This is a genomic window from Corallococcus carmarthensis (assembly GCF_003611695.1).
In the GTDB taxonomy this organism is placed as follows: Bacteria; Myxococcota; Myxococcia; order Myxococcales; family Myxococcaceae; genus Corallococcus; species Corallococcus carmarthensis.
In genome coordinates this window covers 1-52016 of the sequence record NZ_RAWE01000053.1, presented here as the reverse complement: position 1 = coordinate 52016, position 52016 = coordinate 1, and the positions used below count along the sequence as shown (strand labels likewise).

Annotated in this window: 34 protein-coding genes; 26 read left to right on the top strand and 8 right to left on the bottom strand. The window is 68.6% G+C overall.

Features of this window, described 5'->3' with window-relative positions:
• Together D7X32_RS16795 and D7X32_RS16790 are read left to right on the top strand one after the other, a co-directional pair.
• A partial coding sequence (locus D7X32_RS16795) for a hypothetical protein (RefSeq protein WP_147450176.1) occupies nt 1-187 on the top strand: 187 nt, incomplete at its 5' end.
• A gap of 161 nt (nt 188-348) precedes the next feature.
• On the top strand, nt 349-1104 hold the full coding sequence (locus tag D7X32_RS16790) for a hypothetical protein (protein WP_244239042.1): 756 nt from the start codon (nt 349-351) through the stop codon (nt 1102-1104).
• A 71-nt stretch (nt 1105-1175) separates the two neighbouring features.
• On the opposite strand, the gene D7X32_RS16785 is transcribed toward D7X32_RS16790, so the two are convergent.
• Nucleotides 1176-1919: a phytanoyl-CoA dioxygenase family protein gene (locus D7X32_RS16785; protein ID WP_120603560.1), complete on the bottom strand. Its 744-nt coding sequence runs from the start codon at nt 1917-1919 to the stop codon at nt 1176-1178.
• A 51-nt stretch (nt 1920-1970) separates the two neighbouring features.
• The gene (locus tag D7X32_RS16780) at nt 1971-3632 is read right to left on the bottom strand and encodes an acyl-CoA dehydrogenase family protein (RefSeq protein ID WP_120603559.1); all 1662 of its coding nucleotides are present in this window, start codon (nt 3630-3632) and stop codon (nt 1971-1973) included.
• 66 nt (nt 3633-3698) lie between these two features.
• On the opposite strand from D7X32_RS16780, the gene D7X32_RS16775 reads away from it, so the two are divergent.
• On the top strand, nt 3699-5615 hold the full coding sequence (locus tag D7X32_RS16775) for a DUF8689 domain-containing protein (RefSeq protein WP_120603558.1): 1917 nt from the start codon (nt 3699-3701) through the stop codon (nt 5613-5615).
• Here the strand turns inward: D7X32_RS16775 and D7X32_RS16770 are convergent.
• Together D7X32_RS16770 and D7X32_RS16765 are read right to left on the bottom strand one after the other, a co-directional pair.
• On the bottom strand, nt 5555-6403 hold the full coding sequence (locus D7X32_RS16770) for a WbqC family protein (protein ID WP_120603557.1): 849 nt from the start codon (nt 6401-6403) through the stop codon (nt 5555-5557). The two genes, D7X32_RS16775 and D7X32_RS16770, sit on opposite strands and share 61 nt — an antisense overlap.
• 20 nt (nt 6404-6423) lie before the next feature.
• Nucleotides 6424-7221 (bottom strand): phytanoyl-CoA dioxygenase family protein, encoded by a 798-nt coding sequence (locus D7X32_RS16765; protein ID WP_120603556.1) that lies wholly within the window; start codon nt 7219-7221, stop codon nt 6424-6426.
• Between the two features lie 125 nt (nt 7222-7346).
• On the opposite strand from D7X32_RS16765, the gene D7X32_RS16760 reads away from it, so the two are divergent.
• The 20 genes from D7X32_RS16760 to D7X32_RS16665 all read left to right on the top strand — a co-directional run bounded on the left by D7X32_RS16760 (nt 7347) and on the right by D7X32_RS16665 (nt 42883).
• Nucleotides 7347-8309, top strand: coding sequence for an alpha/beta fold hydrolase (locus tag D7X32_RS16760; protein ID WP_120603555.1), 963 nt, complete (start codon nt 7347-7349; stop codon nt 8307-8309).
• Between the two features lie 160 nt (nt 8310-8469).
• The gene (locus tag D7X32_RS16755) at nt 8470-10386 is read left to right on the top strand and encodes a lamin tail domain-containing protein (RefSeq protein ID WP_120603554.1); all 1917 of its coding nucleotides are present in this window, start codon (nt 8470-8472) and stop codon (nt 10384-10386) included.
• Nucleotides 10387-10476: 90 nt separating this feature from the next.
• Nucleotides 10477-11262 carry an exodeoxyribonuclease III gene (locus D7X32_RS16750; protein WP_120603553.1) on the top strand — a complete coding sequence of 262 codons (786 nt, stop codon included), beginning with the start codon at nt 10477-10479 and terminating at the stop codon, nt 11260-11262.
• Nucleotides 11263-11290: 28 nt separating this feature from the next.
• Nucleotides 11291-12070: a lysophospholipid acyltransferase family protein gene (locus D7X32_RS16745; protein WP_120603552.1), complete on the top strand. Its 780-nt coding sequence runs from the start codon at nt 11291-11293 to the stop codon at nt 12068-12070.
• A 153-nt stretch (nt 12071-12223) separates the two neighbouring features.
• Complete coding sequence (locus tag D7X32_RS16740) at nt 12224-13792, top strand: ATPase domain-containing protein (RefSeq protein WP_120603551.1); 1569 nt, start codon at nt 12224-12226, stop codon at nt 13790-13792.
• Between the two features lie 2 nt (nt 13793-13794).
• Complete coding sequence (locus tag D7X32_RS16735; protein ID WP_120603550.1) at nt 13795-14163, top strand: response regulator; 369 nt, start codon at nt 13795-13797, stop codon at nt 14161-14163.
• A 1681-nt stretch (nt 14164-15844) separates the two neighbouring features.
• The gene (locus D7X32_RS16730) at nt 15845-21202 is read left to right on the top strand and encodes an RHS repeat protein (RefSeq protein WP_158625701.1); all 5358 of its coding nucleotides are present in this window, start codon (nt 15845-15847) and stop codon (nt 21200-21202) included.
• 982 nt (nt 21203-22184) lie between these two features.
• A complete protein-coding gene (locus tag D7X32_RS16725) occupies nt 22185-22967 on the top strand; it encodes a hypothetical protein (protein ID WP_120603548.1) in 783 nt (260 codons plus the stop codon).
• Between the two features lie 48 nt (nt 22968-23015).
• Nucleotides 23016-24242 (top strand): ROK family transcriptional regulator, encoded by a 1227-nt coding sequence (locus D7X32_RS16720; protein WP_120603547.1) that lies wholly within the window; start codon nt 23016-23018, stop codon nt 24240-24242.
• Nucleotides 24239-25102 carry a glycoside hydrolase family 16 protein gene (locus D7X32_RS16715; RefSeq protein WP_120603546.1) on the top strand — a complete coding sequence of 288 codons (864 nt, stop codon included), beginning with the start codon at nt 24239-24241 and terminating at the stop codon, nt 25100-25102. The genes D7X32_RS16720 and D7X32_RS16715 overlap by 4 nt, the downstream gene beginning before the upstream one ends.
• Nucleotides 25099-26742 (top strand): ABC transporter substrate-binding protein, encoded by a 1644-nt coding sequence (locus tag D7X32_RS16710; RefSeq protein ID WP_120603545.1) that lies wholly within the window; start codon nt 25099-25101, stop codon nt 26740-26742. The genes D7X32_RS16715 and D7X32_RS16710 overlap by 4 nt, the downstream gene beginning before the upstream one ends.
• Before the next feature lie 2 nt (nt 26743-26744).
• Nucleotides 26745-27728: an ABC transporter permease gene (locus D7X32_RS16705; RefSeq protein WP_120603544.1), complete on the top strand. Its 984-nt coding sequence runs from the start codon at nt 26745-26747 to the stop codon at nt 27726-27728.
• Nucleotides 27721-29490 carry a dipeptide/oligopeptide/nickel ABC transporter permease/ATP-binding protein gene (locus tag D7X32_RS16700; RefSeq protein ID WP_120603543.1) on the top strand — a complete coding sequence of 590 codons (1770 nt, stop codon included), beginning with the start codon at nt 27721-27723 and terminating at the stop codon, nt 29488-29490. Before D7X32_RS16705 ends, D7X32_RS16700 begins: the two co-directional genes overlap by 8 nt.
• Nucleotides 29487-30482 (top strand): ABC transporter ATP-binding protein, encoded by a 996-nt coding sequence (locus tag D7X32_RS16695; RefSeq protein ID WP_120603542.1) that lies wholly within the window; start codon nt 29487-29489, stop codon nt 30480-30482. The genes D7X32_RS16700 and D7X32_RS16695 overlap by 4 nt, the downstream gene beginning before the upstream one ends.
• The gene (locus D7X32_RS16690; RefSeq protein WP_120603541.1) at nt 30463-31833 is read left to right on the top strand and encodes a GH1 family beta-glucosidase; all 1371 of its coding nucleotides are present in this window, start codon (nt 30463-30465) and stop codon (nt 31831-31833) included. Before D7X32_RS16695 ends, D7X32_RS16690 begins: the two co-directional genes overlap by 20 nt.
• Nucleotides 31830-35144 carry a glycoside hydrolase family 2 TIM barrel-domain containing protein gene (locus D7X32_RS16685; RefSeq protein ID WP_120603540.1) on the top strand — a complete coding sequence of 1105 codons (3315 nt, stop codon included), beginning with the start codon at nt 31830-31832 and terminating at the stop codon, nt 35142-35144. The genes D7X32_RS16690 and D7X32_RS16685 overlap by 4 nt, the downstream gene beginning before the upstream one ends.
• A 13-nt stretch (nt 35145-35157) precedes the next feature.
• On the top strand, nt 35158-35712 hold the full coding sequence (locus D7X32_RS16680; protein ID WP_171447719.1) for a hypothetical protein: 555 nt from the start codon (nt 35158-35160) through the stop codon (nt 35710-35712).
• A complete protein-coding gene (locus D7X32_RS16675) occupies nt 35709-36380 on the top strand; it encodes a putative glycoside hydrolase (protein ID WP_120603538.1) in 672 nt (223 codons plus the stop codon). The genes D7X32_RS16680 and D7X32_RS16675 overlap by 4 nt, the downstream gene beginning before the upstream one ends.
• A 316-nt stretch (nt 36381-36696) precedes the next feature.
• Entirely contained in the window at nt 36697-41103 is a 4407-nt protein-coding gene (locus D7X32_RS16670) for a discoidin domain-containing protein (RefSeq protein ID WP_244239041.1), read from the top strand.
• Between the two features lie 100 nt (nt 41104-41203).
• Entirely contained in the window at nt 41204-42883 is a 1680-nt protein-coding gene (locus tag D7X32_RS16665) for a M1 family metallopeptidase (protein WP_120603536.1), read from the top strand.
• Nucleotides 42884-42961: 78 nt separating this feature from the next.
• On the opposite strand, the gene D7X32_RS16660 is transcribed toward D7X32_RS16665, so the two are convergent.
• Both D7X32_RS16660 and D7X32_RS16655 read right to left on the bottom strand, forming a co-directional pair.
• Nucleotides 42962-43630: an SRPBCC family protein gene (locus D7X32_RS16660; protein ID WP_120603535.1), complete on the bottom strand. Its 669-nt coding sequence runs from the start codon at nt 43628-43630 to the stop codon at nt 42962-42964.
• Nucleotides 43631-43838: 208 nt separating this feature from the next.
• Nucleotides 43839-45206 (bottom strand): amidohydrolase family protein, encoded by a 1368-nt coding sequence (locus tag D7X32_RS16655; protein ID WP_120603534.1) that lies wholly within the window; start codon nt 45204-45206, stop codon nt 43839-43841.
• A gap of 131 nt (nt 45207-45337) precedes the next feature.
• Between D7X32_RS16655 and D7X32_RS16650 the strand changes: the two genes are divergently transcribed.
• From D7X32_RS16650 to D7X32_RS16640, 3 genes are all read left to right on the top strand, one after another.
• Complete coding sequence (locus tag D7X32_RS16650) at nt 45338-46300, top strand: WD40 repeat domain-containing protein (RefSeq protein ID WP_120603533.1); 963 nt, start codon at nt 45338-45340, stop codon at nt 46298-46300.
• A gap of 37 nt (nt 46301-46337) precedes the next feature.
• Nucleotides 46338-48311 (top strand): PQQ-dependent sugar dehydrogenase, encoded by a 1974-nt coding sequence (locus D7X32_RS16645; RefSeq protein WP_120603532.1) that lies wholly within the window; start codon nt 46338-46340, stop codon nt 48309-48311.
• 123 nt (nt 48312-48434) lie between these two features.
• A complete protein-coding gene (locus D7X32_RS16640; RefSeq protein ID WP_171447725.1) occupies nt 48435-49082 on the top strand; it encodes a cysteine hydrolase family protein in 648 nt (215 codons plus the stop codon).
• Nucleotides 49083-49112: 30 nt separating this feature from the next.
• On the opposite strand, the gene D7X32_RS16635 is transcribed toward D7X32_RS16640, so the two are convergent.
• Together D7X32_RS16635 and D7X32_RS16630 are read right to left on the bottom strand one after the other, a co-directional pair.
• On the bottom strand, nt 49113-49703 hold the full coding sequence (locus D7X32_RS16635) for a polymer-forming cytoskeletal protein (protein ID WP_306414631.1): 591 nt from the start codon (nt 49701-49703) through the stop codon (nt 49113-49115).
• Nucleotides 49704-49751: 48 nt separating this feature from the next.
• Nucleotides 49752-51809: a monovalent cation:proton antiporter family protein gene (locus D7X32_RS16630; protein WP_120603531.1), complete on the bottom strand. Its 2058-nt coding sequence runs from the start codon at nt 51807-51809 to the stop codon at nt 49752-49754.
• Nucleotides 51810-52016 lie beyond the last annotated feature (207 nt).

Genomic DNA, 52016 nt, shown 5'->3' with positions numbered 1-52016 from the left:
GGGGATCTGCTTCATCTCGTTGGAGGACGAGACGGGGATCGCGAACCTGGTGGTGCCCTCGGACGTGTATGCGCGGTGCAGGCAGGAGATCCACGGCGCGCTGTTCCTCGTGGGGGAGGGGATGCTGGAGCGCTCGGGGAAGGTGACGAACGTGAAGACGCGCAGCGTGGTGTCCGTGCGTCAGTGAAGCGGAGGAACATCGCGCTACATCTGCACGTCTGTTCCTGTGATCCGCGGGTACAGGGTTTAGAAGACCCACGGGGGCATGGAACAACCCGTATTGCTAGCGATATAGGTTGCGTCTGTCCGGAGTGTAGTAGCGTGGATCAGAACGGGAGGGTTCTCCAAGTGCGCAACAGTCTTCGGTGGTTGGGGTCGCTGCTCGATCGCGTAGGCCTGTCGGAAGTGGTGGAGGAGGCGAGCGATTGGGTGCGGTACTACGCGCAGGGCAAGCCGCCCGTGAGCGAGCCGCAGCAGACCCGCGTCTCCCGCCCGGTGCACTCGGAGCCTCCGCGCGCGTCCGTGCATGAGGTGATCGAGTCTCTGCGCAACGCGATGCCGGAGCGCCAGGTGGACGCGACGGTGGTGGAGATTCCCTTCGAGGGGCGTATGGAACTGGCTCAGGCAGCCCGCCGCAAGACGGCGCCCAAGGCGAAGAAGGCCGCGGGCAAGAAGAGCGCCGCGAAGAAGGCCCCGGCCGCGAAGAAGGCCGCGCCCGCGCGCAAGAAGAGCGCCGCGAAGAAGGCGCCCGCCGCGAAGAAGGCGGCCACGTCCGGGACCGCGAGCGAGGACGCGGTGTCGGTGCTGGAAGCCGCGCTGCGGAGCCACGCGCGCCAGAAGGACCTGGTCACCGCCGGCAAGGAGAAGGACCAGCTCCTGCGGTCGCTGATCCCGCTGTACCTGGCGAAGGCGCTGGACGTGGAAGTGACGTCCGGAACGACGTCGCGCTTCTGGAGCGGCCTGGGCGTGACGTACGCCGCCCCGAACGCCGCCAAGGCCCTGCGCCTGCACGCGGGCTACGCCCAGGACACCAAGAAGGGCAAGGCCATCACCGCGAAGGGCGTCCGCTACGTGGAAGACGCCCTCACGCAGGCCGCGAAGTAGTTCCGTCGGACCTGATGCCGCGTCTTTCTTTGTCCGGACGCGGCATCCTCATTCCTTTTCAAATACAGCCCTCAATCCCTCGCGGAACGTGAGCCCGTGACGGGCTGGTTGTCCGTCCTGCGGTACGTGGCCACCACGGAGTACTTCGTGTCCGTCGTGTGGTTCCGGCTCGCCGCGTGGAACAGCCGCGCGTGGAAGAGCAGCACGTCCCCGGGGGACAGCCGCACGTACTTCGCGCCATCCATGAGCGCCGCGTTCTCCGGAAGCTCCGGCCGCAGGAACAGCTTCGCGTCGTAGCGCTCCGGCTCGAACTTCATCCGGTGCGTTCCGGGCAGCACCTTCAGTCCGCCGTTCTCCGGCGTCTCCGTGCCCAATGCCAACCAGGTGGAGATCAGCTCCGGCTTCGTGAAGGACCAGTAGCGCACGTCCTGGTGCCATCCCGTGTCCGAGGAGAAGCGCGGCTGCTTCGTCATCACGCAGTTGTGATGCGCCCGCGCCTGCACCACCGGCCCGTCCAGCAACTGCCCCAGCGCCTCCGCCATCCGCGCGTCGTCGAACCACGCCGCGAACAGGGGCGAGCGTCCATGGGCCTTCAACAACCGCCGCACCGTCCGGCCGCCTTCATCCGTCAGGCTCGCCGGGGAACCCGGGTAGGCCACGTCGGCCTCGTACTCCACCGGGCCGTCACCGGACGCGAGCTGCTCCTGGATGACGGCCCGCATCCGCTCACACGTCCCGCTCTCCACGAAGGACGGCAGGACGAGATACCCATCGGTGGCGAAGCGCTGGCTCTGCTCGGGACTCAGGACGGACATGGCGCCCGCTTCTTAACGGGGGCGCCAGCCACATGCACCTGTCGCGAGGCTTCAGCCCAGGAGCCGCGAATCATCCAGGTCGATTTCGTCCTTGATGAGGTCCACGCCGTTCTGCCGGAACCGGCGCGCCGCCGCCCGGCTGCGCGGCCCGTGCCCGTGCTCCAGGCACCACTGCGCGTGCTCGCTCAAGAGCGCCAGCTCCAGCGTGCGTCCCAGCGTCAGCGAGAAGCGCCGCGCCCCGGCCTCCATCGTGGTGGGGTTCGCCATCGCGCCGGACACCCAGGCCCGCGCGTGCTCCAGCGCGTCGTGCGCCGTCTGCACGCACGGCCGCAGGCCCGCGTCCGACACCTTCGACAGCCGGCCCTCCACCTCGTGGAAGAACGCCTCCAGCGTGCCTTCCTTCGCCAGCGCGCGCAGCGAATCCAGCGACAGCACGTTCGTCGTGCCCTCCCAGATGGACAGCACCTGCGCGTCGGCCTGGATGCGCGGCAGGCCCGTGTCCTCCACGTAGCCCGCGCCGCCGAAGGACTCCGTCACCTCCGACGTGATGTGCACCACCTGCCGGCCCGTGGTCAGCTTCGCCAGCGGCGTCACCAGCCGCTGCAGCAACTGCTCCTGCTCCGTCGCCGTGCGCGTCTCCAGCTTGCCCAGCAGCTCCACACCGCGGAACGCCAGCAGGAAGCCCGCCTGGAACTCCGCCTCCAGCCCCGCCAGCGTGTCCACGTGCAGCGGCTTCTCCGACAGCGGCGCGCCGAACTGCACCCGGCGCTTCGCGTAATCGTGCGCCAGCGCCAGCGCGCGGCGCATGCTCCACGTCGCGCCCATCGCGTTCCAGGTGCGCGTCACGTTCAGCATCATCGCCATGTTGCGGATGCCGTCCGTCAGCCCCGCCACCGGCACCGCCAGCGTCCCGTCCAGCGTCAACTCCGCCGTGGGCACCTTGCGCGTCCCGAACTTGTCCTTCAGCCGGTTGATCTGGATGCCATTGAGCTGGCCCTTCGCGTCCCGCGTCTCCACGAAGAAGAGGGCCAGACCCTTGCCGCCGGGGCCATTGCCCGTGGGCCGCGCCAGCGTCAGCGCCATCTGCGCCGTCGTCGCGGACGTGAACCACTTCGTGCCGTGCAGCCGCCAGCCCTCGGGGGACTGCCGCGCCTCCGTCAGCGTCAGCCCCACGTCCGAGCCGCCCGTGCGCTCCGTCATCCACTGGCCCGACGTCCAGAACGTCGCCGGATCGCGCGACGTCAGGCGGGGCAGGGCGTGGTCGATGAGCGCCTGGTTGCCCAGGGACAGGAGCGACCGCGCCGCGCCGTCCGTCATCGCCAGCGGACACGAATAGACGTCCAGCGACGGCTGCACCAGGTAGTTCAGCGCGAACTGGTGCACGCGGCTGAGCGCGCCATTCTTCTGCTCGTACGCCACCGCGACCAGGCCCTTCTTCGCCGTCAGCGCCTCCGCTTCCTTCCACAGCGGCGACACCTCGATGTGGTCGATGCGCTGACCCCACGGGCTCCACTGCGTGAGGACGGGCTCGTTCAGCCGGTCGCGCTGCTGGAACTCGAAGAAGTACTTGCCTCCCAGCTCCCCCAGCTCGCGAAAGTCATCCTGGAGTGAGCGGAACATTTCCTCCGGCAGGGTACGTGCGAGGTAGCCCTGCAGGAACGCGTCGTCGTCGTACTGGTTGCCTAGACCGGGGGGCGCCTGGAAGAAGCTCATGGCCCGAAGTTAACACCGCTGACACGACGGTGGGGTAGAGTGACCTCCCCCTCCGCCGGAGCCGTGATGACCGACTTCTCCCGCAGGCCCCCACCTGGCCCAGGTCCGTCTTCCCTCGACGCCGAGCAGGACCTGAATCGCAACATCACCCCCCTGGAGACGCCCGCCGCGGCGGCGAGCCCCGTCCTGGCGACGCCTCCCCGTCCGCGCTCGCCCATCGCGAATGGGGTGCCGCTCGGCGGACAGCAGCCTCCGGAGCCCACCCGCTCCAGGGCCGCTCAGTCCGCGCCGCTGCCGTCCGTCATCTTCGATCCGATGCCGCGCCCCCGCGTGCCGCCCGCGCAGTCCGCGGGAGTGGCCCCGCCGGGCGCGCCGCCGCCCTTCAGCGAGGAGATGCTGGACGTGCAGACGGAGCGGCGCACCGCGCCCCCCGGCCCGCCTCAACCTCCCGCGGATGCAGGTGACCGGCGCGGTGGGGCGTCCTTCGCCTCTCCTCAGGAATCCGAACGCCGCGCGGGCCCCGGCCCGGAGCGCCGCGGCCCCCCGGAAGCGGAGCGCCGCGGCCCGAGCAGCCCTCCCGGTGGCCCCGACCGCCGCAGCGCCGCCGCGGCCCCTCCGCAGGGCTACGCCGGTCCGGAGCGGCGCGGCGTCCGGCGCACCGAGGGCTCGGACGCCTCCTCGACGAACCGCTTCTGGCCCGCGCAGCCCAAGACGCTCCAGGAGGCCGGCCTCAACGCGACCTTCGTGGAGGAGCTGGTCCTCAAGGCCATCTTCTTCGCGGGCGAGATGCGCGGCATGGACGTGGCCACGCGCCTGCAACTGCCCAGCGCGCTGGTGGACGAGGTCATCGAAGGCCTGCGCCGGCAGAAGTACATCGACATCCGTGGCGGTGGCGGATCCGGCGTGGGCCGCTCCACGATGATCTACCAGCTCACGACCTTCGTGACGGACGTGCTGCGGCAGATCCTGGACCGCAACCGCTACAACGGTCCTGCGCCCGTGCCGTTCAACGAATGGGCCGCCGCCGTGAAGCTGCAGACCGTGCGCGGCAACCGCATCACCCGCCATCGCATGCAGGACAAGTTCGGCGACCTGATCATCCGCGACTACATCTTCGACGGCATCGGTCCGGCGATGAACTCCGGGCGCGCCATCTTCTTCTACGGCCCCCCGGGCAACGGCAAGACGGCCATCTGCCAGGGCATGGTCAACTGCTACGAGGGGGACATCTTCGTCCCCCACGCGCTGCTCATCGACGACTTCGTGGTGAAGATGTTCGACGCGAACATCCACCGCGCGGTGGAGGACGAACCCGGCGCGCCTTCGTACGACCGCCGCTGGGTGCGCTGCCGCCGTCCGCTCGTGGTGGTGGGCGGTGAGCTCACGCTGGAGATGCTCGACCTCGTCTACACCCCGGAGGTGAAGTACTACGAGGCCCCGTTCCAGATGAAGGCGTCGAACGGGATGCTCCTCATCGACGACTTCGGCCGGCAGAAGGTGTCCCCCAAGGAGCTGCTCAACCGGTGGATCGTCCCGCTGGAGAGCGACGTGGACATCCTCACGCTCCACACCGGCAAGAAGATCCAGGTGCCCTTCGACGTGTTCGCCGCGTTCTCCACGAACCTGGACCCGAGCGACCTCGTGGACGACGCCTTCCTGCGCCGCGTCCGCTACAAGCTGGAGGTGCGGCGCCCGGACGAGGAGCAGTTCCACGAGATCTTCCAGGTGATGTGCAAGAAGCGCGGCGTGCCCTACGACGCGCGCGCCGTGGACTACCTCATCGACGAGCACTACCGCCCGAACCACCGGCCCTTCGCCGCGTGCCAGCCTCGCGACCTGTTGGATCAGGTCATCGACATGGCGAACTACCAGGGCCAGCCGCCGCGCCTGGACCCCGCGCTACTGGACGCCGCCGTGCGCAGCTACTTCGTGCGCTTCGACAAGCCCGCGGGCTCCGCGCCCACCTCCGCGTCCGCCGGCTGAAGCGGCTGGGGGCCGTCCCCCGCGAACGGCCCCCACGGCGACGGCTGGAGCCACGTGCGCACCGTCTCCACGGGCACGTTGGCCAGCACGTCGACGATGGACAGCCCCGTCACGAAGCGCCCCTCGCGTCCCTGCGCGTAGTCCGGGTGACGGAAGCGCTGCCACAAGAGGCGCACGTCCACCTCGCGGAAGCGCTCGGGCTTCAGGTACACCGTGGAGCCCGTCCCCGAGTAGTACGTGTGCGCGCCCGTCTGGAGGCAGTACTCCACCAGCCGCTGCGTCTTGTCCTCGCCCCGGCGCTCCAGCGTGGACGAACACACCAGGTTCGGCGTGAGGCCCAGCGGTGCATGGAACAGCGCCATGCTGGACAGCAGCACGCGCAAGAGCGACCCCGGTCCGGACTCACGCGCGGCGGTGTCGTAGAAGGGCTCCAGCAGCGGCAGCACCTGCGCGCGGAAGTGGGGCCTGCCTCCGTAGAGCGTCACCAGCGCCTGCAGGTGCTTGCGCGCCCAGGGCTGGCTTGAGTCCACCGCCAGGTCGCGGATGCGCGTGTCGCGGTGCGGATCCTCCAGCGGGATGGACAGCCACTGGAAGCCCGGTTCGGACGGGGGCGGCGTGGGCACGCCGTGGGGCAGGGCGACGCGCGTGCGGCGCTGCCAGCCCCGCCGGAGCCACTGCACGTCATCCAGCACCACCAGCGTGCCGGCGCGCGCCACCTGCTCGTAGAAGTCCACCCACGGCAGGTAGTGGGGCTGCTCGGCGACGAGGACTCCAGGGTGTCCGGACACGCCCCGGATGATAGGGCCTTTCAGCCGCCGCGCACCGGGTGGCGGAACACCGGAGGAAAGACGCGCGGGGCCTTCTTCTTGCGCACGCAGGTGGTGTCCGCGCTCATGTAGCAGGCGGAGAACGCGCGCCGCCGCTGGCCGGGCCTGCCGCGTCCGGAGCGGTGCCAGACGTGGTTGTGCACGAGCAGCGCCTCCCCGGCCCGCACCGGCAGGGACACCACGTGGGCCTCCACGTCCGCCGCCTCCACGCGGTCCGGGGGAATCACGCCACCCAGCGCCGTCACCAGTCCGGCGCGGTGGCTGCCGGGGATGACCTCCAGACAGCCGCCGCCCTCCGGCGCGTCGTCCAGCGCGGTCCAGATTTGGAGGTCCGGCTCTCGCGTGAGGCCCCACAGCTTTCCGCCGTCCTGGTGGAAGGGCAGGTTGCTGCCGCCCGCGGGCCCCTTGTGGAAGAGGATGGCGCGGTACAGGACGATGTCGCCGGGGATGCGCGCGCGGGTGATCCGCTCGAACAGCGGGTTCTCCAGCCACGCGAGGAAGCGCGGATCCTTCTCCAGCTTCTCCAGCTTGCGGTACTCCAGGGACGGCCCCTGCCAGCCCAGCCCCAGCGGCGCGTCCTCGTAGCGTCCGGTGGTGGCATCCGGCTGGAAGAACATCCCCGGATACACCACGCGGCCGAGCATCAGGTCGTCCGCCCGCTCGCGCAGGGCCTCCACGCCCGCGTCGTCCAGCACGCGGCCCAGGTGCGCGAAGCCGTGCGCCTCGTAGTGGGCGAGCACGGCCGCCACGTCCAACCCTTCCGCCTCCACGCTGAGCATCCGTTGCACCATTGCGTGGAGGCCCGTGCGCGTCCAGCCCGGTCGTGCGGGCGGGGGAGGGCGCGCCCGCGGGAGGGGCCGTCCGCCCTTGCGCCCGTGCCTGCCCGGCCGCATGGTGGGCGTGGATGCCCTATCTCCGCGCCACGCACCTCGTCTCCGCCCCGGATGGCACCCGGGTGGCGGTCCACACCCACAGCTCGGGCATGCCGGAGGAAGGCCGCGACGCGCTGCTCGCGGGCCGCCCCACGGTGCTGCTGACCAACGGCATCGGCACGTCGGAGAACTTCTGGCGTCACCTCGTCGCGGACCTGGAGCAGGACCACCGCGTGGTGCACTGGGACTACCGCGGGCACGGCATGAGCGAGGAGTCGCGCGACGGGGACTACCGCGTGCAGGTGCACGTGGACGACCTGGAGCGCGTCACCGAGGCGGCCATGGCACGCGGCGACGGCCGGCCACCGCACCACATCGCCTTCTCCATGGGCGTGCGCATCCTGCTGGAGCTGTATCGCCGGCGCCCGGACCTGGTGCCGTCCATGACGCTCATCGCGGGGACGGCGGGCGTGCCGGGTTCGGCGGATCCGCGCTGGAGCTCCCGCGCCGCGCTGTCCGCCGCGAAGGGGGTCCTGGCCGCCGGAACGCCCTGGGTGCCGGTGGTGGCTCCCGCGGTGAAGGCCTTCATCGCCAGCCCGCTGGCGGATCCGCTGGCCCGGGCCGTGGGCGCGCTGCGGGCCCGGGCTCCGCGAGAGGACATCGCCGAGTTCCTGGATGCGCTCTACCACATGAGCGCGCAGGCCTATTGGCGCACGCTGCGAGGCCTCACGGAGGGCCACGCCTGGGACGTCCTGCCGTCCATCCGGGTGCCCGTGCTGATCATCGCCGCGACCGATGACGTCCTCGTGCCCCTGTCGGAAGTGCAGCGGCTGCACCGCGCGCTGCCCCAGGCCGACTGGCTCCAGGTGGATGACGCCGGCCACGCGGGGCTTCTGGAGGCCGGGACGGAGATCGCGCAGCGCGTTCGGGGCTTCCTGGATGCTCATGGATTGGAGGCTTCGACCTCCACGCAAACCCCCGTGACTCCACGCTGAAACCGCGGCGGTTCTGGTGACCCACCCGTGCTGTCAGGTCCTGAGAAATCGGTGACCTGGCGGGTTCCCATGGTGTGAGCCAGAAGTCACCGGGCGGCGTTTGCGTCGGCCTGTAATTTTGTGGTTTGCAGGGGGGCTCAGTACTCAACACGGAGTCTCCATGTCCTGGTCTTCCCGGCACCTGCTGGTCCCTTTATCAGCGGTGCTGTTGGTGTTGTCGGCGTGCGGTGGTGATGACGACAAGAACCCTGTCTGCGGCAACGGCATCATCGAGAGCGGCGAAGCGTGCGACGACGGCAATCGCACGGAAGGCGATCGCTGCAACAACAGCTGTCAGGTGACCACGCCCACGACCGACGCGGGCACCAACACCGACGCGGGCACTGACGCGGGCACGGAGACGGACGCCGGTACTGAGACGGACGCCGGTACTGAGACGGACGCCGGTACTGAGACGGACGCGGGCACCATCGACGCGGGCACGGAGACCGACGCCGGCACGACGACTGACGCGGGCACCGAGACGGACGCCGGCACGGTCGACGCGGGCACGGGGACTGACGCGGGCACTGGCACTGACGCGGGCACCGGCACTGACGCGGGCACGGGCACTGACGCGGGCACGGGCACTGACGCGGGCACGGGTACTGACGCGGGCACGGGTACTGACGCGGGCACGGGCACCGACGCGGGCACGGAGACGGACGCGGGCACGGGCACCGACGCGGGCACGGGTACTGACGCGGGCACGGGCACCGACGCGGGCACGGAGACGGACGCGGGCACGGGTACCGACGCGGGCACGGAGACGGACGGCGGCGCCATCGACGCGGGCCCGGCTCCGGACGCGGGCACGGGTACCGACGCGGGCACGGGCACTGACGCGGGCACCGCGGTGACGCTCAGCGCGCTGGAGCCGGCCGCGGTCTTCGCGCGCTCGGGCACCACGGGTGAGACGATTCCGGAGCCGCTCGAGGTCACGCTGAGCGCCGAGGCCACCACGGCTGTCGTGGTCCAGGTCTCCTCGTCCAGCCCCTCGGTGGTCGTGGCCAATGGCGGCCAGGTGACGGTGCCGGCGGGTTCGCGCTCGGCGCCGGTGGTCGTGACGGCGGACGAGGCGGCGGGTTCGGCCAAGGCGACGCTGACGGCCACGCTGGGTGGGGACTCGCGCACCGCCACGGTGCGCGTGCTCGGTGCGACCGAGGCGGCCTCGCTGGCGTACCTGTCCCCGGAGACGGTGTCCCTGTCCGCCGGTCAGACGGCGAACGTCACCGTGACGCTGGACATCCCGGCCGCGGCGGCCACGACCGTGGCGCTGTCCACCACGGGCAACGTGGGCACCGTGCCGGCCACCGTGACGGTGCCGGCCAACGAAATCTCCGCGAAGTTCACCTTCACCGCGGGCGCGTCCGGTTCGACGGGCACCATCGTGGCCACGCTCAACGGCCAGTCCGTGTCCGCCCAGGCGCAGGTCACCGCCGGCCCCACGACGAACCACGTCGTCATCAGCGAGGTCGCCGGTGGGGGCCCGGCCGGTGCGGGCGATGAGTTCGTGGAGCTCTACAATCCGACGAACGCGGAGGTGAACATCGGTGGCTGGAAGCTCCAGTACAAGAGCGCCACCGGCCCCTCCTACTCCGGCACCTACACGCTGCCTTCCACCGCGCGCATCGCGGCCCACGGCTTCTACCTGCTGACCTCCAGCGGCTACGCGGGCACCGTCACCGCCGACAGCAGCTGGGGCACGGTCTTCGCCATGAGCGCCACCGCGGGCCATGTCCGCATCGGCCCCGCTGCGATGGGCACCACCCCGGGCGACACCAACGCGGTGGACACGCTGGGCTTCGGCGGCACGGCGAACGCCGCCGAAGGCAACAGCCCCGTCAGCGGGGCTCCTGCCACCGCCGGCAGCTACGAGCGCAAGGCCAACGCCGGCGCGTCGGCCGCGACCATGGAAGGCAGCGGCGCGGACGCGGCGAAGGGCAACAGCTACGACACCAACGTGAACAGCGCGGACTTCATCATCCGCACCACGCGCGGCCCGCAGAACAAGGCGAGCGGCACGGAAGTCCCTTGACGCACTGAGCAGTGAATGACCGGCCCCCACCGTCCCTCCAGGAACGGTGGGGGCTGGAAATACCCGCGCGCTTTCGCCATAAGCGGGGGCGTGCGAGTCGTCTCCTGGAACGTCAACGGTCTGCGCTCCATCCACCGCAAGGGCTTCCTCCCGTGGCTGTCCAAGGCCCGGGCGGACATCGTGGGGCTGCAGGAGGTGCGCGCCCGCGTGGAGCAGCTCCCCGCGGAGGTTCGTGCCCCCCGCCGTTGGAAGACCCACTTCGTGGCCGCGGAGCGCCCCGGTTACAGCGGCGTGGGCCTCTTCAGCCGCCACGAACCGGAAGAGCTCACCACCACCCTGGACGCGCCGGAGCTGGACGCGGAGGGCCGCCTCCAGTTCGCCCGCTTCGGCAAGCTGACCGTCGTCAACGGCTACTTCCCCAACGGCAACGGGAAGGACCGGGACCTCTCCCGCATCCCCTTCAAGCTGGACTTCTACCGCCGCCTCTTCGCGCGCCTGGAGAAGCCGCTGCGCGACCGTGAGCGCGTCCTGGTGATGGGCGACTTCAACACCGCCCACCGGGACATCGACCTGGCGCGCCCGCGCGAGAACCGCGAGACGAGCGGCTTCCGCCCGGAGGAGCGCGAGGAGTTCGACCGGTGGATCCGCGCGGGCTGGGTGGACACCTTCCGCCACTTCAACTCCGCGGGCGGTCACTACTCCTGGTGGAGCCAGCGCGCCGGCGTGCGCGAGAAGAACATCGGCTGGCGCATCGACTACGTGTTGGCCACCCCGGCGGCGCTCGGCTACGTGCGCAAGGCCGCCGTGCATCCGGATGTCCACGGGTCGGATCACTGCCCCGTGAGCGTGGACCTGGATCCCTCGGTCCTTACCTGAACCCACTCATGCCCAAGGCATACCCCTCATGAACGCACTGCTCTCCATCTGGACCTGGGTCGAGGTGGGCCTCGTGGCCCTGGTGGGCTTCTTCGTCCAGCTCGCGCTGCTCATCACCACGTTCCTGTTCGACAAGCGCAAGTACGTGGTGGGCCGCTGCTTCCGCCTGGTGGGCGTCACCGCCGCGAAGCTCACGCCCTTCTGGCGCTTCGGCGTGCACGGCCCGGTGCCGGACCGCGTGGCCGCCAACACGGTGGTGGTGAGCAACCACGAGTCCAACGCGGATTGCTTCCTCATCTCCTACCTGCCGTGGGAGATGAAGTGGCTGGGCAAGAGGAGCCTCTTCAAGGTGCCCGTGGTGGGCTGGATGATGAGCATCGCGGGCGACGTCCCGGTGGAGCGCGGCGACCGCGACTCGGCCACCGGTGCCATGGCGCGCTGCAAGCAGTGGATGCTCAAGGGGATGCCGGTGATGATCTTCCCGGAGGGCACGCGCTCCAAGACGGATGAGCTGCTGCCGTTCAAGGACGGCGCCTTCCGGCTCGCCATCGAGATGCAGGCGGACGTGCTGCCCCTGGCGGTGAGCGGCACGCGGCTCGCGCTGCCCAAGCACTCGTGGCGCTTCGCCACGTCGCGCGGGCTGGTGACGGTGGGCACACCCATCTCCACGAAGGGGATGACGATGGACGACGTGGAGACGCTCAAGACCCAGGCGCGCGACCAGATCTTGGCCCTGCGCGCGACGCTCAAGCCGCTGACGGGGAGCGCGGGCCCCCTCCCGGAGGCGGAAACCCCCGCCGGCCGCTGAGCAGCCAACGGACCAGGGCAGCGCAGGGTGTTGTCCAGGAACGCACGCGTCCCAGATTGTTGATCCCTCCAGGATTGTCTGGACTATGGAGTCACCCCGGGTCCGTCCTACACGGCCCGGCTTGGCGCGCGGCGCCCAGGAAGGAAGCGTGCGATGTCCCCGGGCGGTCCACGTGAAGAGCAGCGGCTGTCCACCGGCATTCCCGGCATGGACACCGTGCTGTGCGGAGGCCTGCGCAGGGGACGCATGTACATGGTCCTGGGCCTGCCGGGGGCGGGCAAGACCATCCTCGCCAACCAGATCTGCTTCCATCAGGCGGCCCAGGGCCACCAGGTCCTCTACCTCACGCTCCTGGCCGAGTCGCACACGGAGCTGGTGAGCAACCTGCAGACGCTGTCGTTCTTCGACCCGGCCTGCGTGCCCGGGAAGATCAGCTACCTGAGCGCCTTCACCATCCTGGAGCAGGGCGGGTTGGAAGCGCTCGCGGAGCTGGTGCGCAAGGAGATCAAGTCGCACAAGGCCTCGCTGCTCGTGCTGGACGGGCTGCTGGCGGCGGAGGAGCTGGCGCCGTCGCGGCAGGCGCTCAAGAAGTTCATCCACGGCCTCCAGGTCGTGACGGGCCTCATCGGCTGCACCACGATCGTGCTCACCACCGGGGGCGAGAAGGGCCTTCGCGCGGAGCACACCATGGTGGACGGCCTGCTGGTGCTCCAGCAGCGCACCTTCGGCGTACGCACCCTGCGCGAGCTGAGCGTGCGCAAGTTCCGGGGCAGCGCGTACAAGATGGGGCAGCACGGCTTTGAAATCACCGGCGACGGGCTCACCGTCTACCCCCGCCTGGAATCGATGGTGGACGGCAACCTGGTGCCCGGGGCGGGGAAGAGCGAGCGCGACGGCTTCGGCGTGACCGGCCTGGACACGATGCTCAAGGGCGGTGTGCCCGCGGGCTCCACCACCATCCTCCTGGGGCCTCCGGGCAGCGGCAAGACGCTGCTGGGCCTGAGCTTCCTGGCGGAAGGTGCGCGCCAGGGGGAGCGCGGCCACTACTTCGCCTTCTACGACGCGCCGGAGCGGATGCTCGCGCAGGCGGCGGGCGTGGCCTTGCACCTGCAGCCCCTGATGGAGCGCGGGGACCTGGAGGTGAGCTTCCGGCCGCCCACGGAGAACATGCTCGACAAGCTGGGCACGGAGCTGCTGACCATCGTCCGCAGCGGCCGGGTGCGCCGCCTCTTCCTGGACGGCTACGAAGCGCTCCGCCGTGCCTCCACGCGCCAGGCGCGGGTGGCCCGCTTCCTGGCGGCGCTCGTCAATGAATGCCGCGTGCGCGAGGTGACGCTCGTCTACACCGCGGAAGCCACCTCCGCCTTCGGGCCGGAGGTGAAGTTCCCGCTCAAGGGCATCTCCATGGTGGCGGAGAACATCCTGTTCCTGCGCCTGGTGGAGCTGCACTCCGGGCTGCGCCGCTTCGTCGCGGTGCTCAAGGTGCGCAACAGCGACTACGATGCCGCCCTGCGTGAGCTGGAGATCACCGGCCAGGGGATCAAGGTGGGCAAGCCCCTGGCGGAAGGGCAGATGTTGATGACGGGGCTCGCGCGCACGCGGACTCCGGAGGCGACCCCCATGTCGAAGCCGCGCCGCAAGCCGCGCGCGGGCACCTCGTCCACCGCCAGGGCCACCCCGTCGAAGCCGCGCCGGAACGTCCGCAAGCGCCGAGGCACGTGACCATGGGGCCCGTCCTCATCGTCGACGACGAGTTCGGCATCGTGGAGGCCGTTCGCGACCTCTTGTCCGATGAAGGCTACCGCACCGTCACCGCGCTCAATGGCCGCGAGGCCCTGGACCGGATGGGGCAGGAGCGTCCGGCGATGGTGCTGCTCGACTACATGATGCCGGTGCTCAACGGGCCGGGCGTGCTGGAGTCCATGCAGAAGGACCCGCTCCTGCGCGACGTCCCGGTGGTGATGATGAGCGCCAGCCCGCCGGAGTTCTGGCAGCACCTGCCGTGCGCGGGCTTCCTGCCCAAGCCCTTCGACATCGATCAGCTCCTCGCCGTGGTCCACCGCATCATCGGCGCGCCGTCGCTGACGCACTGAGGTGTGTCAGGCATTGAGGGCGACTGCCCATGACCTTGACATGAAGGTCATTGGCAATCTATGCCGCCATGTTGACTGGGGGACAGTTCAATCATTGACGCCCCAGGTTTGTCATCGACCGGGAAGGCGTCTTGAAATCTCTTGGGTGTGTGTGGCCTCTGTCCCCATGGCTTCTGGGTGGACTCATGGCAGGCGTGCTGGCGTGTTCCTCGGAGCAGCCGGCCCCCACCTCCGATCCCTCGCCTGTCCTGGCCGAGCACCGCACGGCGCTGGCTGAGTCCGCCTCGATGGAGGTCGGCGAGGACTGCACGAAGTTCGGTGCCTCCGGGTGCAAGTCCGGTCTCTGTCTGCACACAGGGGCCTTGCCTGATGAGGGGTATTTCTGCAGCCAGTCGTGCGCGGGCGAAGTCAGATGCCCGGCACAGTGGAAGTGCTCGCGGGCGCATCCTGGGGCCCGTGCCGGCGTCTGTGTCCCCCCCGCGGAGTGGAAGGGCGCCGTGGCGCCATCCCGCGGCTGAGCCCTTTTTCCATCAAGCATTCTTCTCCGTCGGAGACGGCGATGCCTTTGTCTGTCCGGATGTTGTTGTGTGTCCTTTGCCTGGTTACCTGGGAAAGGGCGGAGGCAGCTCCCACCTGCTCCTTCGGTGAGACCACCTCATGCACCATGAGTGGGGGGTGCAAGGGCTTCAAGCAGTGCTCGGCGCCGCCAGGAGACGTGGGGGAGTGGGGCGAATGTGTCGCCCACAACCAGCCCCAGGCATGTGCCCTGTGTGGCGCTGGCGGTACGGCGGTGTGTTTGGACGGTGAGAACCTGGGACCCTGCCAGCCCCCTTCTGCCCAATCGATAGATGCCTGTGGCAACGGATGCGACGACGACCGGGATGGCATGGCGGACGAGGGCTGCGCGGACAATGCCACGTTCGATTACTGCGAGCTCAGGTCGGGCCAGTACGTGCGCTGGACCTGTGGGTGCGGGGACGGGCTGAACGTCGGCTACTGCCTGGGCTCTGGGGATTCCCAGAGCTCGTGCAGCGGCCCGAATGGGTGTCTCAAGGCCCCGCTCTTTGGCCTGGGGGGGAGTCAGGCTGGAGGGAACTTCCAGTGCTGCGTGTCCAGCAAGTCCTGCAGTTCGGAGGGCTACGTCGCGGGCGAGATGCACTGCTCCATGTCCAGTACCCTCAACTTCGAGTGCACGCCTGGTGCCTCCTGCGATGACAGCAATGCCTGTGGCAACACGTGCGCCGGTATCAAGCCGGAGATCAACATCACCACCGGGGCGCGCACGCTCGCTGGCGCGTATTGCGCGGCTGGGAGCGTGTGTGGCTATGCACAGGGTGGCTTCGGCACGCCGGGTTCAGGCGTCAGCGCAAGCATGGAACCGCAATGCCCAACCGTTGAATCGGAGGTCGTCGACCCTCGCCCTGGGGGCGGCACAGCGACAAACCCCCCGGTCGCGACATGCCCTCCGAAGGAGGATCGCACGTATTTGCCAGGCTTCACGTTGACCATGCCTCCTCCCGGGCGGCACCCAGGTGGTTACTACCCGGGGCGCGGTGGCGGCGGAGGTGGTGGCGGAGGAGGCGGAGGGGATGGTTCCAAGCCCGTAAGGCGGCCCGAGCCCAAGAAAGACAATGTCTGCGAAGGGACGGTTGCGCCAGTGGCAGGGGCCGGTGTCTCCTCCATGTCCCTGCCCCGCGTCAACTTGAAGGACCTGACCACGCGCTTCAGTGCGGTGGACGTAGGCCTTTACGGTGAACTGGGGGGCCTGAACTTCGTCCGGAAGTACGTCTCCACCGATAACTTCTGGTCCTACCAGTCCATGCTGGGCAGCAGCTCGGAGCCCTATGTTCCGAAACCTTTCGGCTCCAGCCCGACCCGTCCCAGCTCTCTCCGTTGGTGGCACACCCTCTACAGCTTCGTCTACATCAAGGGGACGGTGCCAGGAGTCAGCACCTGGGCGGTGCGTGACACGGAAGGGGAGGTGCTGGAGTTCGCGGCCTGCAATCCCGCGGGGGTTGGCTGTTTCGCGACGCCGCGAAAGACCAGCCGGTGGTCCAACGCCAGCCTCTACCGTACGGGCGCTGGCGCTTTCGTGCTCATCAAGCCAGGCGAGGGACGATTCGTCTATGAAGCCGGCTGGAAAAGCGGAAATGTGGTGAGCCGGTATTTTCTGTCGCGAATCGAAGAGGAGCGTTTGACAGGAACCCCGCGCGTCCGTCTCACACTTCAATACGCCGCGCCTCCTGATTTTGTCCAGAATGGAGTGAGCTTCCCTTGCCCGGGACAGAGCGGCTTGGGCAACGGTGTCCCCTACTTGTCGACGGTGACGACGGAGGAGGGCGCCAAGCTGCGTCTGGCCTACCGTGGTGTCTCGAGTGGTTTCTTCGCGACTCCAGGCACGGAGTGCGTCCTCGACAAACTGTATTTGCGCAAGAATCCCAATTCGTCCAACTCGGTCCTCCAAGCGGAAGAAGTTCTGGTCGCGACGTATCGCTATCCCACTCTTCCTTCGACAACCATCGAGACGTCAGGGCTTCTCTCGGGAGTGGACTACCCTGAGACAGGGGACAGCATCACCTACGAGGACACCACCGCGACCACCGCCACCTCCACGACCTGGAAGGTCACGGTCAATCAGTCGGTCCTGACGGGACACCAGTACCAAGCTGGCAAGGTGGCGTCGGTCAGCACGGGCACAACCACCAGCATGGCCATGAGCGCGGGCTCCGGAAACTGTGACGGTCCGGCATCCATGGGGGGCGGACCCAACTGCGTCCCTCCCGCCGCAGAACCCATGACCGCTTCGTCTGGTGATTCCGCGGGCAGCACCGTCCAGTACCGCCGGAAGTTCTTCCCAAGCAATACGACCTATGCCCCGTACGCGATCCTGTCCTCTATCCAGGACACCTGTCTGCCCGGCACGGGCAACTGCATGAGTTTCGCGTCCGGCGACATCAACTATGGGTACGCGACGCCTGCGGATGGCACGCTCTACATGAGCTCTGTCCGGAATAAGCTCGGGCGTTACGACGTCACCCAGAAGGCCTTTGCTCCGGCGGGCACGGGCTCCGTTCCCGCCGTGCCTGGGCCTGTGTTGCAGGCGTCCTGGAGTTACGGTCAGGATTACAACGGCAACGGTGGCGTTACGGGCGGAACGACGACCCAGGTGCTCGCCAGCTTCCCTTCGGGGGCGACTCCCAACCCCTGGAAGCCCGTTGAGTTCTCCACGGACACCATGCCCTCCGTCTTGCAACCGAATGGCCAGGTTGTCACGCGGACCATCTACGACACGGCGACTCAGTTCGTAAAATCCGTCATCCGCTCCGGCTTTACCCAGACGTTCAACGATGGGACCGGCACGTGGTCAAGCCCCGTGGCCCGTCATGTCGGCATCTTCTATTACAACCACCTCAAGTGCTCTGGAGAGAGCGACACGGGCGGCACGGTGCTGAAGGAGGTGCGGGGCCCATGTCTCGTGAGCGGCCCGGAGGCAACGGGCTGCTCGGGCTCTGACTACCCCATCACCCAGTATCGCTACTATGGGCCGCCCTCGGTGGAGCGCAGTAACAATGCGGGACGCCTCTGGAAGATGTCGCGTTACACCGCTCATCAGGGTGCGTCGGACACCTGTGCCTCGGCACCGCTTACGACCGAATACCGGGATTACGACGCACGCGGCGTCGCGACCAAGATCGTCACCCCTCAGGGCGGCATGATGATGATGACGTACCAGGGCGGACGCCTCTTGAGCGCAACGGGCGAGGGGCTGTCGACGACCCTGCGCTACGACGGAGCTCAGGTGCGTGCGGTACAGGAGGCTGACGGAGTCTGGACGGTCTACTGCTATCGGACGGGAACTGCTGGAGCGGGATGCCAGGGCGGGCAGAAGACAACCCAACTCCAGTGGATGGCCGTGGCGGATGATGAGTTTGGAGTGGACTGGAGCGAAAAGTCGGTCAGGACCTACTGGCCCAATGGTGCGTTGAAGACCGAGGAGCGGCGTTCCCGCCGCAATGGCGTCGAAGAACTCCGGACCCAGTCGACGCATCATCCGGACCCCCAAGCGCGCCCCACCTACGCCCGGCAGGGTGTGGGGACGGGAAGTTTCGCCGCCGTCAGCGGCTTCGACCTCAATAGCAATCTGATCGCGACCGGCCGGCCCTTCAACGCCGCCCCTGACTTCTGCCGCAATCCGGATACGACCCTCTCCGCGCTTTGCACCCAGATGGGGTACGACTCGGCGGACCGCATCAACCGCGTCTCCGAGTATCTGTCCGGAGGTGTCGAACAGCACACGACGCTCGCCTACGATGCCCAGGGCAATGTGAACGCCGTTCGTGCGGGCTGTGCCAGCGCGGTCGCGGGCTGTGGTCTGCTGGCCTCGTATCAGTACGACGACTTTGGAAACCTTGTTCAGACCCAGCTTCCGCATGCCACCGGGCCGGTGCTCCAGGCCTTCGATGCGCGCGGCAACCTGCTCGTGAAGCAGACGGAGGCCATGCGGTTGGCGAACGAGTGGCTGGAGTACAGCTACGACATCCTGAGCCGGCCCCTGAACGCGAAGCGCAGGAGCAGCGGCACCACGCCTGCCAGTGAGATGCTCTACCAGTTCGGCTATGACGCGGACGGGACGGTGCCGTCGGGCTGTGGCAGTGCCGTGATGCACTCCGAGGGCGGTTTGCGGTACCGCGACGACTCGCTGGGCCGGACCTGGTACCGCTACGACGTACTGGGGCGAGTGGAGTCGGAACTGAGGCAGCGGCAGGGCGAGGTGGGGTGCACACCGGAGCTTGAGACGCGGTACACCTACGACTCGCTTGGCCGGTTGGAGGAGGTCCAATATCCGTATGGGCGAACGATTGCCTATGTGTATGGCACGCATGCGAATGCACATCGGGTCGCGGCCATCGACGTGACCCTCTTCACGAGCTCCGGTCCGCAAACCAAACGACTGGTGAGCAAGGTGGCCTGGGAGCCGTTCGGCGGTCTGCGGGGCTATCAGCTCAACCCTTTGCCCGCTCAATCACGCCCGGTCGCTGTGGAGTATGCTCTGGGGGATGATGGCACGCAGGCCCCCACCCACTGTTCGGTGGCCTTCCCGTCCGCCACGAACTCGGATCTGACGGGGCGGTTGCGCTCCCTGCGCGTGTACCGGGACGACTTCAATCCGGGCAGCACGTTCAACGATGGTGGCATCTACAAACGCACCTATACATGGAACGCGGATCAGGTCGTGCGGGCGGACACGTGTCTTCTGGGGGCGACGACGCCCAGGACGGAGCTGTATGCTTATGACCGGACCCTGCGGTTGACGTCCGCGGCAAGGCCCACGGGCAATGCGTATGCGACGGGTGGTGCCTTTGAGCTGCATGATTTTGCCTATGATCGTCGCGGCAACCGCGTTCAGTATGCTGATTCCAGCAGCATGCCGTCTTTCGCGCATGCATATGAGACAGGGAGCCGTGCGGACCTGCTGCTGTCTGTGACGCCACCCTACCCGCAGTACTTCGGACAGTCGAAAGTGGTGAACTTCACCTACGACGCGGATGGTCGCGCCGTGAGCAAGGAGCTTGGCCACTACGCGTCGGGGCAGCCCGCCAACCTGCTCGAGTTCCGCTATGCGCCCTTCAATGCGCCGCAAGGGCAGGGGTCGGCGAGAGAGTCCGTCTTCCGTGCCGTACGGGTCAACGGCATGACGTACAACTACTTCTACGATGCCCTGGGCCGCCGACGCGCCAAGGTCAACCCGTTTAATCAGCGGGATGAGTACTTTCATGGGACTGGCAACCAGCTCCTGGTGGACCAGGGCTGGAATGAGGTCAGCCAGCTGACTCAGGGAAACTTCCGCGTGGTGGATGACTACGTCTGGCTCGGAGGACGCCCGTTGATGATTGTCCGGGGCAGATTGGATGCGACGCAGAACGTCCGGGAGCCTGACTCGACCGCGGATTGCAGGCGTGACGGCGAGCCTGCGGCGTGCGGCGTCTACTTTCCCGTGACGGACATCGTGGGCAAGCCGGTTCTGATGTTGAACGGTGACGGGTTGGTGGCGGGCGCAGCGGACTATCAACCCTTTGGCCACGTCAACCGGCTTTCTACGGCGGACAGTTCCGCGATTCCTTACGCGGATAACGATGGAGAGATCTTCTCAGGCTTCCGGCAGCCCGCGGAGAACAGCAATGTCCAGGTGCGCGCGCGCGCCCGGCTCCTGTTCGTCGACATCCATGATGGTCAAGACGAAGTGACGGTCTTCAGGAATGACCCCTTGGATCCTCAGACGGTGAGCTATCAGGACCCGGAGATGGACCAGGTCATAACCCCCTGGTTCTCGCTGCCCGTCGATGGGCTGGGCGTGAGCATTTTCGCGGGCCCGCCCGACAGCTCCGGACCGAATATGTCCACCGGGGCGGCGATGGAGAGCTACGAGTACCAGCGCTACCAGACGGGCGCTCAGCCCTTCTGGACGCCACTGCGCTTCGCGGGCCACTACTACGACGCGGAGACGGACCTCTTCGAAAATTGGAACCGTTACTACGACCCGAGCGTGGGGCGGTACCTACAGCCTGAGCCGATGCTGGCGAAGGGCCCGGCTGCACTGCCTGCGTACGCATATGCGGTGAACAATCCGATCGGTGTGACCGACCCGACTGGAAAGGATCCGATCTTCAACGTGCAGAATTTCGTTGGTCTTGTATATGGAGTTGGATACGGGGCGTTCAGTGGTGCGAACATCAGCGTCCAGTGGGCGCCAATGGCTGGCCCATACATTCAAGTGGTGAATCACCCGACCCAGGTGAGCCGTGGTTACGACACCACGTTTGGGCGAGTCGTCTGCTATGGACGTGACACCAAAAACCGTGCTCACGAAGAGGCTCATATCCTTCAGTCGGACATCCTGGGAGACCAGTACTTCCCGTTGCATTTGATGTTCCAGGGACTTTCGCAGTTCTTTACTGGAACGCACTCCCAGCTGAACCCTCTTGAGTGGGGCCCGAATCAAAACCCACCGACTCCTTTTCCGACGCAGAGTTCAAAGTGAACCATGAAGCCTTCTCTTCTCTTCGTCCCCCTGGCTGCTGCTTCAGCCTTGTGGGCTTGTTCTTGGCTGCCCGGGAAGAAGCATGATCCATCGGTGGATCACATGGCACGCCTCACGGCGGCAGTGGGTGAGTCATGTGTCAATGATGGATTGCGCAGGATCCGATTGCGGAGCACCGGCAGGTTGGACAGGCAGCTGGTGCTGATATCGGAAGTGGAAGGGCCATCGATGGTCCATCAGGGATCCACGATGATTCAGCAGCATCAGGGGCTTGGGCCCACCTTGCTGGTCGTCGCAACGACCCTGCCACCTGGCGCGAGTGAGGCGGATTACCAGCAGGCGGAAGAGTGGACTGGGGCGATACTTCAGAGCGTTCTCGATGCGTGCAAGGCATCAGGCCAGGTGACGTGCGCTCGTTGCCAGAATGGTGCGTGCGACGTGCCGTGCACTCGTCGCTGAGACGGAAATCAGCCAGCTCGTCCATCAGCAGTAGATGGTCGTGTTGGTGCAGGCGCGCTCCTGGAGCTGTGTACGGCAGCTCCAGGGCCTCCCTGACTTGAGGTCGGCTCCCGCGCATCCTGGCGCGGTGCGGCTACCCGGAGCAGGCGGTTCCACCCATCTCCACGTCAGCGCTGCGCCGGAAGGTCACGGACCTCCCGTGGCTTCTGCTTGGCCGGAGCAGGGTACGGCGCACTGCATCAACCGATTTACGGCGCGGAGCGCGTTCTCGGCTGCTTGCAAATGGGTAAAGGGGGCTGGTATTTCTTCGTCAATCGAACGAACTCGCATGTGTTCGTGCTGGGCGGGGACTCGGGACGGCTCCAGGCAGCAGGAGCCCGGGCGGCAGGAGACGGCGGATTCTCCTCTGGCGTACGTCGGCGTAGGTGACGCGGCGCGGCATGCGGGCGGCGACTTCCAGCAGCCTTTGATTTGTTCGACGTAAGAACGAAGTCATCCCAGCAAGACAACCAGGAGGGGTTTCATGCTTCGCAACAAGCGTTTCGCGTGGACGTGGGCGGCCGCCGGAGTTTTCGCGGTCGCGGGGCTCATTGGCGCCTGTGACCCCGAGGAGGAGAACCCCAACCCCAGCAACCAGACCGACGCCGGCACCAAGACCGACGCGGGCTCGAACACCGACGCTGGGACGAACACCGACGCGGGCACCGACGCCGGGACGAACACCGACGCGGGCACGAACACCGACGCCGGCACGAACACCGACGCGGGCACGAACACCGACGCCGGCGTGGACGCGGGCACGCAGACGACGCTGCCCCTGGCGGTGGACGGCACCTGGGCGGCCAGCGGCTACATGGGCGCGGGCGGAGGCGGGCAGGGCGGCCTGGTGGACGAGCCCATCTGCCACACGCCCCGTCCGGGCGCGGGCCTGGGCAACTGCCACAAGTTCACCGCCACCAAGAAGGACGACGCCTGGGCCGGCGTCTTCTGGCAGTTCCCGGAGGGCGCCTGGGCGGACGACCCGCGCCCCGGCTTCCTGGTGCCGGACGGCGCGAAGTCCGTGACCTTCTACGCCTGGGGCGAGTCCGGCGGCGAGGTCGTTGACTTCTTCGTGGGCTACGGCGACGCCAGCAAGGATGGCTTCACGAAGAAGATCAACGTCACGCTGACCAACGAGCCCAAGCAGTACACGCTGGACATCAGCAAGGTCCGCTACACCGAGGTCGGTGCGGGCTTCGGCTGGTCGGCGGGCGGGCTGGACGTCAAGCCGCTTGTGCTCTTCATCGACGACATCCAGTGGCATTGATCACCACCTCGAGCGCCAGGCGCGCCAACAACGGAACGTGAGCGGACGATGAGAGCGGGAACGGCGGTGTTGACGGTCGATGCAGCGGGCATGCGCGCGCAGAACAGCGGCCTGCTGCTGAACATGATCTGGCGCGAGCGTCAGATCTCCCGGGCGGAGATCGCCCGGCGCACGGAGCTCAGTCCGTCGACCGTCTCCGCCATCGTCGCGGACCTGGAGCAGGCGGGCCTGGTGCGCAGCATTGGCGCCGGGGTCTCCCGCGGGGGCCGCCGTCCCACCCTCATCGGCTTCTGTGACGAGGCCTTCAGCCTGGTGGGCGTCGAACTGGGCGCCAGCCACGTCACCGTCGTCCTCACGGACCTCCGCGGTCGCGTGCGCACGCAGAGCAAGGCGAGCCACGCGGTGCGCGGAGATCCGGAAGGGTCGCTGCAGAAGGCGAAGGAGCTCGTCCAGGAGTGCCTGGACGCCGAGCGCGTCCCGCGCCGCTCCGTGGTCGGCATGGGGGTGGCCGTGCCCAGCCCCGTGCACCCGGCCTCGCCCGGAAAGATGTCCCCGCTCATCCTGCCCGCGTGGAAGAACGTGGACGTGAAGGAGTGGTTCGAGACCACCTTCGACATGCCGGTGTTCGTGGACAACGACGCGAACCTCGGCGCGCTGTCGGAGTGCTTCTGGGGCGCCGGCTCCGCGGGCGAGGACCTCACGTACATCAAGCTGGCCACCGGTATCGGCGCCGGCCTCATCATCCACGGCGACGTGTACCGAGGCGCCGGCGGAACGGCCGGTGAAATCGGCCACATCCCGGTGGACTCCAACGGGCCGCTCTGCGTCTGCGGCCTGCGGGGCTGCCTCGTCACCCTCATCGGTTCCACGGCGCTCACCGAACGCGCGCGCGAGCTGATGGGCACGCGCGGCCGCAAGGGCCCCACCGTGCGGGACCTGGTGGAGGGCGCCCGCGCGGGCGACGCCGCCGCGAAGCAGATCATCGACGGCATGGGCGCCTATCTGGGCATCGCCGTGGGCGGCCTGCTCAACCTGTTGAACCCCGCCATCATCGTGCTGGGCGGTGAGATCTCCTCCGTGGGCGAGATGCTGCTCGACCCCTTGCGCGCGTCCGTGCGGCAGCGCGCCCTGTCTGTCTCCATGGCGGAGACGCGCATCGTCACGTCGACGCTCGGGGAGCGGGCCATCGCCGTGGGCGCGGCCACCCTGGTGCTCCAGGCGGCGCTGCGCGACCGAACCCTCTTTCCCACGCAGAACGTCGGGAGAACCGCATGACTTCGCGCCGTCGTGTCCTCGCCCTGGCCCTCGCGGGCCTGGGAATGGCTTCGTGTGATCCGGCCGCAGGTCTGGATAACAAGCAAAACGAGATACCCACGCCCATCACGGAGCAGCCGGGCACGGGGTGGGAAGTGGTCTGGCAGGACGAGTTCGACGGCCCCGCGGGCTCGCTGCCTTCGAAGGAGCGCTGGGTCCCGGACGTGGGCGGGGACGGGTGGGGCAATGGCCAGTTCGAATACAACACCGCGCGGGCGGAGAACGCGCAGCTGGATGGTGAAGGCCACCTGGCCATCATCGCGCGCAAGGAGCGCTACGGCGGCAACGACTACACGTCCGCGCGCCTGACGACGAAGAACCGCTACAGCAAGGCCTACGGCCGCGTCGAGGCGCGCATCCAGCTGCCCACGGGCCGGGGGCTCTGGCCGGCGTTCTGGCTGCTGGGCGCGGACGTGGACTCCGTCGGCTGGCCGGAGTGCGGCGAGATCGACATCATGGAGCACAAGGGGCAGATCCCCTCCATCGTCAGCAGCGCGGTGCACGGGCCGGGCTACTCCGGCGGCGGGAACATCGGCCGCCAGCACTCCGTCTCCGGGCCGCCGCTCGCCGCGGACTTCCACCTCTACGCGGTGGAGTGGGAGCCGGAGCTCCTGCGCTTCATCGTGGACGACACCGTCTTCTTCGAGGTCACCCCGAAGAGCCTGCCCGCCGGCAGGAAGTGGGTCTACGACCATCCGCACTTCATCATCCTGAACGTCGCGGTGGGTGGCTCGTTCGTGGGGCCGCCGGACTCCAAGACGGTGTTCCCGCAGACGATGAAGGTGGACTACGTGCGCGTCTACGAAAGGGCCGCGCAGTGAGGTTCGCCCGCGCGCTCCTGCCGCTGGCACTGCTGGTGGCGTGCTCGTCGGAGCCGCGCCCCCGGCCGCCGGGCGTGCTGTTCGTCTCCGTGGAGCAGCAGAGCGCGTGGGTGCGCAACTTCAACCCGCTGTTCGCGGGCGCCGGTGCGCGCTGGCCCACCCGGGCGGGCGTGTACGAGTGCATGGAGATCTTCAGCTCCGCGCAGGGCAAGTGGGTGCCGTGGCTCGCCACCGGCCACGCGTGGTCGGAGGACCAGCTCACGCTGCGCTTCACCGTGCGCGACGGCGTCCTCTGGTCGGACGGCAAGCCCTTCAGCGCCGACGACGTCGTCTTCACCTTCGGCCTGCTCAAGCAGCACCCGGCGCTGGACGCGGGCGGCGTGTGGCGCTTCCTCACGGACGTGAAGGCGGAAGGGAAGGGCGCCGTCGTCTTCACCTTCTCGCGCGTGTACCTGCCGGGCTTCAGCGACCTGGCGCACCAGATCATCGTGCCCCGGCACATCTGGAAGGACGTCGCGGACCCGGTGACGTTCACCAACCCGGAGCCGGTGGCCACGGGGCCCTTCACCCAGGTGACGCTGTTCCGCAACCAGGTCTACGAGCTGGGCAGGAACCCGCACTACTGGCAGCCCGGCAAGCCCGCGGTGTCCGCGCTGCGCTTCCTGGCGTTCCCCACCAACGACCAGGCCAACATGGCGCTGGTGGAGGGGGAGGTGGACTGGGCGGGCAACTTCGTGCCGGCGGTGGACCGCACCTTCGTGTCGCGCGATCCCGCGCACCACGCGCGCTGGTTCCCGCTCTACGGCAGCACCGTCTTCCTCTACCCGAACACCACGCGCCCGCCGCTGGATGACGTCCGCGTGCGCAAGGCGCTGAGCATGGCGCTGGACCGCGACCGCCTGGTGGAGGTGGCCATGTATGGCTACACCCGCCCCGCGGACGCCACCGCCCTCAACGACGCGTACACCGGCTGGAAGGATCCGCAGGTCGCGAAGGATGCGTGGACGAAGTACGACCTGGACGCGGCGAACCGGTTGCTGGACGAGGCGGGCCTCACGCGCGGCGCGGACGGCCTGCGGCGCCTGAAGGACGGGCAGCCCTTCGCGCTGGACCTGGAGGTGGTGAGCGGGTGGTCGGACTGGGTGCGGGCGGGGCAGGTGGTGGGCCGCGACCTGCGCAAGCTGGGCATTGGCGTGACGCTCAAGACGTACGAGTTCGGCACCTGGTTCACGCGCCTGCAGAAGGGCGAGTTCCAGCTGGCCATCTCCTGGTCGCTGGACGGGCCCACGCCGTACAACTTCTACAAGTGGCTCTTGTCGCCACGCACCGTGCGGCCGGTGGGCGAGGTGGCCGCGGCCAACTGGCACCGCATGGGCGATGCGCAGGCGGATGAGCTGCTCGTGCGCTTCGAGCGCGCCGGCACGCCGGAGGAGCAGCACGCGCTGATGTCCCAGGTGCAGCAGCGCTTCTCCGCCACCGCGCCCGCCATCCCGCTGTTCCCCAACCCGTCCTGGGGTGAGTCCAACAGCCTTCGCTTCACGGGCTTCCCCACCGAGCAGAACCCCTACGCGCGGCTCGCGCCGCACGCGGAGCCCGACAGCCTGCTGGTGCTGACGGAGCTGTCCCCGAGGGAGCGCTGACCATGGGCCGCTACATCCTCCGGCGAATGGGCTTCTACCTCATCGCCGCGTGGGCCTCGCTCACGCTCAACTTCATCATCCCGCGCCTCGCTCCCGGCGACCCGGCCGCGGCCATGTTCGCGCGCTTCGAGGGCAAGGTCGCGCCGGAGGCCATGGGTGCGCTGAAGGCCGCCTTCGGCTTCACGGACGCGCCGCTCTACGCCCAGTACTTCACCTACCTGAAGCACCTGGTGCAGGGCGACCTGGGCATGTCCTACGCGTACTTCCCCGCGCGCGTGACGGAAGTGATTGGCACCGGCCTGATGTGGACGGTGGCCCTGGCCGGCGTGGCCGTCATCATCAGCTTCGTGGTGGGGTCGTTCCTGGGCGTGCTCGCCGCGTGGAACCGGGGCGGGTGGCTGGACTCGGGGCTGGCCCCGGCGCTCGCGTTCCTGGGGGCCTTCCCCTACTTCTGGCTGGCCATGCTGGCGCTGTACCTCTTCGGCTTCGTGCTGGGGTGGTTCCCGCTGCGCCACGCGTACGGGCACGACATGGAGCCGGGGCTGTCGTTCGCGTTCGCCGCGGACGTGGCGCGCCACGCGGTGCTGCCCGCGTCCTCCATCGTGGTGGCCACGCTGGGCGGGTGGATGCTGGGCATGCGCAACACGATGGTGGCCACGCTGGGCACGGACTCCATCCGGCTGGCGCACGCGCGGGGCCTGCCGCCCCGGCAGGTGATGCTGCGCTACGCGGCTCGCAACGCGCTCCTGCCCAACGTCACCAGCTTCGGCATGGCGGTGGGCTTCGTGCTGTCCGGTTCGCTGCTCACGGAGATCGTCTTCTCCTATCCGGGCACGGGCTACCTGCTCATCCTCGCCGTGCGCAACCAGGACTACCCGCTGATGCAGGGGCTGTTCCTGGTCATCACCCTGGCGGTGCTCGCGGCGAACTTCGCCGTGGACCTCATCTGCCTCTGGTTGGACCCGAGGACCCGCGCCCATGCGTGACTTCCTGCGAAGGCTCTCCCGCCACCGGAAGGCGGCGGTGGGCGGCAGCCTGCTCGTGTTCTTCCTCCTGCTGGCGGTGGTGGGGCCCTTCTTCGTGATGGACCCCACGGACCTCGTGGGCCGGCCGCACCAGCCGCCCAGCGCGGCGCACTGGTTCGGCACCACCGGCCAGGGCCAGGACGTGCTCGCGCAGACGGTGGTGGGCGCTCGAGAGACGCTGGCGGTGGGATTTGCCGTGGGCGCGCTCGTCACGCTGGTGGGCGCGCTGGTGGGCGTCACCGCGGGCTACCTGGGCCGCCGCGTGGACGACGTGTTGTCGCTCACCACGAACGTGTTCCTGGTGATTCCCGGCATGCCGCTGGCCATCGTGCTGGGCGCGTACCTGCCGTCCGGCCCGCTGCGCATGGTGGCGGTGCTGACGGTGGCCGGCTGGGCGTGGAACGCGCGCGTGTTCCGCGCGGAGTCGCTGGCGTTGCGCGGGCGCGACTTCGTGTCCGCGGCGGTGGTGACGGGGGAGAGCCACTCGCGCATCGTGTCGCGGGAGCTGCTCCCCAACATGGCGTCGCTCCTGGGCTCGTCGTTCATCGGGAACACGCTCTACGCGGTGGGCGCGCAGGTGGGCCTGGAGTTCCTGGGCCTGGGCGACGTGAGCGCGGTGACGTGGGGCACCAACCTCTACTGGGCCGGCAACGACGCGGCGCTGCTCACGCGCTCCTGGTGGATCTTCGTCCCCACGGGCATGTGCATCGCGCTGGTGGGCTTCGCGCTCACGCTGGTGAGCTCCGCCATCGACGAGATGACCAACCCCGCGCTGCGCGTGCACAAGGCCGCGCCGCTGCCCGCCACCCCCGCCCCCCGCTCGCACCTGGAGCGGCCGGTGCCGGGCGTGCTCCTGCGCGTGGAGGACCTGTGCATCGACTACGCGACGGAGAAGGGCCCCTCCCGCGTGGTGGACTCGGTGTCGTTCGACGTGGCGCCCGGCGAGGTGTTCGGCCTGGCGGGTGAGTCCGGCAGCGGCAAGTCCACCATCGGCTCCGCGCTCTTGGGCCTGTTGCCTGCCTCCGCGCGCGTCACGCAGGGGCGCATCCTCTTCAACGGCATGGACGTCACCGCGCTGGAGGGCCCGGCCCTGCGCGCGTTCCGCTGGCGCCAGGTGTCCATGGTGTTCCAGAGCGCCATGAGCGCGCTCAACCCGGTGCTCACGCTGGGCGAGCAGTTCCACGACACGCTCGCGGCGCACGGCCGCGTGTCGCGCGGCACGTCCTATGCCCGCGCGCGGGAGCTGCTGGGCATGGTGGGTCTGTCGCCGGACCTGGTGACGGCGTGGCCGCACCAGCTCTCCGGGGGCATGCGGCAGCGCGTGGGCATCGCACTGGCGCTCGCACTGGAGCCCCGGCTGATCATCATGGACGAGCCCACCACGGCGCTGGACGTCGTGGTGCAGAAGGAGCTGCTCCAGCGCATGGTGGAGCTCAAGCAGCGGCTGGGCTTCGCCATGCTGTTCATCACGCACGACCTGCCGCTCCTGCTCGCGCTGTCGGACCGAGTGGGCGTGCTCCAGGGCGGCAAGCTGGTGGAGGTGGACACGTCCACCAACCTGCGCACCGGGGCCCGCCACCCGTACACGCAGCTCTTGTTGTCCTCGTTCCCGCACCTGTCCGCGAAGGACGCGGCGCCCGCGGCCCAGCCGGTGCAGACGCCGGAGCTGTCCGTGTCCCGGCCGTCCACGCGCGTCGCGGCCATCCCCGGAGGTCACCGATGAGCGCCCCCCTCCTGGAGGCGGAAGGGCTCACCCGCAGCTACCTGGCGGGCGGCTTCTTCTCCCGCGAGCGCAAGCCCATCCTCAAGGGCGTGTCCTTCTCCCTCCAGCCGGGGGAGATCGTCGCGCTGGTGGGCGAGTCCGGCAGCGGCAAGAGCACGCTGGCGCGGCTCCTGGCCCGGCTGGACATGCCGGACGCGGGCCAGCTGCGGCTCGCCGGTCGCGACGTGCTGGCGGATGGCAGCGCCCAGGCGTCGCTCGACTACCGCGGCCGCGTGCAGATGGTGTTCCAGGATCCGTTCGCGTCCCTCAACCCCGTGCACACGGTGGCGTACCACTTGGAGCGGCCGCTCGTGCGCCACGGCCGCGTGCCGAAGTCCGGCCTGCGCACGAAGGTGTTGTCGCTCCTGGAGTCCGTGGGTCTGACGCCCGCGGAGGCCTTCGCGAAGCGCTACCCGCATGAGCTGTCCGGCGGCCAGCGTCAGCGCGTGGCGGTGGCGCGCGCGCTGGCGGTGGAGCCGCAGGTCATCATCGCGGACGAGCCCACCTCCATGCTGGACGTGTCCACGCGCAAGGGCGTGCTGCAATTGCTTCGCGGCCTGACGCAGGAGCGCGGCATCGGCATCCTGTTCATCACCCACGACCTGGCGAGCGCGCGCCACCTGGCCGACCGCATCCTCGTGCTCTACGCGGGCACGGTGGTGGAGGCGGGCAGGGCGGATGAGGTGCTGCGCCAGCCGCGCCACCCGTACACGAAGCTGCTCCTGTCCGCGGTGCCGGATGGGGCCGACTTCCTCCAGGCCGCGCTGCCGGTGCGCCCCACCACGGTGGCGCCGCCGCTCGTGGGTTGTCCCTTCGCCCCGCGCTGCCCGGTGTCCGAGCCGCGCTGCTCCACCCTTACCCCTCCCGACGTCCTCCCGGCCGCGAATCACCTCGTCCGCTGCCACCTTGAAGTTCCGAAAGGAGTTACCGCCGATGCGTCAGTTTCCTCCTGACTTCCTCTGGGGCGTGGCCACCTCCGCGTATCAGATCGAAGGCGCCACCCGCGTGGACGGCCGTGGCGAGTCCATCTGGGACCGCTTCGCCGCCACCCCGGGGAAGATCCAAGACAAGTCCGACGGCTCGGTGGCCTGTGAGCACTACCGCCGCTGGCCGGAGGACATCGAACTGATGCGCTGGATGGGGCTGAAGTCCTACCGCTTCTCCATCGCGTGGCCGCGCATCCTCCCGGAGGGCCGCGGCCGGGTGAACGCCGCGGGCGTGGACTTCTACTCGCGCCTGGTGGACTCGCTCCTGGGCGCGGGCATCGAGCCCTTCGTCACGCTCTACCACTGGGACCTGCCGCAGGTGCTGGAGGACCAGGGCGGCTGGCCGGCGCGCGCCACCGGTGACGCCTTCGTGGAGTACGCGGATGTCATCAGCCGCGCGCTGGGTGACCGCGTGAAGCGGTGGATCACCCACAACGAGCCCTGGTGCATCAGCTACCTGGGCTACGGCAATGGCGAGCACGCGCCGGGCCACAAGGATTGGTCCAAGATGCTGGCCGCGGCGCACACGCTGATGCTGTCGCACGGCAAGTCGGTGCAGGCGATCCGCGCCAACGTGCAGCGCGCGGAGGTGGGCATCACCCTCAACCTCACGCCGGGCGAGCCCGCGTCGCCCAGCCCGGAGGACGCGGACGCGACCCGCGACTTCGACGGCGGCTTCAACCGCTGGTTCCTGGAGCCGCTCTACGGCCGGGGCTACCCGCAGGACGTGATTGAGGACCACGTGAAGGCGGGCCGCATCCCGTCCTCGCACCTGGACTTCATCCAGGCCGGCGACCTGAAGACCATCGCCGAGCCCACCGACTTCCTGGGCGTGAACTTCTATTCGCGCGCCGTCCTGCGCAGCAACCGCATCCCCGAGGAGCAGAATGCGCCGCGCACGGTGTTCGTGCGCCCGGACAAGACGGACATGGACTGGGAGGTGGCCCCGTCCTCCCTCACGCGCCTGCTGGTGCACCTGGAGAAGGAATACAAGCCGGGCCCCATCTACATCACGGAGAACGGCTGCGCGTACTCCACGGCGCCTGGCGCGGACGGCCGTGTGCATGACGTGCAGCGCGTGGAGTACCTGCGCTCGCACCTGGAAGCGTGCAGTGACGCCATCACGCAGGGCGTGAAGCTGGCGGGTTACTTCGCGTGGTCGCTGCTGGACAACTTCGAGTGGGCCTACGGGTACACCAAGCGCTTCGGCCTGGTGTGGGTGGACTACGCCACCCAGCAGCGCATCCCGAAGGACAGCGCCCATCTCTATCGCGACGTCGTGGCCCAGAACGGCCTGGACGTGGAGCAGGCCGCTTGAAAAGGCTCTTCCTGACGACGTGTCTGGCGTTGTGCGGCACCCAGGCCCTGGCCCAGGTGTCCGGTGCGGGCGCTCCGGTCCAGTCGCCCCCCACCGCCCAGCCGCCCTCCGCGGGCCCCGTGGACGCCGCCGCGCCCGTGCCGGGTGCCGCGACGCCCGAGCAACAGGCTCCGGCCACGCCCGTGGCGCCCTCGGCACCGGTGGATGCTCCGGTGCGCCAGGCCGTTGTGCCTTCGGACGCGAAGCGCACGACGGTGACGCGGGTGATCCACGACGAGCGCGGCTTCAAGCTCCAGGTGGACGGGAAGGACTTCCCCATCCACGGCGTGAACTGGGGCTACACGCCCATCGGTGAGAACTACCGGTACTCGCTCTGGACGCAGCCGGAGGACTTCATCAAGCAGGTGCTGGCCAAAGAGATGGGGATGCTCCGCGACGCGGGCTTCAACGCCATCCGCCAGTTCGACGACATCCCGCCCGTCTGGGTCGAGTACATCTACCGGAACTACGGCATCTTCACGATGCTCAACCCGCTGATGGGACGCTATGGCCACCCGGTGAACGGGGTCATGGTCGTCAACATCGACTATTCGAACCCGGAGCACCGCAAGGCCATCCTCGGCGCGCTGGCCGACAAGGTGGAGCTCTACCGGGACGTGCCCGGCGTCCTGATGTGGCTGCTGGGCAACGAGAACAACTACGGCCTGCACTGGACGTCGTTCGAAATCGAAGCCCTGCCGGGCCACGAGGACGCCGCTCGCGCGGAGTCGCTCTATTCGCTGTACGGCGAAGCCGCCCGCACGGTGAAGAAGCGCGACACGAGCCACCCCGTGTCCATCGCCAACGGCGACCTCCAGTACATCGACCTCATCGCCAAGCACTGCCAGGACCTGGACGTGCTGGGCACGAACGTCTACCGCGGCCCCACCGCGCGCGACCTGTTCGCGGAGGTGAAGGCCAAGCTCAACAAGCCGGTGTTCTTCTCCGAGTTCGGCGCGGACGCCTACGACGCCCGCGCGGGCCGCGAGGACCACGTGGCGCAGGCGGAGTACCTGCGCACGCAGTGGGAGCAGATCTACCTGGAGGGCTACGGCCAGGGGATGTCCGGCACCGCCATTGGCGGCTTCGTGTTCCAGTGGGTGGACGGCTGGTGGAAGCATGGCCAGGAAGCCAACCTGTCCATCCACGACACCACCGCGACGTGGCCCAACGGCGGCTACGCGGCCGACTTCGTCCCCGGTCAGAACAACATGAACGAGGAGTGGTTCGGCATCGCGGCCCTGGGCCCGCCGGACGCCAATGGCATCAGCGGCATCCAGCCGCGCACCGCGTACTACGTCCTCCAGGCCGCGTTCCGGTTGGATCCCTACGCGCCGACCACCAATCCGGACGTCATCCGCGACTTCTTCGCCAACATCCGTCCGTCCGCGCTCACCAGCGGCTACACGTCGTCGGTGGCGCTGGCGCGCACGGAGGAGTTGAGCGCGGTGCGGGTGTCCAACCTGCGGCTGCTCCTGGACAGCTCACTGTCGCGCGGCAGCATCGCGACGGTGCGGCCCAACCAGAGCGCCGCGGACCACACCGAGTCCATCTTCTTCGACCTGGCGTTGCAGCCGGCGAGCGGCGTGTACGGCCGCGCGTCGTTCAACGTCGTGGGCAACGTGGCGCAGAACCGGCTCAACAACCTGTTCTACGAGAACCGCGGCACGCCCGTCACGCCCACCACGGGCGACGTGCCGGTGGGCCCGGGCGCCCCGGCGCGCGAGCAGTCCGCCTTGGAGCGCTTCGCCCTGTACCAGGCGGAGTTCAAGTTCGACCGCTCCGACTTCGCGCTGGAAGGCTACTACCGCACCGGCCACTACCACTGGGGCGAGGAGGGTGACTTCTTCAACCTCTACCGCGAGGCCAACTACGGGCCGAACCTGGACATCTACCACGGCAACGCGCCCTTCGGCGTGGTGTTCAGCGGCAAGAAGGCCATCGACGGCTTGAAGATCGCCATCGGTCCGGAGCTGTACTGGGGCGCCAACCCCTCCGTGGTGGCGAAGTACCGCAACAACGTGGGCCCGGTGAACATCACGCTGGTGCACCAGGAAGACCTGGCGCAGGGCTCGTCGTCCTCCACGGCCTCCGTGGTGCGCGAGCGCATCGCGCGCAGGACGGCGCTCAACTTCCAGTACGCCACCGGCAAGCTGGTGCTGGACGTGGGCGGCCTGCTCTCCGCGCCCCAGCGCATTGGCGAGACGTTCACCTATACGCGCAGCGCCCCGGACGGCGCCCCCAGCTACCTCAACAGCGGCTACGACGTGCTCCAGGACAAGGTGCAGTTCCTGGACACGCTGGGCGCCAAGGCGCGGCTCACCTACGACATGGGGCCGGTGCGCTGGCTCGTGCAGTCCTCCATCCGCGGGCTCGTCGCGGACAGCGGACCGGAGCAGGGCAACATCATCACCGGCTGGAGCCTGCGCGAGAGCGGCCGCGGCAACCACTACGCGGGCCAGCTGGGCGCGGCGCTCCAGTTCGGCGTCCTCCAGGTGTCGCCGAACCTCCTGTACCAGCGGCCGCTGGTCGGGCCGAACCCCACCATCCCGGACGCGTTCGATCCGGACTCCGGCATGTACTACGCGGGCGTGCGGCCCCGCAGCGTGCTGTCGGACGCGTTCAGCGTGCTGGACAACCGCGAGACGCTGGGCGGCGAGCTGCTCATCACCTTCGACCCGACGCCGGGCACCTGGTTCTGGTCGTGGGACCGCGACATGCGCGAGGACGCGCCGTTCGCCGCGGGCCTGGACATCGTCTACCGGCACCAGCCCACGTCGCGCGACGCGGGCATCGCCATCCTCGCGGACGGCAGCACCATCGCCTTCGGCAGCGCGCCGGTGGCCCGCGATGAGTGGGAGACGTCCCTGCGCCTGGTGGGCAACCCCACCCAGCGGCTGCGCCTGTACGGCACGGCCTTCGTGGGCAGCAACCAGTCCTCCGGTGAAGACAACCGGCAGATCCACCGCTTCGGTCTGGACGGCTCGGCGCTCTACGACACGCTGCTGTTCGCGGCGCAGCTGCGCTTCAACGACTGGGGTCCGTACGACTACCACCGCGTCTTCAACCTCACCTACCCGGTGCAGTTGGGCGGGGACCTGTCCTACGGGTTGAAGAAGCCGGTGCTGGGCGCGGTGTCCACGCGCTTCGGCCTTCGCGGGCTGGTGCGCATGCTGAATGAGTACTCGGAAGGCCTCAACGACCGGGGCATCACCGAGGGCCTGAAGGGTCGCGAGTACGAGGTGGGCGCGTATGCCATCCTTTCTCTCTGAGGGAACACGCAACATGAGGACTGGTTTCCTGCTGGCCGCCGTGGCCGCGCTGTCCGGCTGCTACGACGACCCGACCATCATCTACGGCAAGCCGCTGGACGGGATGACCTTCACGGTCACCGACCCGGCCATGGGCATCTACCCGAACACCTCCGTGCTGGACGATCCGAACAACCCCTTCGCGATGTCAGGGGTGGGCACGGAGACGAAGTGGCAGATCCAGTCCGGCGCGGACCCGGTGGCGGCCTACTACTCGTGGGCCACGGTGCTCGCGAACGGGCCGTACGGCGAAGCGCAGTACTACGTGGCCCTCAACCTGGCCGCCGTCTACCAGCGGGGCCTGGCGGATCAGGCCAGCCTGCCGCAGACGCGGGAGATGGCGGTGAAGGCCTACCAGTCCGTGCTCGACAACTTCCCGGACGCGGTGACGTACGACGCGTCCGGCACCATCGCCTATGAGCTGGTGACGCCCGCGTACAAGGGCGTGGTGGAGCTGGGCGGGACCGTGGCGGGCGGCTGGGTGATGGTGAAGACCTCCAGTGGTGCGGACCGGGCGGTGAAGCCATGAAGAAGCCTGTGTGGGGTTTGTTGCTGCTGCTCGCCGCCTGCCGCCCGGATCCGGGCCCGGCGGACTACACCGGCCAGGAGCTGCCGGACAACCTGGACCCCGACGGCGGGACGGAGCCGGACCCGCAGCTCCTGCCGGGGCCGTTCCCCTACGAGGCCGGCCAGCGCCGCCTGATGGTGGGCATCTTCTACGAGGCGGGCCGCTCCGAGGAGATCGTGCTCGATAACGTCGACTCGAACTTCTACCTCTACGAGAACACCGTCTACGTGGAGTCCGACCCGGACCACGTGGAGGGCAAGTCCGCGGACCGCATCGTGCAGAACGGCAAGCCGTGGATGGGCTTCGGCGTGCACTGGAAGCAGACGCACAACTTCGATGCCTGGAAGACGCTCCACGTCAGCATGAAGTCGTCCGACGCCGCCTTCGCCAACGTGAAGATCGGCATGACCAGCGGCACGAGCACCAACGAAAAGGGCAATCCGCTCGCCGTCACGAAGTACGGCTGGGCGAACGATGGCGAGTGGCACCACCTGGCCATCCCCGTCGCGGACTACGTCGCCGCGGGCCTGAAGCTCAACGATGTCTCTTCACCGTTCACCTTCGCGGCCGAGGGTGGAACGACCGGTCAGTCACTCCTGCTCGACAACCTGTACTTCACCGCGAACTAGGCAGGAACGCAGTGCCAGGGAGGGTGGGCCGGCTGTCGCCGTGTGACAGCCGGAACGCCCGAGCCTTGTCCTGAAGCCCCGTCACGCCCCCGCGTGCGGTGTCTTCAGGACCGGGAGGCAGTCCCCCAGCAGGGAAGTCCCTTGCGTCCGCCGCGCGTCCTGGCGGTGCGTGCGAACGCAGGTGCCTCGGTGTTCCTACTCAAGGAGTCGTCCCCCAATGTCTGAATCCTTGCCACAATTGTCAAGCAGGGGCGTAAGCCCATGTCTGCGTGAAGCACCGCGTGTCTGGTTATTACAGGCCTTCGCCGCGGTGCTCATGGTGGTGTCCCTCCTGGGCGCTTCCGAGGCCCGGGCGCAGACGAACGTCGCGCTGAACAAGACCACCTATACCTCGTCCGCCGAAGTTCCATTCCTGGGCCAGTACGCGGTGGATGGCGATGGTGGCACCCGCTGGGCCAGCGCCTTCACGGCGAATGAATGGATCACCGTGGACCTGGGCCAGACGCGCACGATTTCGCGCGTGGTGCTCACCTGGGAGCCGGCGTACGCCACGGCCTACAAGATCCAGGTCTCCACCAACAACACGACCTTCACCGACGCGCTGACGGTGACCAACGGCGACGGCGCGGTGGACGACCTGTCCCTGCCGGCCGGCACCACGGGCCGCTACGTCCGCATGCAGGGCGTCACGCGCGCGCTGCCCGCGTATGGCTACTCCCTGTGGGAGTTCGCCGTCTATGAGACGGGCGGCACGCCGCCTCCCTCCAACACGGACCTGGCGAAGAACAAGCCGGCCACCGCGTCCAGCGTGGAGGCGGACTACGTGGGCCTGCGGGCGGACCTGGCGTTCGATGGCGACATCAACACGCGCTGGGCCTCCGTGCAGGGCGTGGATCCGCAGTGGATCCGCGTGGACCTGGGGTCCTCCCAGGTGGTGGGCAAGGTGGTGCTGGAGTGGGAAGGGGCGTACGCGAAGACGTACACCATCGACGGCTCCAACAACGACACCACGTGGACCACGCTCAACACGGTGACCAACGGCGCCGTGGGCCGCCGCGAGATTCCCGTCTCCGGCACGTACCGCTACATCCGCATGCACGGCACGGAGCGCGGCACGGTGGCCTACGGTTACTCGCTGTGGTCCTTCGAGGTCTACCAGAACGGTGGCACCACGCCGCCGCCCACGCAGACCACGAACCAGACCATCAAGCTGAACTTCCCGGAGCTGGCGTACGCGAAGATCAACGTGTCGCCCGCGCCGCTGTCGGTGACGCCGGTGCCGGAGGAGGGCAACACCACGCCGTCCGTGCGCAACCCGCCCGGGCCGTTCACCTACCAGCTCACGTTCCCGCCCAACACGACGGTGACGCTGTCGAAGAACCAGTTCTCCCCCACGGCGCCCAACACGGACATCCGCCTGGCGGTGGTGGACTACAACGGCGTGCAGCAGCGCGCCCAGTCCGTCACGGCGCTGGCGGTGCAGGGCGCTGACTGGAACGTGGAGATCTATTCCACCGGTGGTGGCAACCCGCAGGATCCGCGCGACCCCACCATCATCCCGGACCCGTACGTGGCGCCCGCGCCGCTGCCGGTGGCCGGAGCGTTCCGGCTGTCCGCGCCGGCCAACAACGCGATGATCACCGCGACCCGCCGTCCCACGCTGTCGTGGGCCACCGTGACGGGCGCGACGAACTACAAGCTCTACGTCAACCTCAGCCGCAACGACTACGACTGGATGGCGGCGGGCAACCTGCTGGATCGCTACACGCAGGTGGCGTCGCAGACGGGCACGTCCTTCACCTTCACGGAGGACCTGCCGGACCGCTGGACGTACAAGTGGTACGTCGTGGCCACGCTGTCGGGTGGCACCACGTCGCGCTCGGACATCGGCAACTTCAGCGTGTACCTGCCGGTGGTGGAGACGCAGGCGGACGGCGTGAACATCGTCAACGGTTCGCGCGACCTGAACAAGAACGGGACGATTGAGCCGTACGAGGACTGGCACAACCCCATCTCCGTGCGCGTGAACGACCTCTTGGGCCGCATGACGCTGCACGAGAAGGCGCTCCAGATGTTCTACGACGCCAAGATCTATCCGGAGGCCGGCTTCCAGATGGGGCCCCTGTCGCCCACGGACATCCCCATGTTCCAGAAGGCGTCCGCGGCCACGCGGCTGGGCATCCCGCACATCGACGCGGGTGACTCCATCCACGGCTACAAGACGAGCTGGCCCACGCAGCCGGCGCTGGCCGCCACGCGCGACCTGGACACCATCTATGAGATGGGTGACATCCAGCGCCGCGAACAGCTGGCCATTGGCAGCCGCGGCACGCTGTCGCCGCTGGCGGAGGTGAACACCAAGGTCCTCTATCCGCGCATCCAGGAAGGCAACGGCGAGGACGCGGACCTGGCGGCGGGCATCACCCGCGCGCTCGTCGCGGGCCTCCAGGGCGGTCCGGAAGTCAACCCGTCCTCCATCTGGGTGACGACGAAGCACTGGCCGGGCCAGGGCGCCGGCGGTGAGGCGGGCATCACCTACGACGGCACCACCATCCACTACCACATGCGTCCGTGGCACGCGGCCATCGAGGCGGGCACCAGCGGCATCATGCCGGGCTACGCGGGCAGCTGGCTGCTGGGGCCGGAGGGCTACGGCGCGGGTGACAACCCGGGCATCCTCAACTACCTGCGCAACCAGCTGAAGTACGACGGCGTCATCTGCTCGGACTGGCTGCCGTCGGGTTCGTGGGTGCGGTCCGCCACGGCGGGCTCGGACGTGATGGGCGGCGCGACGCCGTCCGCGATGGCCAACTTCGAGAGCGAGGTTCCGCTCGCGCGTATCAACGACTCCGTGCGCCGCATCCTGGACCTGAAGTTCCGCCTGGGCATCTTCGAGGACCCGTACAAGCAGGGCCCGGCGGGCACGTCCCAGTGGCACACCGCGGACAGCAAGGCGGCGGTGCGCCGCGCCTCCCAGGAGGCCATGACGCTGCTCAAGAATGACGGCGCGCTGCCCATCCGCCTGCCGGCGGGCGGCAAGCTGGTCATCGCGGGCCCCCGCGCGGACGACATGTCCTGCATGGTGACCTGGCGTTCGGACTTCCACGGCTACGAGTTCGGCGACCCGACCATCTACGCGGCGGTGAAGGCGCGCGCGGAGGCCGCGGGGCTCACGGTCTACAAGGACAACGCCCCCGCGGGCGTGACGCCGGACGCGGCCATCGTGGTGGTGGGCGAGAGCTACTTCACGCATGGCACGGAGTGGGACAAGGAGAAGCCGTACCTGCCGGGTGACCCGATTGGTCCGGCCCACGACGCGAAGTGGGGCGATCAGTTCGGCGTCATCAACAGCTTCAAGTCGCGGGGCATCCCCACGACGGTGGTGTTGATCAGCCCCCGGCCCTACGTGCTGACGAACGTGGTCCCCATCTCCAGCGCGCTGATGCTGGCGTACCGCCCCGGCGACATGGGCGGCTACGCGGTGGCGGACGTGCTGTTCGGTGACGTGCTGCCGCGCGGCAAGACGCCGTGGCAGCTGCCTCGCTCCATGAGCCAGATCGGTACGGACGTGGAGAACAACCAGCTGGAGAAGTGGGACCTGCCGTACGACCTGGGCGCGACGGACGCGGAGCGCACGGCCATCCGCCAGAAGATCGCGGCGGGCCAGCCTGTGCCGCCCACGTACGGCAACCCGCTGTACCAGTACGGCTCCGGCATCCAGGGCTTCGGCCTGACGGATGCGACGCCGCCCGCGGCGTTCACCCTGCAGACGCCGGCGAACAACCTGGTGATCACCGGCACGCGTCCGGCGTTCACCTGGACCGCGAGCAGCGATGCGCAGACGGGCATCCAGCGCTACGAGGTGTATCTGGACGGTGGCGCGATGCCGGTCGCCATCACCAAGACGCCGTCGGCGCCGCTGGACGGGCTGAAGCTGGCGAACGGGGTGCACACCTGGTTCGTGAAGGCGTTCAACTGGGCGAACGGCGTCACGCAGTCCGCGACGTTCACCTTCACGCTGAACGACACGACGCCGCCGGCGGCCTTCGCGGCGTTGTCGCCGTCCGCCGGGCAGGCGGTGCCGGGCACGTCCACGCGCTTCATCTGGGAGCAGACGACGGACGTGGGCGCGGGCGTGGCGGAGTACGTCCTCATCGTGGACGGCACGGACCGCAGCCCCTCCATCCTGCGCAGCACGCCAGTGGCGGCGGGCACGAACCTGGCGCGGGGCAAGAACGCCTACGCCTCGTCCGTGGAGTTCGGCAGCGCGAACGACGCGGTGGACGGCAGCCTGACGACGCGGTGGTCCAGCGTGGGCACCGCGACGACGGGCGACACCGATTCCATCACGGTGGACCTGGGGGCCATCTACTCCCTCAAGCGCATCGTGCTGAACTGGGAGGCCGCATACGGCCGCCGCTACGTGCTGGAGGCGTCGCTGGACGGCTCCACCAACTGGGTGGCGCTGAAGACGGTGGACACCGGCGACGGCGGCATCGACGACTGGACCGTGGCTGGCGTGGGCCGCTACGTGCGCATGCGCGGCGTGCAGCGCGCGACGGCGTACGGCTACTCGCTGTGGGAGTTCGAGGTGTACGGCGTGGGCACGGAGCAGACGGCGCTGAACGGTCTGTCCACGGGCTCGCACACGTGGCGCGTCCGCGCGGTGGACGGCGCGAACAACACCACGCTGTCGTCGGGACCCATCACCTTCACGAAGTAGGCGTGAAGGCTTGAGGTGAGGGGAGGGCGGCCGGAGCGTTGGCCGCCCCTCTTTCTTTGGCGGGGCGACCCAAGAGGGCGTCTGGGGCCGTATCCGGGCCGTGCTCTCATCTCTGCTCAGACGCTTCGCGCCGCTGTGGTTCGTCCTGGGCATGACGGGCTGCGAGTCCGGGGAGCCGCCCCTGGGACCGCCGGAATCGCCGGACGCGGGTGGGCCCCTGTTGGCGTACACGGTGGACCGCTATGACTTCGCTTTCGACCTGACGACGCGGGAGGCGGCGTCACGGTTGTGGTTGGGCGTGGAAGCGGGCGCGCGGGGATGCCTGTTCCTTCCGGCTCGTGAGGAGGTGACGGACGTGCGGTGGGGCGGGGCTCCTCCCGGAGGACTGCGCGTGGCGGACGGGCGCGTGGAGGTCTGTGGCACGACGCCGCCGGACGGGCCGTTGTGGGTGGACAGCCGGTTGGTCATCCCGGAGGCCACGACCCCGTACACGCAGGTGGGGTTGTCGCGCCGGCCGGATGCGCAGGGCCGTCCCTTCACGTATCTGCTGGGCTGGGTGGAGTCCTGCGACCTCTTCGGCCCCTGTGACCCTGCGCCCGGAAGGCTGGCGCACTTCACCTTCGACATCACGCACGCGCCGGGCGAGGTGGTGCTGTGCCCGGGGAGCCTGTCGCGACGGGATGACACGCACACGCGTTGTGAGCTGCTGGGCACGCGAGCCCCCACGTACTCGGCCTTCATGGTCGCGTCGCATCCGGCGTGGACGCGCACGCGGCTGGTGGATTCGGACGTGGGGCGCGTGGAGCTGTATGCGCCACAGGGGGGCCTGCTGGGCCCGGCGATCGACGCGGCCGCGGTGGCGGACTTCCTGGCGTGGATGACGGCCCGCTTCGGGCCACTGCCCTATGGCCCCGAGCTGCGTGTCGCCAGCGGGCCCACGGAGTGGCTGGGAATGGAGCATCCCGCCAACATCATCCTGCGCGACAACCTGCCATTGCTTCCCAGGTCCTACGCCAACATGACGTTGCACACGTTGATGCACGAGATCGTGCATCAGTGGGCCGGCGACCGGACGACCCTGGCGAGCGCGGGGGACTTCCCGTGGAAGGAAGCGGTGGCGGAGTACCTCACGTATGTCTTTGAAGACGAGCACCGGAGCGAAGAGGCCACCTGGACGCTGGCGTACTGGGACCGGCTGGCGCGGACGGCTTCCTATTACCTGCGTCCTCGAGACAGCCCCGCGCCGCCCTTTCTCACCTTCGTCAATGACATCTACGGCACGGGTCCGATGATCCTCCTCGTGCAACTGGAGTCCCTGCTGGGACGGGCCCAGGTGCTCGCGGGGCTCCAGGCGTTCCTGGCGGAGCCGGGCGTCCGGAGTATCGAGGACCTGCGCACGGCGCTTGAAGCCGCCTCGGGAAGGGACCTCCAGCGCTACTTCGATACCTGGGTGGACGGGGAAGGGGAGCCGGACTGGCCTTACTTCCAGGTCGAGTGGAGCCAGTCGGATGCGCTGACGCTGACCGTGACGCAGCGGACGCAGACCGGGAAGGCGTATCCCTGCGAGGTGGAGCTGGAGCTTCAGGGCGAGGCGCCGGAACAGCGGCGGCGGGTCACGGTCTCATACGGCCTGGAGCCGGAGTCCGCGACGGTGGGGCTCATGGTGGAGGGGTTGCCGTGGAAGGTACAGCAGGTCGCGGTGGATCCCCGCAGCCGGTTGGTCAATCGCAGAAGCCCCGGACTGGTGCGGGAGCCCGCGCCTCAAGCCTGGCGGTTGTGATCGCGGCACCGCGAACAAGAAGGCCCCTCGAACCAGGAAGGCGCGAGGGGCCGGGAGCCGCGAGGTGGCGGTCGTGAACTACGGGGTGGGGGAGGCGACGGCGGGAGCAGCGGCGGCAGCAGCAGCGGCGGCAGCAGCAGCGGCGGCGGCAGCGGCTTCCTCGGCGGCCTTGGCCTCGGCGACCTTGCGGGCGGCTTCGGCCTCCGCGCGCTTCGTGGCTTCGGCCTGGGCGGCGGTCTTCATGCTCGCGAGGCCCTTCTCGAAGTCCTTGCCGATCATCTGGTCCATGTCCATGACGAGGCACATCGCCTTGCTCATGAAGTTGTGGTTACCGGCCATGGTCCAGTTGACGGTGGTGCCGTCCGCGGCGGGCATGAACGTGAAGGTGGTGATGCTGGTGTCGGCGAAGGGCTTGATGAACTCCAGCTTGATGCGGACGGACGCGTTGGCGGTGGCCTCCTCGATGGTCATGCGTCCCTCACCCACGTCGTTGTTGCCCGTCCACCCATAGGTGGCGCCAACGCCCGACTCCGCGCCGCCAAAGGTCCGCTTCATGTTCGGGTCGAGGCTGTCCCAAGGGGACCACTGGTTCCACTGGTGGAAGTCATTGACCAGGCCGAACGCGATGTCGGGCGTGCCCGCCACGGTGGTGGTGCGCGTGACGGTGTAGGTATCGGGGCGGGTGGTGATGAAGCCGGCGAGCAGCACGAGCGCGGCGACGACGCCAATGGCAATCTTCTTGAACATGGTGTTCCTAGGAAAGGGATCCCGGGTCGGGCAGGCCGCGTCTTAGGTCGCCGGTTCGGTCCGGCTCAAGCCCCCCTGCGCGTGGCCCACCTTGACGCAGCGTGCGAAGCGGGTCCGTACGGCCCTCCATTGTACCAACGGTCTAGAGTGGGCCCCCGAGGCACCTCCTCGAGGGCGCTCCAGGAGCCCACCCAGGCCGAAGTCCCCTCTATCGTGTCGATTCCTCCACCCGCTTCTTCTGGGCCGGGGCGTCCAGGACCACCTGTCCGTCCTTCATCACGAACCGCACCTGCTCCAGCGCGTGGATGTCCTTCAGCGGGTCGCCCTCCACCGCGAGCAGGTCCGCGAGCTTGTTCGGCTCGAGCGAGCCAATCCGGTCCTGCATTCGCAGCAGCTCCGCCGCGTTCATTGTCGCTGCGCGCAGGATGTCCACGGGCTTGAGGCCCGCAGCGGCATAGGCGACGAACCCCTTCACGCTGGCCTGCCCTCGCGTCAGCCCTGGCATCACGATGTACATGTCCGAGCCGGCGGCAACCCGAATGCCAGCGGCCGCCGCGCGGCGGAGGCGGTCATTGGCCCGGGTGATGTTCCTCCTGCAGCGCTCCTTCATCTGGCGCTGGCGTTCCGCGTTGCCCGCCTTGGCATCGAAGGAGTCGCATACCTCCACCCAGCTATCGGTGGGCACCAGGAAGATGCGCTTGCGGACCATGGGCGCCACCACGTCATCGGGGAGGGAGTAGCCGTGCTCGATGGAGTCGACGCCTGCCTGGACCGCGGCGCGAATGCTCTCGTCGAGTGTGGTGTGCGCCGCCACCGGCCGCTTCTTCCGGTGGGCCTCCTCGACAATGACCTTCAGCTCCTCCAGCGAGAGGAGGTTGTGTCCATTGTCGACGATGACCTTGATGCAATCCGCACCGTCGTAAATGGCCTGCCGCACGGCGCGCCGGGCCTCCTCCACGCCGGAGATGGTGACGTACTCCTGTTCGATGAGGGCCTGAGCCGGAGGTTGAAGCGTGGTGAACTGCCCGCCGTGAGGTGCGAGTGCGCGGGTGCAGGCGGAGATGCGCGGGCCCTGCACCCATCCGCGTTGGATGGCGTTGCGCAGCGCCACGTCCCCGTTGAGCCCGGAGTTGCCAACGTCGCGCACCGTCGTGACACCCGCCTCGAGCATCTCACGGCCCAGCTTCGCTCCCAGGAGCGCGCGCTCGGCGGTGCTGCTCTGGCCGATGGTGGTGAGCATGCTGTCGCCTCCGAGCTCCGGGTCGACATCCAGCAGCAGGTGCGAGTGAGCGTCAATGAGCCCGGGAAGCAGGGTGACGTCGCCCAGGTCCAAGACCCGCGTCCCCGGGGGGATGGCGAGGCCCGTGCCCACGGCCTGGATGCTCGAGCCTTCGATGAGCACGACCGCATCCGGCAGGACCTTGTCACTCTTCCCATCGAAGAGCCTCGCGGCACGCAGGGCGATGCGTGCGGGCTTCTCCGCGGAGGGCTCCAGGCCCCATGACGGAAGGGGAAGGCTCCACAAGAGGAGCGTGCCAATGAGAGTCGTCAACAGCCGTCGGGAACGGTAGGGCAAGGCGTGGCTCCTGGATGCGCCGTGCTCAGCCCCTGCACGCGCCGTCCTGCTTCATGAAGGCAAGCGCCAAAGGAGACGACAAGTGGTATCAGTCCCAGATCGCCGCTGAACCCGCTTGGAGCCGCGCCTTGATGCTGACGCCTGACACCGCCCGGCACGTGTCCCTGCTGCGGACGCTGGGGCAGGCGGAGCTGTCGCCGTACTCGCGGTGGCAGTGGCTGGGGTGGGATGCGTCGTCGCGCTACCTGTTGTCGGTCCAGAAGCAGGGCGGGATGCCCTTGCGCTGGTGGGACCTGCAGGCGGAAGGATCGGAACCGCTGGCCGCGCACGCGGTCACCGGCTGCGTGGCCGCGTGGTTCCTGCCGGATTCCCAGCGCCTGCTGTCCGTGACGGTGCGCGGCACCCTCCAGACCTGGTCCGTCGCTGACGGCCAGTTGCTGTCCTCCGTGGAGACGGGCGGCTCCGTCTCCCATGCAGCTCTATCCGCGGACGGGACGCGCCTGCTCCTCATGGCGAGCGTGGGCCGGGTGATGCTCTGGGACCTGGAGCGGCGCTGGCTCGTCTGGAGGAAGGAAGACCCCTGGCAGTTCCACGGCTGCGCGCTTTCACCCGATGGCGCGTTCGCCGCCGCGGGGGCGGCCGAGGAACAGCAGGACTCCGACACACGCGCCGCCCTGCGCCTCTGGGACGCGCGGACCGGCAGGCGCATCTCGACCCGGACCCTCGACGCACGCCGGACCTGGTCCGTGGCGTTCACGCCGTCAGGCGCGCACCTGGTCGCCGCGAACTCCGCCGGAGAACTGTTGTTCCTGACCCTGCCCACCCTGGACACCGCACGAGTCCTGAAGGCCCCCGCAACGGTCGCCCTTCATCTGGAGTTCAACCGGGACGGCTCCCTGCTGGCGGTCAGCCCCGACACGAGCGCGTTCATGGTCGTCGACGTCCACGAGGGCTATCAGCTCTTCGCCTATTCCGATCTGGATGATCAGCAGGGCAGCACCGCGAACTTCTCTCCCGACGGACGCTTCGTGTGCTGGGGCATGGATGACGGCAAGGTGGGCATCTGGGGCGTGAAGCCCGGACCCTGGAAGTAATGACAGTCCGATAGGAATTGGCGCTAGATTGCCAGTCATGCGCCCAATGGCCCCCTGGCTTGCCCTCGCCTTGCTGACAACCCTTCCTGCCCACGCGGGTGAGTCTGCTCCTGACCTCGAGGCCACGGAGTGGCTTTATTCCTCGCAAATCGAGGCTGGCACCCGGATGGCGTGGGTGCCGGACGGCTCTGGCCGCCTGTTCATCTCGACGATGTCTGGAAAAGTCCTGGTTGTGGTGAACGGGGCGGTGCAACCCACCCCATTCATTTCCGAGTCGTTCAACCAAGCCTACCAGGAAGGCCTGTTGGGCATGGCCCTCGATCCCGGCTTCGCGAACAACCATTACGTCTACTTCTTCGCGGCGATGCCGGGCTACAGGTTGCAGATCTTCCGGTATACCGACGTTGGTGGCGTGGGCGTGGACCGCACCATCCTCGTGGATGGGATCCAGGCGGGGAGGCTCGACTACGACGGAGGTGGGCTCACCTTCGGTCCTGATGGCATGCTGTACTTCGGGGTGGGGAGCCTCAACGCCGAGCGTTCCGCGGACGACTTGACGGGGCCGCAAGGCAAGATCCACCGCGTGCGTCCGGATGGCTCCGTGCCCACCGACAACCCCTTCCACGATGGGGCGGGGCCGAACGTGGACAGCGCCTGGTCGCGGGGCTTCTGCAATCTCTACGGACTGGTCTTCCAGCCTGGAACCGGGCGCCTGTGGGCCAATGCCTCAAGCCCTCCGGGCCTTCAAATCTTCAGCGTCAGTCCGGGCGATCATGCAGGCTGGGGTCAGTACTACAACAACCAGCCAGCGGGATATCTCTCACCGGTGTATGCGTATCTGCCAGGTGTCTTTGACGAGTATTGGTTTACGCCGACAGGGGCGGTTCGGCAGAACGGCGTCGCGACCTTCACGATGATGGACGACTACCTGGAGTCCTATTCCTACCGAAAGGGGACACGGCTCACGATCACCGACGTGGAGGACCCCAGCTTCAACGGGGACTTCTACGTCACGGGACATCCGTCCTCGACGTCGTTCACCGTGGATCAACCGGAACCCGATGCGGTGAGTGGCGGCGGCCAGCTCACGCGACGGCCGCAGGGGGAGTTCTCCATGGGAGGCATGTTCTACGAGGGGCCCCGTTTCCCGGCGAGCTACCTGGGCAACTACCTCTTCACCGACTTCCGCGGGATGCTTCATCGAATCAGGTTCGCGGCGGATGGCTCCGTGGCCACGGAGGACCTCATCGTGAACCATGAGGCGGGGGGGGGCTTCGTCGACGTGACGGAGGGGCCGGACGGTGCGTTGTATATCCTGAGCCATTACGGTTACATCCTGCGGGTCGTCCCGGTGCCGGTCGAGCAGGCCGTGGTCGTGTCTCCCCTTGAGCTGTCCATCCCCGAGGGAGAGACGAAGACGGTCCTGGTCTCCCTGGCCATGCCGCCCACCGTGGACGTCTGGGTCAAGGTGGAGGCGCACGGCGGCAATGGAGACCTGACCGTGGTGGAGGGCGCCTCGCTTCGCTTCACGACCGACAACTGGAGCGTTCCCCAGTTCGTGACGCTGGGCGCGGCGCAGGACGCGGATGCGGAGATCGAGCACGCTTCCTTCACGTTCACTCCGACGCAGGCCTTCCCGGCGGCGACGGTCCAGGCCCACACGGAGGAGGACGAGGTGCCGGAGGAACCCGGCAGTGACGGAGGCATGGCTGGGGACGCCGGGAGCGAGGTGGATGCCGGAACCGCCGAGGATGCAGGGGCCCCGGTGGACGCGGGGATGGCCGAGGATGCGGGAACGCTCGACGACGCGGGAACCCTGGTGGACGCAGGGGACGACTCGGACGCGGGCACCGGACTGGACGCGGGCACCGTGCACGACGGCAGCACGATGCCGGATCCCATGGAGAATGAATCCGGCGGGTGCAGTGCTGGCGCCACCGCGCTCCCAGGCGTCCTGGGCTGGTGGCTGCTCGCGGGGCTCCTCTGGAAGCCCCGCCGCGCCCGGAAATGACACGTCCCGGCCAGGCTCGCCCCTGCCTGGGCGATGGTGGCTGGCGTCCAGCGAACATCCCCGCGCGCCGCCTTCCGCCTCCCGCCGCGGGGATGCTTAGCGTTCACCCAAGGGGAGGTGGACGTGGCGAAGCCGCGCCAGGCAGTCCGGAAGCAGACGCGCGCACCGCATGCGCGGCGGCATGACACCGCGCTGCTCATCATCGACGTCATCAACGACCTGGAGTTCCCCGGCGGGGAGAACGTCCTGCCCTGGGCGCTGCGCATGGTGGAGCGCCTGGGCCCCTTCGCCCAGAGGATGCGCAAGGCGGGCGTCCCGGTCATCTACGTCAACGACAACTTCGACCTGTGGCGCAGCAGCTTCACGGACGTCTACAAACACTGCACCCGGAAGAACAGCCGGGGCCAGCGGGTCGCCCGCGCGCTCAGGCCCCAGCCGGACGACTACTTCATCCTCAAGCCCAAGCACTCGGCCTTCTTCGCCACGTCGCTGGTGCCGCTGCTGGAGCACCTGGGCACGAAGAAGCTGCTGCTCGCGGGCATCGCCACCAACCTGTGCGTCTTCTTCAGCGCCCACGACGCGCACATGCACGAGTACAAGATCACCGTGCTCAGCGACTGCTGCTGCGCGGAGAGCGACAAGGACCACGACCTGGCCCTGGATCAGCTCCAGCGCTTCCTCCGGGTGCGCGTCCTCCGGGGAGACGAGCTGCACCCGCCGCCCCGTTCGCGCCGTCGGGCCACGCGCAGGCCCCCGCCAGAATGGAAGTGACGGGAGCCGCGTGACGCGACGACGGACGCCTCAGACGTCCTTGTCGTCGCCGTCCTCATCGTCATCGTCGTCATCGAGGATGTGGCACTTCCCGGCATCCTCGTCGAGCGCCTTGCCGATGAACTCCTTCACCAGGTCATCGCCGTTGAACACCAGGGAGAAGTCGACCCGCTCGCCGCCCACGTCCTCCTTCTTGTCCAGGCGGAGCTTGCCGCCCAGCGCCGTCGCGTTCCCGTCGACGTGGGCGCCCGCGGGCACCCGCACCTCACCGCCGATGGACACCACGTCGCCCTTCACCCGCGCGCCGGGCTCCAGGATGACGCGGCCACGGACGGCGGCCACGTCGTTGTCCACCACCGCGCCCTTCTTCACGATGACGTCGCCATCCACCGCGACCGCGTCGTGGATCTTCTCCCCGGGCTCGATGACCAGGTTCGTGCCCTGGACCGCCTTGCTCCCGTCCTTGACGTTGACGCAGATGGTCTTGGCGGGCGCTTTCGACGGCGTCTTCGCGGGTTCCGCCGCCAGGGCAGGCACGGCCACTGAGCAGGCGAGGAGCAGCGTGGGCAGGAAGGGGCGGCGCATGGCGGAGACCTCCGGGACGCGGAAGGGGAGCGGCATGCCCTTCCTACGGCCGGCCGCATCCCCCATTGCATCCGGTGCCCCGCTTCAGCCGAGCACGCCCTTCGCGGCGTCAATGGCCTCGTGCGTCCCCGCGAGCGCCAGGATGTCGCCCGCGCGCAGCACCTCCTGCGCGGTGGGCACCAGCACACCCGCTTCGCCCCGGCGGATGGCCAGCACCGTGGCCCCCGTCATGCCGCGCAGGTTGAGCTCCGCCAGCGTGCGGCCCACCGCCGCGCTGGACTCGCCGAGCGCCACCGACTCCGGCTCGCCAATGCCGGGCAGCAATTGACGCACGCCGTGCAGCACGTCCTTGGCCGGCTCGTCCTCTTCCCCCTTCGCGTGGGACTGCGCCGCGAGTGCCTCCACGATGACCTGCGCACCCGCGCGCATGTGCCCCTGTAGGTGCGTGGCGCTCTTCCAGAACGCGAAGCCCATCACCGCCAGGGACACCAGCAGCAGCACCGCGCCCGGCACGCCGGGGAGGAACGGCTGGGTGATGGCCACCACCGGCACGCTCACCATGAAGACGCTGGCCAGCTGGAGCGCCACCACCAGCATCCGGCGCGGCGCCGCCGCCAGGTCCACCTTGCCGTTCGCGGCCGCCGGGAGCGCGCCCTCCGCCAGGACGACGCCCAGCCTGCGCCCCATCCGGACGATGCCCACGCAGAAGGGCAGGGCCAGCGCCACGGCCAGGCCAATGACGACCGTGGGCGTCAGCGCCTCACCCCAGCCCATGCGCTCCTCGATGAACACCGTCACGCGGGGCAGCAGCACGGACGTGCCGATGACGATGATGGTGACGAACGCCGCGTCCAGCAGCATCAGCAGCGCCATGCGCCGCACGCGCGCGCCCACCGTCTTCTGGCGCGGCGACGTGCGCAGGTTCTCCACCCAGCTGCCGTACAGCGACGCGAACGTCTGCAACGGCGCCGGCAGCTTGCGGTCCACCCAGTTGGCGATGGGGCCGGACGCGCGGATGAGCCACGGCGTCGTCAGCGTGGTGATGGCGGACACGGCCACCGCCACCGGGTAGAGGAACGCGCCCGTGGCCTTCAGGGTCAGGCCCAGGCCCGCGATGATGAAGGAGAACTCACCAATCTGGGACAGGCTCAGGCCCGCCTGCACGGACGTGCGCGTGCCGTTGCCGGTGAAGAACGCGCCCAGCGACACGCTGAGGATCTTCCCCACGATGACCACGCCGGTGAGCACCGCGATGGCCGCCCAGTGCTCGCGGATGAGCGCCGGGTCGATCAGCATGCCCACCGACACGAAGAACACCGCGCCGAACAGGTCGCGCACCGGCTGCACCAGGTGTTCAATCTCCTTGCCTTCGCCAGACTCCGCCACCAGCGAGCCCGCGAGGAACGCGCCCAGCGCCACCGAGTAGCCGAACGACTGCGCCAGCAGCGCGATGGCGAAGCAGATGCCCACGCTGCTGACGAGCGTCGTCTCCGGCCGCTGGAGCTTCGTGATGGAGCGCATCACCCGGGGCACGACGAACAGGCCAATGGCGACGAGCCCCACGAGGAACGCGGCCAGCTTGCCCACGGTGATCGCCAGGTCCCCGGCGGACAGGCCGGAGCCCGTGGACACCGCGGTGAGCATGGCCATCAGCAGGATGGCGATGAGGTCCTCCACGATGAGGATGCCCACCACGATGCTGCGCAGCGCGCCCCGGATGTTCTGCTCGTCGAACGCCTTGGCGATGATGGTGGTGCTGGAGATGGCGATGCAGCAGCCGGTGAACAGGCTCTCCAGCATCGTCCAGCCGAAGGCGCGGCCGGTGATGAAGCCCAGCCACACCATCACGCTGCACTGGATGACGGCGGTGAGCCCCGCCGTGGGCCCCACCTGGAAGAGCCGGCGCAGGCTGAACTCCAGCCCCAGGGAGAACATCAGCAGGATGACGCCCAGCTCCGACAGCGTGTGCACGATGCCCGCGTCCGCCACCAGCGGGATGGGCACGTGCGGCCCGATGATGAAGCCCGCGAGGATGTAGCCCAGCACCACTGGCTGGCGCAGGCGTTGGAAGAGGACCGTGGTGACCGCCGCGACACAGAGGACGGTGGCGAGGGCTTGGAGGAACGCGTGGGCGTCGTGCATGGGGGGCGCCTCTGGAGGTGATGGGGTCGCGATGCCCGGCCCCGCCCGCACCGCGCGGGGCCGGATCCACAGGAAGTTAGGGCGGGCTCAGCCGCATCGCTCGATGGCGACGGCTCCGCCGATGATGAGCAGGCACACCAGGCCGCTCCACAACAGGCGCGCGCCCTGCCACTGGTCGTGGGTGGCGCCGCCCTGGGGGGGCTGCGG

What these genes read in the sequence shown, in the direction of transcription:
- D7X32_RS16785 (WP_120603560.1), bottom strand. Translation starts at nt 1,919, where the DNA reads ATGTCCGTCCTGAGTCCCGAGCAGAGCCAGCGCTTCGCCACCGATGGG.
- D7X32_RS16780 (WP_120603559.1), bottom strand. Translation starts at nt 3,632, where the DNA reads ATGAGCTTCTTCCAGGCGCCCCCCGGTCTAGGCAACCAGTACGACGAC.
- D7X32_RS16775 (WP_120603558.1), top strand. Translation starts at nt 3,699, where the DNA reads ATGACCGACTTCTCCCGCAGGCCCCCACCTGGCCCAGGTCCGTCTTCC.
- D7X32_RS16765 (WP_120603556.1), bottom strand. Translation starts at nt 7,221, where the DNA reads ATGCTCAGCGTGGAGGCGGAAGGGTTGGACGTGGCGGCCGTGCTCGCC.
- D7X32_RS16760 (WP_120603555.1), top strand. Translation starts at nt 7,347, where the DNA reads ATGCCCTATCTCCGCGCCACGCACCTCGTCTCCGCCCCGGATGGCACC.
- D7X32_RS16755 (WP_120603554.1), top strand. Translation starts at nt 8,470, where the DNA reads ATGTCCTGGTCTTCCCGGCACCTGCTGGTCCCTTTATCAGCGGTGCTG.
- D7X32_RS16745 (WP_120603552.1), top strand. Translation starts at nt 11,291, where the DNA reads ATGAACGCACTGCTCTCCATCTGGACCTGGGTCGAGGTGGGCCTCGTG.
- D7X32_RS16740 (WP_120603551.1), top strand. Translation starts at nt 12,224, where the DNA reads ATGTCCCCGGGCGGTCCACGTGAAGAGCAGCGGCTGTCCACCGGCATT.
- D7X32_RS16735 (WP_120603550.1), top strand. Translation starts at nt 13,795, where the DNA reads ATGGGGCCCGTCCTCATCGTCGACGACGAGTTCGGCATCGTGGAGGCC.
- D7X32_RS16730 (WP_158625701.1), top strand. Translation starts at nt 15,845, where the DNA reads ATGTCCCTGCCCCGCGTCAACTTGAAGGACCTGACCACGCGCTTCAGT.
- D7X32_RS16725 (WP_120603548.1), top strand. Translation starts at nt 22,185, where the DNA reads ATGCTTCGCAACAAGCGTTTCGCGTGGACGTGGGCGGCCGCCGGAGTT.
- D7X32_RS16720 (WP_120603547.1), top strand. Translation starts at nt 23,016, where the DNA reads ATGAGAGCGGGAACGGCGGTGTTGACGGTCGATGCAGCGGGCATGCGC.
- D7X32_RS16715 (WP_120603546.1), top strand. Translation starts at nt 24,239, where the DNA reads ATGACTTCGCGCCGTCGTGTCCTCGCCCTGGCCCTCGCGGGCCTGGGA.
- D7X32_RS16705 (WP_120603544.1), top strand. Translation starts at nt 26,745, where the DNA reads ATGGGCCGCTACATCCTCCGGCGAATGGGCTTCTACCTCATCGCCGCG.
- D7X32_RS16700 (WP_120603543.1), top strand. Translation starts at nt 27,721, where the DNA reads ATGCGTGACTTCCTGCGAAGGCTCTCCCGCCACCGGAAGGCGGCGGTG.
- D7X32_RS16695 (WP_120603542.1), top strand. Translation starts at nt 29,487, where the DNA reads ATGAGCGCCCCCCTCCTGGAGGCGGAAGGGCTCACCCGCAGCTACCTG.
- D7X32_RS16690 (WP_120603541.1), top strand. Translation starts at nt 30,463, where the DNA reads ATGCGTCAGTTTCCTCCTGACTTCCTCTGGGGCGTGGCCACCTCCGCG.
- D7X32_RS16680 (WP_171447719.1), top strand. Translation starts at nt 35,158, where the DNA reads ATGAGGACTGGTTTCCTGCTGGCCGCCGTGGCCGCGCTGTCCGGCTGC.
- D7X32_RS16675 (WP_120603538.1), top strand. Translation starts at nt 35,709, where the DNA reads ATGAAGAAGCCTGTGTGGGGTTTGTTGCTGCTGCTCGCCGCCTGCCGC.
- D7X32_RS16670 (WP_244239041.1), top strand. Translation starts at nt 36,697, where the DNA reads ATGGTGGTGTCCCTCCTGGGCGCTTCCGAGGCCCGGGCGCAGACGAAC.
- D7X32_RS16660 (WP_120603535.1), bottom strand. Translation starts at nt 43,630, where the DNA reads ATGTTCAAGAAGATTGCCATTGGCGTCGTCGCCGCGCTCGTGCTGCTC.
- D7X32_RS16650 (WP_120603533.1), top strand. Translation starts at nt 45,338, where the DNA reads ATGCTGACGCCTGACACCGCCCGGCACGTGTCCCTGCTGCGGACGCTG.
- D7X32_RS16645 (WP_120603532.1), top strand. Translation starts at nt 46,338, where the DNA reads ATGCGCCCAATGGCCCCCTGGCTTGCCCTCGCCTTGCTGACAACCCTT.
- D7X32_RS16635 (WP_306414631.1), bottom strand. Translation starts at nt 49,703, where the DNA reads ATGCCGCTCCCCTTCCGCGTCCCGGAGGTCTCCGCCATGCGCCGCCCC.
- D7X32_RS16630 (WP_120603531.1), bottom strand. Translation starts at nt 51,809, where the DNA reads ATGCACGACGCCCACGCGTTCCTCCAAGCCCTCGCCACCGTCCTCTGT.